Raw genomic sequence first — 57,671 nt, 5'->3', positions numbered from 1 at the left:
ATAATCATTAATTTCTCACGCTCGCTGGAGCGCCCTACGCTAAAGAGCATGACATCCGGCCCGTCAAGCAGTGCCTTATAGCCGCGTACCCAGGGTACGAGCTGAATCGGGTCTTTGTTTTCCATTCTGCTTTGTAATGCTTGTACGATTTCAACACCCATTCCCGTTAATTTATTGTCTGCCATATAACTAATGGGGGGCCAGCTCTCGGTATATATCGTGAGCGCATGGCTTGGGGTGCTTACAAAGCAAAAAGCAAGCAGGGTAATGGCTTGCCTGAGCATGTAAGCTAACAGAGAAGGAGGGTGTGCTGGCCGCAACATGGATGAGTATCCGAAGTTGAAATCTTCAATTACGGTATAGCATGTTTTAGGCCGCAGTCGTTTGGGCTGAGTCTTCTTGATGTATTCATTTTTTGTTACTCCTGAAGGTTATAAGCGCTCTGAGCTGTGGAGAGCGCTGGCTTTAAGGAGAGGATGGCAGGCGATCCTGCTGAGGCCTTAATACATTGACTTCTGGTGGTGGCACTTCATTGGGGAGCCATTTCCGGTGTATTTTCTGAAAGTGGCCTTCTTTTTTAAGCCAGCTCAGCGCTTCTTCCCATTCTTTTATCGTGCGGGCGGGGGTTTGGGCAGAAAACGCTAAATAGAGCTCTAAGCTATCCAGCGTCATGACTTTTTCGATTTCATCGGCGGAGTGGCCAATTTCTTTCAAAATAGAAGGAACCGCTACGCTGCCATCAATCCAAAGATCAAAGCGTTTTCCTATCAGCTTGGCGGCTGTCATTTGCGGCGTAGCGGCCAGATCGATGCGGGTAAAGCCTTTTTTTGCAGCGGTATCTACAAAGATACTGCCCCGGTAGGTGCCAATGGCCTGGTTGTAGATGGAGTCGCCAAGGGCCAGCAGGCGTTCTGCATTGCCTTTCCGGGTGTACACACAGGTGCTGCTGATGGCTATGGGGCCAAGCATCACCATAAGCTGCTCACGCTCGCTGGAGCGGGCTAGGCTGAACAGCATCACATTGGGGCCTTCAAGTAGTGCTTTATAGCCCCGCACCCAGGGCACAAGCTGAATAGGGTCTTTATTTCCCAGCCTGTGTTGTAACGCCTGAACGATTTCAACCGCCATGCCTGCTACTTTATTGTCCGCCATATAATTAACGGGCGGCCAGTTCTCGGTGTAGATCGTGAGCGCATGGCTCAGCGTGCTGGCGCAGCAAAAAGCAAGCAGGGCAATGGCTGGTCTGAGCAGATTAATGGCAGTAGAGGGGTAAGGTGCTGGCCGTTTCATGGACTACCTGGCTCTGCCGATAGTTAAAATCATCCATTACGGTATAGCACGCTTTGGGCTGGCATTAGTTTGAGCGGGTGCAGTGGTATTGCACCCATCCTCTGCACTTAAGCCCATCCATTAATGGTGGCTGGTGAATTAAGTTCAGAGGATGTCTGCTGTATTCAGCCTGCAGTCAGCCCGGTTTTTGATAGTCTGAGCATGCGCCCGCATTTGGCAGCAAGCTCAGGATCATGCGTCACAATCACAAAGCCTGTGCCCGATTCCCTGGCTAATTCCAGCATTAATTCAAACACACCGCCTGCGGTTTCGCGATCCAGATTGCCGGTGGGCTCGTCGGCCAGTACACATGCAGGGCGGGTGACCAGCGCACGGGCAATGGCGGTACGCTGACGCTCGCCGCCTGATAATTCGCCAGGTTTGTGGTGGCTGCGATCTGCAAGGCCTACCCGTGCCAGGATGGCTTCGGCTTCTTTCAGGGCGGAAGTCTTATCCATGCGCCGGATAAGCAGCGGCATGGCGACGTTTTCTGCAGCGGTAAATTCGGGCAATAAATGATGAAACTGATAAACAAAGCCCAGATGCTGATTGCGCATCAGGCCACGTTCGGTTTCATTGAGTGCCAGCGGGTCTTTACCCATTAGCTGAATTTGCCCGCTGCTTGGTGCATCCAAAGCCCCAAGGCAGTGCAGCAGGGTGGATTTGCCAGAGCCTGATGCCCCCACAATGGCGACGGTTTCACCCTGATGCAGTTCAAAATCAATATGGGCCAGTACCTGGGTTTCCAGTTTGCCGGTTTTATAGCTTTTGCTTAAATTTTGTGCCGCCAGTACGGGCGTTTGACTGGTATTACTCATAACGTAAAGCCTCGGCAGGATTAACGCGGGATGCGCGCCAGCTTGGGTAGAGGGTTGCAACCAGCGCTAAGACCAGTGAAATACCTCCAATACTGCTGACATCGCCCCATAGCACGCGCGATGGCAGCTCGGAAATCAGATAAACATCCGGGGATAAAATCGTCGTGCCCAGCATACGTTCAATAAACGGCACAATCACATCCAGATTCTTGGAGATAAACACGCCCGCCAGTACGCCGGAGCCAGTGCCAATCAGGCCGGATAAAGCGCCCTGGATTACAAAGATTTTCATAATGGAGCCAGGAGATGCGCCTAGTGTGCGCAAAATGGCGATATCGGCTTGCTTGTCGGTCACCACCATCACCAAGGTAGAAACCAGATTAAACGCTGCAACGGCCACGATCAGCGTCAGGATGATAAACATCATGCGCTTTTCGATTTCAACCGCGCGGAAATAGGTGGGGTTTTCCTGAGTCCAGTCGGCCACAATTAAATTAGGCATTTCGTAATTGAGCTCCCGCGCAACGCGGCGGGCTAAATTAAGGTCGTCCAGTTTAAGTCTGACGCCCGAAACAGCGTCTGCGGTGCGAAATAGTTTTTGTGCGTCGCCAATATGAATCATGGCCACGCCCATATCGTAGGGGGCGTAATCGGCTTTAAATATGCCGGTCACGGTAAATTGCTTATATCTTGGCGTGAACCCTGCAATGGTCACCTGGCCTTGCGGGGTAATCAGGGTGACCCGGTCGCCCGTGCGAACGCCCAGCTCGCTGGCAAGAGAAATACCCAGGATGACGCCGAATTTATCCGCCTCCAAAGATTGGAATGTTCCGCTGACCAGCTTGCCAGAAACCTCATTCACGGCGCTTTCCAGCTTGGGATCAATGCCCCGGATGAGTACGCCTTTGACCTGGTCGCCGCCGTTAGTCAGCAAGCCCTGGCCTAAAACATAGGGGGCGGCGGCAAGTACATGAGGGTTCTTTTTTGCCGTGCTGGCTGCCGATTGCCAGTCATTCAGCTGATTGCCTACGCCGCTGATCTGCACATGCGCTGCCATGCCAAGAATACGGTTACGCACTTCTTCCTGAAAGCCATTCATCACGGACAGCACAATAATGAGCGCGGCCACGCCCAGTGCAATACCGATCACGGAAACCAGAGAAATAAACGAGATAAAACCATTACGACGGCTGGCACGCGTATAGCGCAGACCGATCAGAAGTTCATACATGGGAATCTAACAGGGCGGGAAAGGCGGCTAGTTTAGCATGCTTCGATCACTGAGCTTGCTTGCGGATGGAGTAAATAGGGTGGCCAGTGCGTGTTTTTTTGTAAAAATGGAGTGGACACAAAGCGTTGCCCACCTGGCATTCTGATTGGTTAACAGGTAAACAAACCCCGCTGGCGGAATTGATCACGAACCCGTTCGACCAATTCTGGGGTAGGGGTGGGGGTGTCGGTCAGCTCGTACTTCATGCCCAGCTCTGCCCATTTGCTTTCGCCCATTTTATGAAAAGGCAGTACTTCAACACGTTCTACGTTTTTCATAGGCTGCAGATAATCGGCCAGTTTTTCTACATCTGCAAAATCGTCGCTGATGCCGGGGATGAGCACGTAGCGAACCCAAACCGGTTTGCCCATTTTTTGTAAGCGTTCAGCAAAATCGAGTGTGGGCTGCAGTGGCTTGCCGGTCAGGGCTTCGTATTTAACCGGATCGCTTTGTTTGATATCCAGCAGCACTAAATCCACATTATCAAACCATGCATCATCAAGGTGGGCGGCTAAAAATCCCTGGGTGTCGAGTGCGGTGTGCAGTTTGAGATCATGTTTGGCGCGGCGGAAAATTTCACCTACAAAATGAGCCTGCATCAAAGGCTCGCCACCGGAAATCGTCAGGCCGCCAGCAATACGCAAAAAGCTGGCGTATTTTTTAAGCTCGGTCATGACGGCTTCGACGGTATAGCTTTTGCCGTTATGCAGCTTCCATGTGTCCGGGTTGTGGCAATACAGGCAGCGGAATTGGCAGCCACTGACAAAAAGGGCAAAGCGCATGCCGGGGCCGTCGACGGCCGCACCGGTTTCAATTGAGTGTACAAAACCCTGCTGGTGGTGCTCGGTATCAAAAGAGATAGGGATGATTTCCCCTAGTGGCTTGCTTGGTTTCATGTTTTTTCCAGTGGTGCTTATTTTATTGTTGTACGTTAAAACGGATCATTAAGCCTGCGCTTAATGATCCGTTTTGGGTAGAGCTACTTTGCTTTTGAGCTGCCAAGCAGTATCACTTACGTTTTTTCGTGGAATGTACGGCTGATGACGTCCATTTGCTGCTCACGGGTGAGCTTGACGAAATTAACTGCATAGCCGGAAACACGCACGGTGAGTTGTGGGTATTTATCCGGGTTTTCCATTGCATCAACCAGGGTATCCCTGTTTAACACATTCATATTGAGGTGAAATAGTTGTGCCATGGGCTGCTCCTTGGGTGAGTGTGCTCGTCAGTCTTTGGTTCGGATTAATCTGCCAGCCCCTCAGGGCTGACAGATTACAAAGCAATACTTCTTAACACTTGCCGTGGAATGTGCGGCTGATCACGTCCATTTGCTGCTCGCGAGTCAGTTTCACAAAGTTCACTGCATAACCAGAAACACGCACGGTCAGTTGTGGGTAGTTTTCCGGGTGCTCCATGGCATCCAGCAGGGTGTCACGATTCAATACATTCATGTTCAGATGGAAGAGCTGATCCATGGTTTGATCAACTGCATCTTTATCGAGGCATGCGGAGCATTCTTCACCGTGTGGCCCAAACAAACCGTCAATCGAAGCCGCTAATGTTTTAACGCGGTCTGCATCGTTATGGCCCAGGGCATCCGGGGTCATTGATGCTGTCCATGACACACCATCCAAGGCTGCTTCGTAAGGGATCTTCGATACTGAGAAGCCCGCAGCGATAAAGCCATTGGTGTCACGGCCATTCATTGGGTTTGCACCTGGTGAGAATGGTGTGCCTGCACGACGGCCGTCAGGTGTGTTACCTGTTTTCTTGCCATAAACCACATTAGAGGTAATGGTCAGAACCGATTGAGTAGGCATTGAATCACGATAGAACACAGGCTGAGCCTTGATCTTGTTCATGAATGTTTCTGTTAGCCACACTGCAATATCATCTACGCGATCATCGTTGTTACCGTAAGCGGGGTAATCGCCTTCGATTTTGTAATCAACGGCAATGCCTTTTTCATTACGTACAACGCTTACTTTTGCGTGTTTGATGGCAGAAAGTGAATCCGCAGCCACTGATAGACCGGCAATACCACAAGCCATGGTGCGCAGAATATCGCGATCGTGCAGTGCCATTTCGATGCGTTCGTACGAATATTTATCGTGCATGTAATGGATGGAGTTCAGCGCGGTTACGTATGTTTTTGCCAGCCAATCCAGCATCACATCATATTTAGCCATTACTTCATCGTAATCGAGTACATCACCATTCAGTGGTTCAAAACCATTGGCCACCACTTTACCGGTTTTTTCGTCCACACCACCGTTGATTGCATAGAGCATGGCTTTGGCAAGGTTGACCCGTGCGCCAAAGAACTGCATTTGCTTACCAACGGCCATGGCTGAAACACAACATGCGATGGCGTAATCGTCACCCCATTTAGGTTTCATCAGGTCATCGTTTTCGTACTGGATGGCTGAGGTATCAATCGACACTTTCGCGCAGAATTCTTTAAAGCCTTGCGGGAAAGAAGTCGACCACAATACAGTCAGATTAGGCTCTGGAGCCGGTCCGAGGTTGTACAGTGTATGTAGAACACGGAAGCTGGTTTTAGTAACCAGTGTCCGGCCATCAAGGCCTGTACCACCGATAGACTCAGTAACCCATGTTGGATCGCCAGAGAATAGATCATCGTATTCTGGTGTGCGCAGGAAGCGAATAATGCGCAATTTCATGACCATATGGTCAATCATTTCTTGGGCTTGTGATTCGGTAATACGGCCTTCCTGCAGATCGCGTTCGATATACACGTCAAGGAAGGTGGAAGTACGGCCAATCGACATCGCCGCGCCATTTTGCTCTTTAGTGGCAGCAAGATAGCCAAAGTACAGCCATTGAATGGCTTCCTGAGCGGTGGCAGCAGGCTTGGAGATATCAAAGCCGTAAGACTTCGCCATTTGCTTGAGTTCGCCCAGCGCTTTGATTTGCTCTGACAATTCTTCACGCAGACGAATCACGGATTCGGTAAACGGAACATCATTCAGTTCTGTTTTTTCACGTTTTTTATCGTTAATCAGGAAATCAACGCCGTATAAAGCGACGCGACGATAGTCACCAATAATACGGCCACGGCCGTATGAATCTGGCAGACCAGTAATCACGCCTGAGCTGCGGCAAGCCATGATTTCCGGGGTGTAAGCATCAAACACGCCCATATTGTGATCTTTACGGTATTTGGTAAAGATATCCACAATTTGTGGGTTCATTTCAAAGTGATAGGCTTCAAGGCCATTTTGAACCATGCGTAAACCGCCGTTCGGCATAATGGCGCGACGCAGTGGTTTGTCAGTTTGTACACCAACGATGGTTTCTAGATCTTTATTGATGTAACCAGGGCCGTGCGCAGTAATGGATGCACCAACGTGAGTTGATACTTCTAATACGCCACGTTTACGCTCTTCTTTTAACTGAACAGATAATTCTGTCCAGAGCTGAGTGGTGCGTTCGGTCGGGCCGGCAAGGAAGCTATCATCATCCAAGTAAGGCGTATAGTTAAGTTGGATAAAACCACGAGTGTCTACTTTATCTTGCCACTCGCCAGTTTTAAACCCGCGCCAAGCGTCAAGTTGCAGATGGTTTTCTGGTGCGTTCATAGCTGATGCTCCTGTAGGCCTCAAGACCCTGTTGCCATGCATGCCTTATCAGGACACGCTTTTAAGTTTGATCTGTCTGAAAAGCGATCAACCCGCGTTTCAATACGTTCATCCTAGTCCGATCTTTGACGCAAAAACTTAATATAAATCAACTTCCTGGTTTTGTAGCTTGTATAGAGTTGACTACTTTTGCTTTGGGAAAACAGAGCATAAAAACCAAAAAAAAACAGCGCCAAATTACGGCGCTGTTGAGTTAATTATTTACAAGGTAACGGCATGCTCACGGGTTGCATGAAACACAATTTTAGGCCACCGCTCCTGAGTGAGCTGTAAGTTCACCCGGCTGGTTGCGAGGTAAGCCAGGCTGTTGGCAGCATCGCGTCCTAGGTTATTGACCAGCTGTCCTTCAAAATCGTCGAGCATTTTGGCGTCTTCACAGCTTACCCAGCGTGCCGTGTAAATGGTGGTGGATTCAAATACAGCTTCTACACCATATTCATTGGCAAGGCGCGAAGCCACCACTTCAAATTGCAGCACACCCACCGCACCCAGAATCAGATCCGAGCCATTCAGCGGTTTAAATACCTGCACCGCACCTTCTTCACCCAGCTGTTGCAAGCCTTTTTGCAGCTGCTTAATCTTCAGCGGGTTTTTGATGCGCACAATGCGGAACATTTCCGGGGCGAAGTATGGAATACCGGTAAAGGCCAGTAATTCGCCCTCAGAGAACGAATCGCCAATCTGAATATTGCCGTGGTTAGGCAGGCCGATAATATCGCCCGCGTAGGCTTCTTCAACTTGTTCCCGGCCTTGCGCCATAAAGGTCACGACCGAGTTGGCTGCAATTTCACGGTTAAGCCGCAAATGCTTGAATTTCATGCCGCGGGTAAATTCGCCCGAGCACACGCGCAGGAAAGCAATCCGGTCGCGGTGTTTTGGATCCATATTGGCCTGAATCTTAAATACAAAGGCCGAAAACTTTTCTTCAGTCGGGCTGATGGTACGCACGGTGGCATTGGCATCGCCTGGCGAGGGAGCCCAGTCAACCAGCGCGTTTAAGATTTCACGAATCCCGAAGTTATTAATCGCCGAGCCAAAGAAAACCGGGGTTAAGTCACCCGATAAAAACTCTTCCAGCACAAAGGGATGCGAAGCGCCGCGTACGAGTTCCAGCTCCATACGGGTGTTTTCGATTTCCAGCGGAAAAAGTTCATCAAGGCGTGGGTTATTCAGGCCTTCAATGATTTCCACTTCATCCAGCGGGCCTTTGCCTGGGGTGAACAGCAGTACGGTATCGGTGAGGATGCTGTACACACCACGGAAAGTCTTACCCATGCCGATCGGCCAGGTAATCGGCGCGCAGCGGATTTCCAGTACGCTTTCAACTTCGTCTAAGAGCTCAAGCGAATCACGTACTTCGCGGTCGAGCTTATTCATCAGCGTAATAATTGGCGTATTGCGCAGGCGGCAGACATTCAGCAGTTTGATGGTTTGCGCTTCCACGCCCTTGGCCGCATCAATCACCATAAGCGCACTGTCTACGGCGGTGAGTACGCGGTAAGTGTCTTCAGAGAAATCCTGGTGGCCCGGGGTGTCGAGCAGATTGACCACATGATCGCGGTAATCAAACTGCATCACGCTGGAGGCCACCGAAATACCCCTTTGCTTTTCGATATCCATCCAGTCGGAAGTGGCGAACTTGCCGCCTTTTTTACCTTTAACCGTACCGGCGTTCTGAATCGCACCCGAGAAATAAAGCAGCTTTTCGGTGAGCGTCGTTTTACCCGCATCAGGGTGGGAGATAATGGCGAAGGTGCGGCGACGGCCTACTTCGCGTGCTAAATCAGTCATGTAAAGGGCTACAAAAAAGCAAAAGAGGGATTTTACGTTAATTACGGGGGATAAGCACGGATCACGGTGCAGAGCCCCGGCAGGCCGGAGGTTTTGCCCCGGCTTTATGCTTTATCAGGTGGTTCCAGTGGCAGCAAAATACTGATCACTGCGCCGCCGCCTTCGGCATTGCGGGCATTAATTTCTCCGCCATGATCGGTCATGATCTGGCGGCTGATGGCCAGCCCCAGACCCGTGCCGCTGGCGTGGCTGTTCAGGCGGCTGCTTTGAATAAATTTATCAAAAATTAAATCGAGCTCTGCTTCAGGAATGCCGGGGCCGTGATCTCTGACGCTTAAGCCGCTGGCCGCTCTGCCGTCGCTGAGGCGGGCTTCTTCAATAAAATGAATATCTATTTCAGTATGGTTGGGGCTGAATTTAATGGCATTTGAAAGTAAATTAATAATCACCTGAGTAATGCGTGCTTTATCAAAGAAAAGCATCAGCGGCGGGGCGCCTGCATCTAAATTAAGCTGAATATGCTTGCTGGCCAGTAAAGTAAGCAGCTCGGTTGAGGCGTATTTTGTAATTGTTTTTAGATCGAAATTCATTTTTGAATAGCGCATTTTATTGGCTTCAAGCCGCGACATATCTAAAAGATCATTCAGTAAAATAAGTAAGCGGTTGCCGCTGGAATGAATACGCTCAAAATAGCGGATTAAATTAGCGCTGTTGGCCGTCCCTACTTTAGACAGGCCAATTTCAGAAAAAGACAGAATGGCATGCATGGGCGTACGTAGCTCATGCGACATATTGGCCAGAAAAATAGATTTAGCCATATTGGCCGCTTCTGCCGCTTCTTTTGCTTCTAACAGATTACTTTCCACTTCTTTGAGCTTGGAAATATTGGTGAGAAAAGCAAAAGCATATTCTAAGTGCTGGTGCTCATCATAAATACAGGCTGAATTGACTAAAAACGGGCGCTGTTTGCCATCTGCGGCAGGAAGGCTGACTTCCTCTACATGATTGGATTGCATCTGCTGGCTGGATAAATGGGCCGGGAAGATCGAATTGGCGTGTTCCGGCCAAAGCTGATCGGGTTGTTTACCAATCAGCGTATTGCGATTGAGCCCCAGCTGCTGGCAAAAGGCCTGGTTGATATCAACAATGCGGCTTTTGCTGTCAATCAGAATAAAACCGTCGGCAGTGCCCTCGATGATTGTGCGTTTAAGCCGCTCTGATTGTCTGAGCGCCTGCGCTGCAATTCGGGACGCGCTGACGTCCTCAATCACGCAAATCAGGCCCTTGCTGATATCACCAGCGACCATTTCTTTGGCGTAGACCATGGCCCAGAAGCTGGAGGTATCTCTGCGGTAGAGCTCCATCTCGCCCCGGAATGTGCCTTTACTCTTAATGGCTTCACGGATGGGTTTGTTATAGGCCGTAAAGTGCTGGGCAGAGGCATGCAGCATATCTGTTGGCATGTCGGTGATTTCTGCCGTGCTGTAGCCAAACAGCGCCTCAAACGCAGGGTTGACCAAGCGTATCGTGCCTTTTACTGAGAGCATAATGGCCAGCGGGCTGGCATCCAGCACGGAGCGGATTTCTGCTGTGCGCTCCCAGACTAAATCTTGCAGGTGGTCGCGGTGCCGACGCAGTTCGCGTTCGCTGTTTTGCTGTTCGGAAATATCACGCACCGTGGCGCAAAGATAGGCGACTTCAGCAAAAGTGATTTGGCTGAAGGTGATTTCAACCGGCAGCTGAGTATGTTGCAAATTGATCTGGTGCGTGGTGTAAAGCAAACGCTTTTCAACCGCAAGGGTGTTCCAGAATTCTTGCCACTGGGCTTGATTGATTTGCGGGAAAATATCAAAGAAACGTAATTTGAGCAGCTCGTCCGCGCTGTAGCCGGTGCTGGCTGAAGTAGCCCGGTTGGCATAGCAAATCTGGCCGGAATAATCGGCCCAGAGAATAATATCCGGGGCTTCATCCACGGTAAATTGGGTGAGATGCAATCTTTCTTCGATGCTTTCCACTCGCCTGATTTGTTTTAATAGCAAATAGAGCAGGCAGGAAATAATCAGCACAAAGCTTAAACCCGCCAAGGCACGGGTAATAAGATCGCTCATAAAGCGATTGAGCAGGGTGTTGCGGTCGGTGGAAATCAGAATAATCAGCGGCAGAATACTCTGGCTGGTGTGAAACGCAGTCAGCAGCTGGGTGTTGTTATAGGTGCTTGGGTAAACGCTGGAGCCTTGCAGGCGGCGCTGCTCGAAGAGCAGCGGGTCGATATCCCTTAAATTGCGGCCAATCTGGGCTTCATCAAATGGGTAGCTCAGTAAAATCACGCCATCGCTACGCAGTAAATGAACATGGCTGCCCGGCGCTAATTTGAGCGATTGATAAAACTGAATAAAATACTGGGGCTCTACGCCCGCTAAAATCACGCCACCAAACTCGTTATTGTTTTTTTTGATGCGCTGTGTCACGGGGATCAGCCATTTTCCATCTGTGCGGCTCAGGATTGGGTTGCCAATGAGCGGACGGCTGTCCTGAAACTGGCGGTGATAGAGAAAATAACTCCGGTCCGCCAGACTAACACGCCGGGTAGGGTATTCCAGCCCGTGGCTCTGGATCAGCCCCTTGCTGTCGATGGTGATGATGGCCCGCACCTGCGGGGTAAGCTTTACTTTATCTTGTAATACCTTATGGGTTTGCAGCTCATTGGCTTCGTCCACTCCGCCATACTGATTGAGGTTTTCCACGATATTTTGCATGGATTGCTCAACTGAAACAAAAGAGCGTGTGGCGTGCTCATCCAGTGAGCGGGCTAGGGACAGGCTGCTGCGTTCTGCTTCTTTGATGGTGGCTTGGTAGTCATGCAAAGATACGATGACCAGCGCAACGGTGGTGACAATGGCTAAAATGGCGTACAGCAGGATCAGGCCACCACGCAGTAGCTTGAGGGATGTAGCCGAGCCCGTGGGGCGCAGTGATCGTGCGAAAAACCGGTTCATAGTTTAGTGGTTTGGGATGGATGCATTGAAATTGGGCCTGGCAAAGAAAAGGCGCGGATTGCCGGGCAAAGGATAAGCCGGCTGTTGCTGAGCCGGCTTATCCTTTTTGATCACTTAATCAGACATACTATAGTGTATTGCATCAGCCATTTTGCGCTGCAGCAATACGCTATTTATAAAAGACAACTTAAGCTTTTGCTTCCAGTTCTTCCCATTTAGTCATCTTTTCGAGAATCAGCCCATCCAGCTCTTCGATGCGTAATTGCATTTCGCGGGCAAGCTTTGGCCCGTTGCGATAGATGCTGGCGTCGAGTAATTGCTGCTGGATATCCACTTTCTCGGCTTCAAGTGCATTAATTTGCAGCGGCAGCTGCTCTAAAAGGCGGGCGTCATTAAATGAAAGCTTTTTCTTCGCTTTGGCGGGCTCAGCCGTCTTGGTTTGTGGTGCTGAGCTGGCTTTGGGCGGGGCCGCCACAACAGGCGCATTGCTGGCCATCCGTGCTTTGGCTTCCATCCAGTCTGCGTATCCGCCGGCGTTTTCAATCAGTACGCCATTGCCTTCAAAGGCAATCACCTGAGTGACCACATTATCCAGGAAGGCCCGGTCGTGGCTGACCAGGAATACCGTGCCGGAATAATTAGACAGCAGCTCTTCCAACAGCTCTAAGGTGTCGATATCCAAATCGTTGGTGGGCTCGTCCAACACCAGAACATTGGCCGGGCGGGTAAACAAACGGGCCAGCAGCAGGCGGTTACGCTCACCACCGGATAAAGAGCTGACCGGGCTGCGCGCGCGTGCTGGCGCAAACAAAAACTCTTCCAGATAGCTGATAACGTGTTTACGCTGATTGCCAATTTCGATGTAATCATTACCCTGGCTGATGGTATCGATCACGGTGGCGTTTTCATCCAGCTGTTCGCGGAACTGATCAAAGTAGGCCACTTGTAAGTTGGTGCCCAGTTTAACTTCGCCGCTGTCAGGCTGTAATTCACCCAGAATCATTTTAAGCAGAGTGGTTTTACCCGCGCCATTTGGCCCGACCAAACCGATGCGATCGCCACGAATCAGGCGGGTGCTGTAGTTGCCTACGAGCGTTCTGCCGTTATAACCCTTGGTGACGTTTTCTAGCTCGGCGACCAGCTTGCCTGATTTATCGCCCGAATCCACATTAAAGCTGACATTGCCCACGCGTTCGCGGCGCTGGCTGCGCTCGATACGTAAGGCTTCCAGGCGGCGTACGCGGCCTTCATTACGGGTACGGCGCGCTTTAATCCCCTGGCGGATCCATACTTCTTCCTGGGCGAGCACTTTATCGAATTTCTTATTGGTAAATTCTTCCTGCTCGATCAGTTCTTGTTTTTTAGCTTCATAAGTTTTGAAATTGCCCGGAAAGCTGGTCAGATTACCGCGATCAAGTTCGATAATACGGGTGGCAATATTGTCGAGGAAGCGGCGATCGTGGGTAATAAACAACACGCTGCCCGCAAAATTTTTGAGCAGTTCTTCCAGCCATTCAATCGCGCTAACATCCAGGTGATTGGTTGGCTCGTCCAGTAATAAGAGCTGTGGTTCAGACACCAAAGCACGGGCCAGCGCCACTCGCTTTTTCCAGCCGCCTGATAAAGCGCCAATTTTTGTTTCTGCAGGCAGATCAAGGTGCGACATAATCGATGCAATCAGCGAATCGAGCCGCCAACCATCCTGCGCTTCTAAATCGTGCTGTAAATCCATCAGATGGGTTAAGCTTTCTTCGCTGTCATCTAATGTTTGCAGCGCTGCGTGATAGTCAATCAGCGTCTGGCGCACCGCACCCAGGCCTTCGGCCACGGCTTCATAAACGGTGTGTTCCATATCAAATACAGGCTCTTGCGAAACAAAAGCCATCTTCGCACCCGTTTCGAGGCGGATAACGCCGTCGTCCAGCTTATTGACGCCTGCGACGGTTTTAAGAAGGGATGATTTACCTGCACCATTGCGGCCGATCAGACCAACGCGTTCACCAGCATCAAGAATAAAGCTGGCTCCGTCTAAAAGCGGAACGTGGCCATAGGCGAGGTGAGCGTTTTCTACAATTAAAATGGGCATTTGGTACCTTGAAGCAGGGGTTTTGCTTATTTGAATGTTTGAATATAGAGGGCAGATTGTGCGCCTTTGCCTTTAGCCAGAACGCGCTGAGGCAGAGTGTGCATTGATTTGCCAACAAAAAATCTTAGTGGCGATTATACGGCCAGATGGACTTAGCCGATACCTGCAGTGTTGGAACTATTGATTTCCACCATTAGAATGGGGTGGGCTAGGTGGCTTATTTACCCTGCCTGCAGCGTGATCACTCAGGTTCAGCGCCGTAAATGACGGGATGCTGCCATCCTGTTTCAGCCGCAATAAGCGTCATAAAGCAAACTCGGAAACCGCGAATGATACGATTCTTGATGCTCTGTTTGTGTTTGACTGGCCCTGTTTGGGCCAAGCCCGTAGCGAGTGTAAAAAGCACGCACCCAGCATTAAGTAAACCCTCCCAGCTCGCTGCAACCGGCGCTGATTTCGACCCGGAGCATCCGCCAGAAAGGCTGAGAGTTCTGGTGGCACTGGGGCCTTCTACCTTTTTTATTAAAAATGGCCGTCAGTATGGTGTGGAATACAGCATGCTGAACGAGTTTGAAAAATTTCTGAATCAGGGGCGCAGCAAGGGGCAGCCGCCGCTGCGCTTGCAGTTTATTCCTGTTGATGCAGGTGAGCTGATCCCCGCGCTCAGGGCCGGGCGTGGGGATATCGCTGCGGGGCTGATGCCGGTAACGGAAGGGGCAAAGCAGTTAGTTGCGTTTTCTGTTCCGTATTTGCAAGATCGCTGGTGTACGGTGTCGGCCGCAGAAGAGGGCCACAGCCTTACGATTCCATCCAGCAGCTATGCCCAGCGGCTTTTAGGTGATTTTAATGAGGCAAAACGCAAGGCCGGAAGCGCAGAGTTTGAGGTAGAAAACGCAGCGCCCGGTGTAAACACTGAAATGCTGCTCGCCGAAATCAATAGAAATGCAGATAAAACCACCATGGCCAGCAGCTTTGTTCTGGGTTTATGGAGTAAAACGCTGAGCAAACTAAAAAGCCATAGCTGTACAGAAGAAAAAGTCCCTGTGGCGTGGGCCGTGCGTAAAGACGACAGCGCTTTGCTGGCCACCTTAAATCGCTTTGCAGAGAAATCAGGCATTGCCGAGCGGGCGGTGACGGCTACGCGGCGTTATCTGGAAACCAGTGGCAAGGTGCAAAGCGCCAGTCAGCTGGGTTCACTGGATAAGCTGGCTTTTTTTGCGCCTGTCTTTCAGATTGTGGCCGCGGCTAATAATTTAGACTGGCTGCTGCTTGCTGCAATCGGGCAGAAAGAAACGGGTCTGAATTCGGTCATACGCAAAAAAGGCCCTACCGGCATTATGCAAATTAACCCCAGCACCGCCCGTAATATGGGGGTGACTAATCCTCATGATGCGGAAGGCAATGTCACGGCGGCCGCGCGTTATCTGGGGCATTTGCGTGATTTCTTTAATAACCCCGGCATTAATGACGAGGATCAGCTGTATTTTATGATTGCCGCATACAACGCAGGCGAGGGGCGTGTGCAGCAATTGCGTAATCAGGCGGCGGCTCAGGGCCTGGATCGCAACCGCTGGCTGGGGAATGTAGAAAAAGTAGCTTTAAAGTCGGTCAGTAAAGGCATGGTGGATTATGTGTCTGCAGTGAGCCGTTATTATATTGCCTACCAGGCGGCGGAAAAAACACGCAAACGGCACGATGGCGCGTCAGCGGCGGCCGAGCTTAAATAAAGGTGTGTTGCCGCAGTATCCAGGCATTGAATCACGCCGCTCTGAAGATCACAGGGCAAAATAAGACCTTATCCGCTTAGGTCCGTGCGCGTTTAGCGCAAAAAACCCGCATTTATATTGGCGCGCTTACCCTGGTAGAGCAGGGTAGAGGTGCTGTGCGGTACAGGGTTTAAAGCGGCTTAAGGCGCGCAAATAGACTTGCCAATCTGTTAATCTTTGGGTTGCTTTGCATCCTGGTCTTGTTTTTTTGCATTCTGATCCTCGCTTTTGACACTTGATCGCAGCGCTGTTTCGCCTTGGAATGGCTTTGTTTAAAGTGACATTACTCCAACTTTGCAAGAGAATGTCATGAAAGCCTTAATGTTAATCGCCACAGCATTGATGATTTCTACTCCTGTTTTTGCTGCGCCTGTTTCAAAAGATGCAGTGATTATTAAATTGCCCAGAATAGAGGTTGTTGGAAAGCGTCATGATGCAATTCATCAAACACCAGCAAATTTGGCCGCGCTTGATGCGCCAATTGCAAATGATGCAGCAATAATTAAACTGCCAAGAATAGAGGTTATTGGAAAGCGCCGCGATGCAATGCATAAAACATCAGTAAAACTGGCTGCAAAAGATGCGAAATTGGCTAAAGAAACCGTGATTATTAAATTGCCACGAATTGAAGTGCTTGCTAAGCGAGAAAGCGCTGCGGCATTGCCATCTATGATTGTGGCTGCAGAGCAGGGCGATGGGGTTTTTTTCAATACTGCAATGCCGTCTATGGCAATAGTAAAAAAGATTAATCTCTTCATGCCTTATGGCGTTTAATACATCGTGCCCTGCTCTGCCGGCAAAAATAATGACTGTGTTCTCTGGTTGGTGCCATCGTTTTGAAAGATCAGTATTCATTTAACGCCGCTTTAATTGATAAACTGATTGATACGCCATGATGTATTTTTAGAATGATTTCCTGTGCTGAATCCTTGCTGATGATTTATTGATGTGTGTAAAGTAAATAAAGATCATTGTGTTTTAAATGTTAATATAATAAAATATTTATTTAAACGAAGGATCGCATGTTTATGAAAATAATATTTTCTATTGCACTGGCCGCTGTGTTGTCAATGAATGTGGCTCATGCTGAAAACAAACCCGCCATTCAAATGGATACTTTGCTTAAAAGCAGCCAGTCATGGGATGGAAAAAAATATGAAACTTATCCTTCCGGCCCGCCTGAGCTGACTGTTTTGAAAATAACGATCCCTGCCAATACCACGATGGCATGGCACAAACATTCCATGCCCAATGTCGCCTATGTTGTTTCTGGCACATTAACGGTTGAAAAAAAGGTGGGCGGTGAAAAGAAGATGATTACAGCCGGGCAGGTGTTGTCGGAAATGGTGGGCGAATATCATCGCGGGATTACGGGTAAAGACCCTGTTGAGCTGATTGTTTCCTATTCGGGCTCAGCGGGCATGCCTTTGTCTGAGCCTGAGAGTAATGAGAATAAAGAGCTCCATTAGTCTTTGCCATTTAACTGGAGCACTGTGCAATATCGTGAATTGATTGCTCTGGCTGGTTCAGCTTTTTTTTCATTATGGCCTGCTGATTTTTATCCATTCAGAGTAATCTGCTATTGGTCTTGCGGGCATAATGGCAGCAATTGCTGCAATAGGACGGTGATTTTGTCTAGTCACATTTCTTTGTGGAAAAAATTCTGCATGGTATTTTGAGTGCCTGTTGTTTAAGCAGGGAAATCGCCGTGCTAAGCCGAAGGTGGCGCTGTGTTAAATGCGCCAGCCCGCTTAAATTACTGCGTGATTTTTAATTGAAAATCTCTGTGTAAAATAAGAAAAGAGGCAGGCAGGTAATGAATATAGAACTTATAACGATGTGAAATTTTGCTGGAATTATGTATTGGGTATGACTGGATTATATAAATGCAAAGGCCGCATATGAATGAAGAAAAAATTAAAATAATCAAGGCGTACTTTTATGAGGTGCTTGATTTTTTAAAAAAAGTATTTGATCGGCTCGCTGTATGGGTGATTCAGCTGAGCTGGGGGAAGTTTATCTTTCTAATGATTTTATCCTTGATTATGGGCGGCGCGATTGAAGATGGGATTAATAGCTTAAGAAGAGCAGAATATGCAGCTACTTTGCCGCCCCCTCCCGCTCCACCTGCCGTGATTCATCCGCCGGGCAAGGAAAAAATACCTTCTGAGCCATTGGATCCGTCGTCTGATTTGCCGGAAGCATCCACCAATAAAAATGCGGACCAGCAGCAGGCAGAGCAAGAAAAAGCCGATGCAGAAAAAGAGCTGGTAGACGCAAAAAAAGCAGGTCACGATAAAGAGAAAATAAAGAAAAAGTTGCACGATAAAATTGCCGGCTTGAGTGTGATTCAGGATAGTGACTTATCTTCAGAGGATAAGAATGAATTGATTAATGCAGTGAGCGAGTATTTGCTGACCCTTGAAAAAAATAAACCGCCCTCCGCCAGGATATCGACTAATATTTCTTTGAATAATTGGGTGTTTCTTTTTATCATGATGCTGCTGGGCATTAAGGTATTAATGGGCGGTAAAAAACGTGCCGAAGCACTGGCAAGAGAAGCACAAAAAGAATCAGAAAGAGAGGCATTATTAAGGCAGGTGGCCGAGGCCAAAATACAAATGATGCAGGCGCAAATTGAGCCGCACTTTTTATTTAATACCCTGGCTTCTGTTGAATATTTAATTGAAACGGATCCGCCGCGTGCTTCTGCCATGCAGCGCAGCCTGATTCAATATTTACGCCAGGTATTACCGCAAATCAGGGACCATGCCTCTGGTAATCATTTGGGCCGTGAGGCCGATATGGTGGCTGCGTATTTAGAGCTGTTAAAAATGCGTATGGAAGAGCGCCTTGAATTTAATATTCATATTCCCGAAGGCTTACGCTCAGCGGCTTTTCCGCCGATGATTTTGCAAACACTGGTTGAAAATGCAATTAAGCATGGATTAGAGCCAAAAACAGAAGGCGGCAGCCTGAGTGTTTATGCAGAAGTTGCTCATCAGAAATTAAGAATCAGCGTGATTGATAATGGCCTTGGTTTCGGCATGGCAAAAAGCAGTGGCACAGGTTTGGGTTTGCAGAATATTCGTGAGCGCCTGGCTTTGCTATATAAAGGAAACAGCTTGTTTTCAATTACAGAAAATAAACCAAGCGGTGTGTGTATTACGATTGAAGTACCTTATACTCTGGCAATATAAATGTGCTCATTTTTTAAAGGATTGCCATGCCCACAGCACTGATTGCTGATGACGAGCGTTTAATGCGTGATCAGTTAAAATTACGTCTTTCTCAGGTCTGGCCGGAATTAGAAATTATTGCCGAAGCTAAAAATGGCGAAGAAGCGATTAGCCAGACATTAGCGTACCGGCCGGATTTTGCTTTTTTAGATATCCGCATGCCTGGCCTTACAGGTTTAGAAGCGGCGCAGGCGATTTCTCAATCTACCCATATCGTATTTGTAACCGCTTATGATCAATATGCAGTAGAAGCATTTGAGCATGGTGCGATTGATTATGTTTTAAAGCCAGCGGATCCGGAGCGTTTGGCTTTAACTGTAGAGCGCCTAAAAAAACGCCTCGCCAGCCCGCCCAATGATATGCAGGCCTTAATTGCTCAGATTGCTAAGCAAGTTACCCAAAAGCCCGCGTATTTGCAATGGATACAGGCATCAATGGGGCAGGAATTGCGTTTGATTCCGGTTGAAGAAGTTTTGTTTTTTCAATCCGATGAAAAATACACGCGGGTGCAAACAAAAAATTATGAGGCTTTAATCAGAAAGCCCGTGCGTGATTTATTAGAAGAACTCAACCCCGATCTCTTTTGGCAAATTCACCGCGCAACACTGGTGAACAGCAAGGCGATTGAAGGCGTGGTTAAAGATATTCGCGGGCGCTTACTAGTGAAAGTGAGCGGCCTGAGCGAAAAGCTGGAAGTCAGCCGCAGCTTTACGCATTTATTTAAGCAAATGTAAATCTACCACTGGCAGCCGCTGTCGCTTACTGCATCGGCCACTAAGGGCACGATTGCGAGTAGGCCCAATCCTGAGTACGCTTTTTTACAATCAGGCCGGTTGGCTTTATCCAGTGATTTGGCCAGCTCGCTGCGGGGTGTTTCGGTCTGTGGTTTTAGCCCGGGGATAATGGATTGCGCTTTAGCGGCAGAGCTGCTTTCTTTGGGAATGGATAAATCGAGTCTGGCAGCGGGGGTGATCACTTGGTGAATGGCTTTGCCACTCTCAGTAATGGAAGGAATCTCCAAAATATCGGGTTTTGTTTCATGTGTTGAAACTGGCCCCGTTTTGGGCCTTGTTTTTTGCTTGGATGTTTGTTGTTGATGCTCAGCCGCGGGTGGCGGGGGCGGGCTTACCTGCTGTGTCCGGGGCGTTTCAAGCGCGGATAAAAAAATTTGTAAGCCCGGGCGGATTGTCTGACTGGCCGGTTTTTTAGCCTGATAAAAAAGATAAACACCAAGATGCATCAGTAGTGCCAAAGCAAGGCCGCTGGGCAGGGTGTGGTTTTTCATGAGATGCAGATAAAAACGGGGGGCATTTTATGATGTCCTGTCGTCACATGATAGGGCGCTGCTGGGGCGCTTAGTCTAAATGGAATACGTTTCGTTTTTCCATGGGCTTATTTACTTGTTTTTGAATCACCTGGCCTTGTTAAGTGTACAGACGCATACGCTATCCGTTTTCGGTTGGGTATCAGCGCTCTGGTTGTTTGTATTCAAAAAAGGTCAGCGCTCGCAAGGAGTGCAGGCCTTGCCTTCTTTCGGAAAATAATTAATTACTTTCTAAGTAATAGTTAAATTGCACACTATTCTTATGTTAGATGTAATGCCACTTGGTGTTACTTATCGGGCATGGGAGTGAGTATGTGTAAGTATTTGCTTAAGGCCCTGTGTGGGCTGCTTATGCTTATCGATTGCAGCTTTGCTGCGGGCAGATATACTTTTTCTGTGGTCCCTCAGTTTGGCCCTGATCGTTTACATCAGGAATGGCAGCCTGTCTTGCAGCGCATTTCGCACGATACAGGCATAGTGCTTGAGCTGAAGCTTGCCGCTGGCTATACGCAGTTTGATGTGGCTTTAAAAAATGGCAGCGCTGACTTTGCCTATGTTAATCCCTATCAGGCGCTGCGGTCGTTTTCCCGGCAGGGCTATATCCCCCTGTTAAAAGACAGCAAGCCTTTAGTCGGAATACTACTTGTACGTAAAGACAGCGGGTTTAAGTCGGCCAAAGATTTAAACCGGCAGACCATTGCTTTTCCGGCACCTAATGCCTTTGGCGCTTCTATTTTGCTTCGCGCTCACTTAAGCGGGCGTATGGGTTTGCAATTTACTCCGCGATATCTGGGCACTCATTCCAATGTGTTTTTGCACCTAGCGCGAAACGAGGTGGCGGCTGGCGGAAGTGTGCTTGCCGCTTTTGATGATGAGCAGCCTGAAGTGCGCGGTCAGCTACATATTATTTATCAGACGCCGGAAGTCGCTTCGCATCCTATTGTGGCACACCCCCGTGTGCCGTTAAAAGATCGCAATGCCATTGCACAGGCCTTTATGGCTTTGGCTCAGGATGAGGCAGGGCGGGTTTTGCTGAAGGAAATTCGTTTTTCTAACCCTGTGCCCGCTCTTTATGAAAAAGACTATCTGCCTTTAGACGTTTTAAAGCTTCAGAAATATGATGCAGAAGAGAAAAACTAGATGGATGCCCCCCTGATTCCTTCTTCGTCGCCCGCATGGTGGCAAGCCATCAGGGCTTTGCCGCGCAGCCTTTCTCGGCAGATTATGTTGCTTACCTCAGTTTGCCTTGTGCTATCGCTGCTGAGTTACGGGGCTTATACGGCAAGCAGGCAAACCCATTTGCTGCGCACCACCGTAATGAACAATATGGCTGCTTTGGCTCAGAATCTTGCCACCGTGGATGCGCAGTTTTTGCTGGTAGAAGACTGGGTGAGCATTGAAGCGATCTCGATGCAAACCGCCACAACCCCCGGTGTTTTTTTGGTGCAGGTGAGTAATACGGATGGAAAACTGCTGAGCGAAGTGGTGTTTGAACATGGGCGCAGCGTGCCTCATTTTGGCCATGAGCGCTTGCAAGTTCCCCGGCAGGTGCGGCCCTTTACTCAGTCTGAAGAGGTGAATACAGAGCTCAGTCTTCATCATTTGGCCGGCAAGCAAACCAGGTCGGCTTGGCACCCGGTTATGGCGGGCAGTCATGTGGGTTGGGTCAGGGTGAGCTATCGCACCGATGGTTTAAACCAGGAGGTGATCGCCATATGGGCTCAGGCGTTGCTGATTATTGCACTGGCCATCACCGGTACGCTGGTTTTACTTAAATGCCTGCTGGGGCCGCCCATCCGGGCCTTGCAACAGGCCACCCGGTTTGCCACCGGTCTGGATCACGCTCTTGGGGCAAAGCTTCAGGTATCAGGCGAGTCTTCAGAAATCCAGGCTTTAGGTGAGGCGCTTAATCATGTTTCAGCGCGCTTATTAACGCAAAACAGCGAATTAAATCACCAAAAGTTTGCACTTGATCAGCATGCTATTGTCAGCATTACTGATTTAAATGGCGTGATTGTGTATGCCAACGATTTGTTTTGTAATATTTCTGCTTATTCCAGGGATGAATTGCTGGGGCAGAATCATCGTATTCTTAATTCAGAATTCCACCCGGCTGCTTTTTTTGCTGCGCTTTGGTCTGCTATTAGCCGCGGGCAGGTCTGGCATGGTGAAATTAAAAATAAAAACAAACTCGGGCAGTTTTATTGGGTGAATGCCACCATTGTGCCCCTGATGGGAATTAATGCAGTAGCTGAGCAATATATTTCTATATGTACTGATATCACTGAAATTAAAAATTATGAATTATCTTTGCAGGCTGCAAAAGCCAGGGCCGAGGCGGCAACGGTGGCAAAAAGCCAGTTTTTAGCCAATATGAGCCATGAAATTCGCACACCAATGAATGCGATTCTGGGCATGCTTAAATTATTGCAAAATACCGAATTAAGCGACAGGCAGCTCGATTACACCACTAAAACAGAAGGTGCGGCGCAGTCTTTATTAGGGCTGCTGAATGATATTCTGGATTTTTCTAAAATGGAAGCCGGCAAAATGGAGCTGGATCCGCAGCCGTTTCGATTAGACAGGCTGATGCGGGATTTATCCGTTATTCTATCGGCCAATATTGGCGCCAAACCCATCGAGGTATTATTCGATATTGATCAATCCATGCCTAAGGCTCTGATTGGTGATGTATTGCGGCTGCGGCAAGTTCTGATTAATCTGGCGGGCAATGCCATTAAATTTACTGAAACAGGCGAAGTCATTATTCAAATAAAACTGCTTGGCCAGATTGAAGATCAAATCTCATTACGTATTTCAGTGAAAGATAGCGGTATTGGCATTACAGCCGGAAATCAGAGGCATATTTTTGAAGGGTTTACTCAGGCCGAATCATCCACTACGCGGCGCTTTGGCGGGACGGGGCTGGGTTTATCTATTTCTAGGCGATTGGTTGAAATGATGGGTGGCAGCCTGATGCTGGAAAGCGAGGCAGGGAAGGGCAGCACCTTTTACTTTGAAATCATACTGCCTGCCGTGGATGCTTTAGCAGAAGAGGCAGACCGCTCAAGCTTTGTGGGGGGGCTAAATCATTTGCATGTATTGGTGGTGGATGATAATGAAATCGCCCGCGGGCTGATGGTGGATATGGCCCGTTCCTGGGGCTGGCAGGTGGATGTGGCCCGGAGCGGGCAAGAGGCGATTGCTAAAGTGGAGGCGTGCCCGGCTTTGGCGCAGGGGGGCTATCAGGCTATTTTTGTGGATTGGCATATGCCGGATATGGACGGCTGGGAAACTATTCTACGGATCAGGAAAATCCTGCTGGCCACGGATACCCCTGTAATTGTGATGGTGACAACGCATGGCCGGGAGTTGCTGGCTCAGCGCAGCAGCGAAGAGCAGGCCGCCCTGAATAGTTTTCTGGTGAAACCAGTTACGGCCTCGATGCTGTTTGATGCGGTGGCTGATGCGCGGGCTGGCCTGGGTAATTTACGCAGCAGGCCGCGTCAGCCAGGATTGAAGCCTTGCCGACTGATTGGGCTGCGCCTCTTGGTGGTTGAAGACAATTTAATGAATCAGCAGGTGGCACAAGAGCTGCTCAGCGCAGAAGGCGCACAGGTAGAGCTGGCTGCAAACGGGAAGGCTGGGATTGATGCCATTGTTAATGCATCCCGCCCTTTTGATGCAGTGCTGATGGATGTGCAAATGCCCGTGATGGATGGTTATACGGCAACGCATATCATCCGGCATGGACTGGGTATGGCCACTTTGCCTGTGATCGCCATGACGGCCAATGCCATGGATTCAGACCGCGAGGCCTGTCTTGCTGCAGGGATGAATGATCATATTGGTAAGCCATTTGATTTGATGCATCTTATTCAGATTGTGCAAAGCCAGGTCAGGCAAAACCGGCATCAATTGGCTTTGAACAGCGAAATCACCAGCGTGCCGGACGAAGCGCAATGTACGATTAAAGATGAAAATGATTTTGCCGGTGCTTTAGAGCGTCTGGGAAATAACACCGGTTTATATGGCCGTGTTTTGCAATCTTTTTTGTCGGAAATCAGCGGTATGCCGGCCCAGCTGGATGCTTTTTTACGGGCAGGAAAAAGAGAAGAAGCCCGCCGTTTAATGCATACCTTAAAAGGGCTTGCCGCTACAGTCGGGGCCAGCTATTTAGCGGCGGTTGCTCAACAAACAGAGGATGAGCTTAAAACAGCGGCCACGGAGCACGATGCACTTTGCGAGGCACTGAGGGATGCCGTGCTTGCCAGCAGCCAACTGATCGAGCCGCTCGCTTTGAGCTATAGCCAGGCCGCGCCAGCAGAGGCGGTGCCGGATACCTCGCAATTTCTGGCAGATATTAAAGAATTACATAGTCTGTTAAAAGGCTCGGATTTATTAGCCTTTGATGTGCATGCCCGGCTGCAAAAAAAATACGCCCGTACGGCCGCTCCCGAGCTTAAAGCCTTGTACGAGGCAATGGGCGCATTTGATTTTATGCGGGGGCAAAAACAGTGTGAAACGCTATTAGAAAAATACGGCGAATTTCAATAAACTGATTTAAATAAAGCCCCATCCGCCGCTATAAAAATGCAGGCTGACTGAATTGTTTTGCTGACGGTGGAATCCGGGCTCAGCACAAAATTCCCCGCTTAATCATCGTCATTACACTGTGGCGTAATCCCTTGTCAGGCCATTTGAGGGTGTAAACGGGGGGATGCACTAATGCGCATGAATCGCCTGCAACAGCTCCGCCTCTAAAGCGCGCGAGGCGTGTTGATCTTTGAGTAATTCCCCGCTAATTAAGAAATTATCTTCAGCCCGCTCGCCCAGCGTCATAATTTTTGCCGATTGAATCTCAATTCTATTCTTCGCCAATACTCTGGCAATGGTCGAAAGCAAGCCGGTTCTATCTCCTGCTGCGATTGATAAAACATGGTATTTGCCACGCTCATCCGCACGTATCATCACATGCGGCTGAATGGGGAAATGTTTAAGTTGGCGGGATATGCGTGTTTTATGCACCGAGGCGAGCGGCAGCCCTTTTTCTAATTGCTGGCTGAGTTCAAACTCGATATAGCCAATTAAATCACGGTAATTGTCTACCCGATTATCGGGGATATAAATATAGAAACTATCTAAGGCATAGCCATTTTGCGTGGTATGAATATGCGCGTCAAAAATGGTATAGCCAGCGCGCTCAAAAAAGCTGCAAATTTGTGCGAATAAATCATTTTTATCTTGGCTGTATACCATCACTTGCAAGCCTTCGCCTGATTCTGAAAGCCGTGCTCGCACCACCGGTTTAAGCGTGTTTACACGGGGAAAAAGCATGCGGGTGTGCCAAGCAATTTCTTTGGCGTCGTGGCGTAAGAAATACACGGTATCGAGCACTTTCCAGAAATCTTCATGCGCTTCTTGGCGTAAGCCATGCAGGCGAATTAAGCGCAGCGCTTCGTCTTGACGCTCCGCTAGCCATGATCGATTACTACTGGTGTTGCTAAATAGGTGCTGAGTGGCTTTAAATAAATCTTCAAGCAGCTTGGCTTTCCACGCATTCCACACCTTGGGGCTGGTGCCGCGGATATCGGCCACAGTTAGCAGGTAAATAGCGGTGAGCTTGCGCTGATCCCCCACCCAAGTTGCAAAGGCCTGAATGGTTTCAGGATCATACACATCCTGTTTTTGCGCTACGGCCGACATGGTGAGGTGATGCTCTACCAGCCAGGTGATCAGCTGGGCATCCTCATCAGGCAGCGGCATGCTGGCGCACCATTTAGCCGCAATTTCTTTGCCTAAGAGGGAATGATCGCCGCCACGCCCCTTGCCAATATCGTGAAACAGCGCTGCCAGATATAAAACTTCGGGCCGATCGAATTCCGCCAATAGGCGTGAACACATTGGGTATTCATGGGTAAAGGCATTCACCGCAAAGCGCCGCACATTGCGTAATACCATTAAGGTGTGTTCATCCACGGTATAAACATGAAATAAATCATGCTGCATACGGCCAACAATTTGCCCGAATTCCGGAATAAAGCGGCCTAATACACCGTATTGATTCATGCGGCGCAATACACGCGTTAAGCCGCGCGGCTCGCGGAAAATATCAATAAAGCGCTGCTGATTAACAGGGTTACTGCGAAAATTATCATCAATACTGGATCTGGCATGCCAAAGCGCCCTGAGCGTGGCGGGGCTGATATCCCGGGCATCTCTTATGCGCTCTAATTGCCAGAATAATTCCAGTATGGTTGAAGGCTGGCGCTCAAACACATCGGGTGAGGTGATTTCAATGGACGAGCCACGTAATTGAAAGAATTCATTAATCGGGCGAATCTCAATGCCAACCTGCGAAAAAATACGCGCCTTCAGGGCTTCTAATAATAAAGGCGCAAGCTGGCTGATAATGCGGGCAGAGCGGTAATAGGTGGCCATCAGCGCTTCGCTGGCCCGCAGGCGAATTGAGCCTTTCTCGCTGTCTTCAAATTTAAAATCACTGGCCAGCGTGTGCTGGTAATCAAAAAGAATACGATCTTCACGGCGTTTAGCCCGCCAGTGCAATTGAATGCGATAGGCGCGTAATACCCGCTCGGCATTTTCTAATTTAATGATTTCTTCATCGGTCAGCATTTTAAGCTGCGCCAGCGCATGCCAATCGCGGCCCAAACCCTGGCTGGCGGCAATCCAGCCAATTAAATGCAAATCGCGTAATCCACCCGGTGCTTCTTTGATATTGGGCTCAAGATTATAAGTAGCGTTTTGAAAGCGGCCATAGCGTGCCTGCTGCTCTAATAATTTGGCCTCAAAGAATTCCTTGGTATCGATATAGCGATGCACCGTGTCATAAAATTCTTTAAAGCGCTCCGGGTCCCCCACCAAAAGCCGAGCTTCTAAAATAGCCGTTTGCACGGTGATATCTTTTTCCGCCTCGTGCATGCAGTCCGCCGTGGTGCGTACCGAATGGCCTACTTCCAAGCCAATATCCCATAGCTCACCCACAAAGACTTCCAGCTTTTCTAAGAGTGCAGGCGAGGGCAGATCGGGCAATAAAATCAGTAAATCCACATCTGAATAGGGGAACAATTCCCCTCGGCCATAGCCCCCAACGGCCACCAGCAGTACCTCATCAATAAACTGATGCCTGCCCCACAGCTCGCTTAAGGTGCGATCAGTCAGCTGCGTCAGTTCCGCAAGAATAGGCAAGGCTTCGCTTGGGATAGCAAAGCGTTGGTGTAAGGCGGCTTTATCAGCCGCATAAGAAGCCCGGATGGCACTGACAGGACGCATAACTCAGCCAAATATAAGGTGGTGCTGTAGTTTATAGGAGAAAGGGGCGGGGAGTGGCAGTGGATAGGGTTGCTGTGTGTAAGTAAGTTTTATGGTGTTACATCTTTTGGGTTCTTTGCGCCGTCAGTTTATTTAAACAGATCAGCATATTGCATCGAATCATTGTGAATTAAGGCGGTTTTCCGCCATTTAATATCGCCTGATTCTGTAGTTTCGCCATCATCGGTATCAGCGGAATAATCAGCATCGCGTCGTTTTTTCTTTGTAAGCAAGGGCTTGCAGTGTAGTTGGCCTGTGTCAGCATGCTGGCAAGCTAATTGCTAAATAGCTAAGGGAAGCCTGTCAGGCTGTCTGCCCTTACCTTTAGCTACGGAGTTGCAATGAAGAAACTTACTTTGATCGCATCGCTGGCCATGACTTCCTTTTCTGCTTATGCCGCAGAAGATGTGATTCGTCTGGGTAATCTTAAATTCGCCCACTACGGTGCGGTCTCGTATATCAAGGAAATCGCGCCTAAATGTGGGATTAAGGTAGAGGAGAGGATGTTTGCCAAGGGGCTGGATATTATGCCGGCCATTATTGCGGGCGAGATTGATGTGGCGGCCAGCGCGGCGGACGCGGCCATTGCCGGGCGGGCAGGCGGCGTGCCGGTGTATGCGGTGGCGGGCTTTGCCAAAGGCGGGATCAGGATTGTGGTGCAGCCGGGCTCTGCGATTAAAGCCGTGGCCGATTTTAAAGGTAAATCGGTAGGGGTGGCGCGTGGCGGCGCGCAGGAGCTGGCGCTGTTGGCGGAGCTGGCCAAGGCGAATCTGAGCTGGTCTGAAAAGCCGGGCAAGGATGTCAAAATTGTTTACCTGCCCTTTGCAGATTTGAACCAGGCGCTGATGCAAAAGCAGATTGATGCCATGTCGCAATCCGAGCCGCAGGCTTCGCAAGCGATTAACAAGGGCTTTGGCGTGGAATTACTAAAACCATATGAAACGCCGATGGGTGAGCCAATTCGCACACTGGTGATGAGCGAGAAGCTTTACAACAGTAATCGCCCGCTGGCAGAAAAATTTATGAAGTGCTTTGTGCAAGCCACCAAAGCCTTTATGGATGATCCTAAGCTCGCCGAAAACTATGTGCGCAGCAATATGTTTAAGGGTCAGATTACGGTGGATGACTATCAGGATGCCATTGCTAATTCGCCGTTTTATTACAACCTGAGCGTTGAGCATATGCAGATCACTACCGATTTTATGGCCAAATATGGCGTGGGCAAAATGGTGAAGCCGCCAGTGGCCAAAGAGTGGGTGAAGCTGGATCTGCTAGATCAGGCTAAGAAATCTTTAAACGTGAAATAAGGGCCATCCGATGAATAAAACATTATTCACCCGAGCCGTAACGGGACTTTGGCTGCCCGTGGTTTTGATTGCACTTTGGCAGGCAGCAGCAATGGCGGGCTGGTTAAATCCGCAGATTCTGCCGTCCCCATGGCAGGTGGTGGTGCGCTGGTATGCGTATTTATTGCCAATGGAGCCCTATGACGCCAGCCAGAGCAGCTATACCGCCTGGTTGTTTTCGGGCGAGATGATTCACGATGCCATCGGCACGCTGTATCGGGTAATTGTGGGCTTTGCGATTGGCGCAGCGCTGGCTTTGCCGCTGGGGCTGCTTATGGGGGCCAGCCCGCGGGTGTATAGCTGGTTTAATCCGATGATTCAGGTTTTGCGGCCGATTCCACCGATTGCTTATATCCCGCTCTCTATTTTGTGGTTTGGTTTGGGCAATGCACCGGCGATTTTCCTGATTGTGATTGGGGCGTTTTTTCCTGTATTGATGAATACTATTGCCGGGGTGCGTCAGGTGGATTCTATTTATCTGCGTGCGGCGCGTAATTTAGGCGCGAGCCAAAGCACCTTGTTCCTGAAAGTGATCTTACCAGCGGCCACGCCGTATATTCTGGCCGGTGCGCGTATCGGGGTGGGTACGGCGTTTATTGTGGTGATCGTTTCGGAAATGATTGCAGTGAATAACGGGCTGGGCTTCAGAATTCTGGAAGCGCGTGAGTATTTTTGGTCAGACAAAATCATTGCGGGTATGTTGACCATTGGCTTACTGGGCCTAGCAATCGATATGGCAATGAATAAACTCAATAACCACTTGTTGCGCTGGCACCGCGGCCTGGAGCACTAATCATGACGGCACAAATCAAAATAGCGCAGGTGAATAAAGTTTTTAAAACACCTGGGGATGATGTGGTGGCCTTGCGGGATATCAGTCTGGAGATCCCTAACGGGCAGTTTGTTTGCCTGCTTGGGCCTTCGGGCTGTGGCAAATCAACTTTGCTGAACGCGGTTGCCGGGTTTTCTCATCCAACCAGCGGCAGCATCACCGTGGATGGCGCGCAGATTAAAGACACCGGGCCAGATCGCGGCATGGTGTTTCAGGAATACGCGCTGTTCCCCTGGATGACGGTTGAGCAAAACATTGCCTTTGGCCTGACCATCCAAAAAATGCCGCAGGAACAGATCGATAGCAAAGTGGCCGAGCTGCTAGAAACGCTAAAACTGGTGGAATTTCGCAAGCGTTTTCCTAAGGATTTGTCTGGCGGCATGCGCCAGCGTGTGGCCATTGCGCGTATTTTGGCGCTTAATTCGCCGATTATGCTGATGGACGAGCCCTTTGGCGCGCTGGATGCGCTTACCCGCAGCAGCTTGCAAGATGAGCTGCTTAAAATCTGGCAGGAGCATAAAAAAACCATACTGTTTGTCACCCACAGCATCGAGGAATCAATCTATCTGGCAGATCGTATCATTGTGCTCACTTACCGCCCGGGCACGGTGAAGCGTGATGTGCTGGTGGATATTCCAAGGCCGCGAGACCCCAGCTCGGCCGAATTCAATGCGCTTAAACGTGAGCTTGGTGCGCTGGTGATGGAAGAGCAGCAGCGCCATCAGCAGGCGGAGCTATGCGGCTTGAGCTCTGATTAAAGATGCTTAAACCAGCGCGATATTTATGGATATTAGCGACACTTTGCTTGGCGGGCTGCCTGTTATGGCTGGCCGCCCAGTGGAGTGAGCGCAGCGCGCTGGCGCAATTGCGCACTGCCGGTCAGCATCGCCTCGATGTTTACACCGGCAGCTTGCGTAATGCGGTAGAGCGCTACACATGGCTGCCCTTTGTTTTATCCAGCCAGCGTGATTTGGCTGATTTGCTGCGCGCGCCGCAGGATGCGGTGCAATTAGAGCGGGTGAATCGCTACTTAAAAGCGGTGAACGATGCGGCTCAGGCATCGGCGATTTATGTTTTAAATGCTGAAGGCCTGGCGCTGGCATCCAGTAACTGGGATACGCCACAGAGCTATATCGGCAACAACTATGCGTTTCGGCCCTATTATCAGCAAGCCCGATTAGGCTACGCAGGGCGCTTTTATGGCGTGGGCTTTACCACGCAGCAACCCGGTTATTTTTTATCTTATCCAATCAGAGATGGTGAGCGGGTGCTGGGTGTGGTGGTAGCCAAAGTTAGCCTCGATGCGCTGGAAAGTAATTGGCGGGTAACGGGCGAGCGCATGCTGGTGAGCGATAAAGACGGCATTGCTTTTTTAGCCACCGATCCGGCTTGGAAGTGGCACACGCTGGCCCCATTGCCTGGCTATACGCTGCGATACATTAAAGAGAGTCGCCAATATGGCCGCAATGTTTTTCCCGAGCTGGGTTTGCTAAAACAGCAGCGCTTGGATAGCAACACTCAATTGGCGCGCTTTAAAACAGGCAGCGATCAGGCCGATGTGCTGGTACAAACCGCCAAAGTGCCTGATCTGGGTTGGCAAATGGTGCTGTTTACGGATCTCACCCCCATCCGGCAGGGCGTGAGCCGTGTGCTGCTTGGTACCAGCCTGGGTCTGTTGGCTTTGCTGGCTTGGTTTTTATTCTGGCGGCAAAGGCGGCGGCGCATCCGCGATAATCTGCGCGCCAGCCAGGCACTTAAGCAGGCCCATGATCAGCTGGAGCAAAAAGTAGCGGCGCGTACCGATGATTTATTAGGGGCCAATACCCAGCTGCAACGCGAAATTGCCGAGCGTATCCGTACCGAGCTTGATCTGCGTGCGGCGCAAAATGAACTGGTGCAAGCAGGTAAAATGGCCGTACTGGGCCAGATGGCCGCCGGTGTGACGCATGAACTCAACCAGCCACTGACGGCCATGCGCGCCTTGGCCGATAATGCCAAATTGCTACTGGAGCGCGGCAATGCTGAGGCAGTTGCGGGCAATCTGGTGCATATCAGCCAACTCACCGAGCGCATGGGCAAAATCACCGGCCAGCTGCGCTCTTTTGCCCGAAAAAGCGATAATAGCGCCGAGCCGGTACTGCTGAAGCAATCCATTGCCAATGCCCTGCTTTTACTGGAGCAACGCTTGCGCCAGCAAAGGGTGGCGTTAAATATCGAGCAGCCCGATCAGCTTTGGGTGCTGTGCAATGCAGTGCGGCTGGAGCAGGTGCTGATTAATTTGCTTAGAAACGCTTTGGATGCGGTAAAAAACCAGCCCGATGCCAGCATCTCGCTGGCGGTGCAGCAGCTGCAAGGCAAAGTAAAAATAAGCGTACTTGATAATGGCCCCGGCATTGCCGCAGAGCAGTTATCTAATGTGTTTGATCCCTTTTTTACCACCAAGGGCGACGCCGAAGGCTTGGGCTTGGGGTTGGCGATTTCGCTATCGATTGTGCGTGATTTTGGTGGCAATTTGCAGGCCAGCAATCGCCTGGAAGGCGGGGCTTGTTTTGAGCTGGAGTTACTAGCAGCACAGGAGCAGCAATGAAGGTCTTATTGATCGACGATGAAGCAATGATCCGCCACGCAGGCAGCCAAACGCTGGAGCTGGCAGGCTTTGCGGTGGAGACCTTTGCCGACGCCGAATCGGCCCTGCCGCTCTTGCAAACTGATTTTGCTGGCGTGGTGGTGTGCGATGTGTGCTTGCCGGGCTTGGATGGTTTGCAGCTCTTGGCTAAAAGCGTGCAGCGGGACGCCGAGCTGCCTGTGGTGCTGATTACCGGCCACGGCGATGTGGCGATGGCGGTGCAGGCGATGCGGGATGGCGCTTATGATTTTATCGAAAAGCCTTTTTCATCCGAGCAGCTGATCGAAGTGGTGCGGCGCGCAGAGGAAAAACGCAAACTGGTGCTGGAAAACCGCCAATTGCGCCGTGAATTAGAGCGCAGATCCGGCATAGAAGGGCGCTTGCTGGGGCGTGGTGCAGGCATAGAGCAATTGCGCCGCCGCATTATGAATATCGCCGATACCGACGCCGATGTGCTGATCATGGGCGAAACCGGCACGGGTAAAGAGCTGGTGGCGCGTTGCCTGCACGAGCACAGCCATCGCGCAGCGCATCCCTTTGTGGCGCTCAACTGCGGCGCACTGCCCGAGCAATTGTTTGAAAGCGAAATCTTCGGCCATGAAGCAGGCGCATTCACCGGCGCAAGCAAGCTGCGAATCGGCAAAATTGAATACGCCAATGGCGGCACGTTGTTTCTGGACGAGCTGGAAAGTATGCCGCTGACGCTGCAGGTGAAATTGCTGCGGGTCTTGCAAGAGCGGCAACTGGAGCGTCTTGGTGGCAATGTCAGCATCCCTGTGAATTGCCGGGTGATTGCCGCCAGTAAAAGTGATTTAAAGCTGTTGAGCGATCAGCAGCAGTTTCGGCTGGATCTTTACTACCGCTTGAATGTAGCGACACTGAATCTGCAGCCCCTGCGGGAGCGGCGCGAAGATATTCCGCTATTGTTCGAGCATTTTGTACTGCAAGCCGCGCTGCGCTACCACCGCCCCGCACCGATCGTAGACCCTGCCCGGATGCGGGAACTGATGCTGCAAAGCTGGCCCGGCAATGTGCGCGAGCTGCGCAATGTGGCCGATCGCTTTGTGCTTGCGCTGCTGGACGATCTGCCCGCCAGCGAAGCCGCGCTTGATTTACCCTCGCTGGTGGAGCGCTTTGAAAAAAACCTGATCGAAGATGCTTTGCTAAGGGCCGGAGGCCAAATCACCGCCGCCAGCCTATCCCTCGGCCTACCGCGAAAAACCTTGTATGACAAAGTGAAGAAATATCAATTGGGGGCGGGTGAGGGGTAGTTTGCAAGGGGTGAGAATTGTTGAGTATGGGTATTTCTGGAGAGCTAGGCCTTTTTATTGGTGATGGCTTGCTGATGTATTACAATGAAAACATTGCAATACATGGAGCTTAATCATGAGCATGATGTCGATGCGTTTGCCGGATGAGTTAAGCCAGCAGCTGGAAGCGCTGGCGGTGTCGACCGGGCGTAGTAAATCTTATCTGGCTGGGCAAGCTATCCGAGCATTTGTCGAACAGGAAGCTTGGCAGATCAAGGAAATTAAAGCTGCGCTGCATGAGGCCGATGCGGGGGATTTTGCAAGTGATGATGAAGTGGCTGCATTGAGCGAAAAATGGCAACGCCATGCGGCTTAGGTGGCTGCGCAAGGCGATCGCTAATCTGGATGCCGAGGCAGAATATATCGCACAGGAAAACCCACGGGCCGCAGCCGAGATGTTTGCCTATGTGAAAGCCAAAGTTGAAGACTTAGCTCATTTTCCAGCGTCGGGTAGGCCGGGGCGCGTACCCAGTACCCGTGAGCTAATCATCGATCGATACCCCTTGCTGGTGCCCTATCGCGTAGTGGGTAATGAACTGCATGTACTCAGGGTATTTCACACTCGCCGCAAGCCGCCGCTTAGCTGGTAGGGTAGGTCAGCGATCCTGCCTCCATACTCGCGGTTCATTTTTTGTTTTTCTCCGTGAAATGCTGTGTCCTCCGTGCCCTCTGTGGTTCAAGATTTGGGTTGTGATGCGGAACAGAGCTATTTCACCGCATCCTTAGGCTTATCCAATAAGCGGATTTCTTCTTTCAGCCATTGCTCATCCTCAGAGCCAACTTCCAGCAAAATCAGTAGTTTATTCCACCACTCTTTGGCTGCGGCTTTGTCTCCACGTTCGACAGCGGCGCTGCCGGCCAGCATCAGGGCATCGGGCTCGCTGGCGTTGACGGATAGCGATTTGACGAGCAGCTCGGTTGGACGGCCTTTGAAGCTCTTTTGCTCGATGGCGAGTACGCCTGCAAAACGAGCGATTTCTCCTGCGTCTTTTTCAATGGCAGGCCATGCTTTTTCGTAAGCGCTGATCGCTTCCGCGTAGCGGGCTTGCGACCGGTAGCTGCGTGCCAGCATTAGCCAGCCTTTTTGATCGTTCGGTTCTAAAACCATCCGTGCTTCAAGCTTTTTGACCATGGCGGCGATTTCATTTGGGCCTATATTGGGGCGCTGGCGCGTGCTTGGGTCGAGCGCGGTGGGCGTGCCCAGCTTGAAATACAGGCCACCTGCGGCTAAAGGTAGTAGCAGCAATAGAGCAATAACTAAACCTCGCGCAGAGTGCTCGTTTAGCGTTGGGCTGGCGCTGCCCACTTCATTAATCAGGCGACTTTCGGCCTCGATGCGGGCGATGGCGTGGTCGCTCTGGCTTAAACGGCCATAGCGTAAGTCTTCATCCAGTTCAGCCAAAATGGTGTCGTGCAGGGCATAGCGTGCGCGGCGTATATCTCCCGCTTGCGAGCGGCCTTTGAGCAGCGGCCAGATCAGCGCGGCCAGCGTGATCACCACCATCAGTGCGCAGATCAGGGTAAATAAGCCAAAGTGCGATGCGTTCATTGCGTGTCCTTGCCATTGTTGGTGCCATCAAACTCTGCTCGCAAAGCTGCCAGCCGGGCTGGATTGACCTCGCCGGGGGCAGCCTTTCGGCGGCGGATTTGCAGCAGTAACAGAAACAAACCAATTAAGAGCAGTAGTGGTGGTAACAGCCATAAAAGCAGCGTTCTGGCCTTGAATGGCGGGCGGTAAGTGACAAAGTCACCGTAGCGATCGGTGAGGTGGCGGATGATTTGCGGGTTGCTGTCGCCAGCGGCAATGCGCTCTCGTACTTCGCGGCGCAGGTCTTCGGCCAGCGGCGCACGCGAGCTGGCTAGGCTTTCATTTTGGCAAACAAGGCAGCGCAGTTCTGTAGATAGCTCAAGCAAACGCGCATTCGCAGCCACATCGCTGGCAGCAGGCGCAGCTACCTTGGCCGCTGCGGGCTGTAGCATCAGTGCAAACCATAATCCACATATAGCCAGAGTGCTAAAACCCAAACCTTGCACCACGGAGGAAAAGAAGGGCACGGAGAGCCACGGAGAACGCCAAGGTTGTGTACCTCCGTGTTCTCTGAGGCCGAAGTGGTTCAGGACCTGGGTTTTAATATTTTGTGTTTTAAAATATGCCAATAAGCGGTGGTTATTCATGATCGTGCCTTTTGCAGCTCAGGCAGCAGGATGTTTTTAAAGATATCGGGGGTGACTGCGCCGATGTGTTTGTAAGCAATATTGCCGTTTTTATCGATCACAAAAGTCTCTGGCACGCCGTATACACCGTAATCAATGCCCACCCGGCCATCCCTGTCCGCCACCACGATGTTGTAAGGATTGCCACGGCTTTGCAGCCATTCTTTGGCGTCCTTATCCAAGTCTTTATAAGCCAGGCCAACGAGGGTGACTTTGTGCTCTGAGGCAATTTGGTTGAGCACCGGGTGCTCCTGTATGCAGGCGCTGCACCAAGAGGCCCACACATTGAGCAGCCATGCCTGGCCCCTGAGGCTGGCAGGCGAAAACTGCCCTGTGGCATCCAGGCGATCAAGCTTAAATTGCGGCGCAGGCTTGCCGATCAGCACGGAAGGAATTTCACGCGGATTAAGCGTCAAACCCGCCGCCAGTAGCAATGCCAGTGCAGCAAAAATAATTAAAGGAGCAAAGCGTTTCATTAAAACTTCCTAAGCTGCATAAAAGGTCTGCAGACACAGAGAACGGGGAGAACACAATGTTGAAAAACCCAAGTCTTGAACCACGGAGGGCGCAGAGAACACGGAGTTACACGGAGAAAACCAATGCCTTGAGCAACGTTGAGTTTGTGTGTATTTGAATCTTTTTCTCCGTGTTCTCCGAGTCCTCGTTTAGCTCAGTGTCTGCGGAATTTAGGGTTTATTCGTCTGTGTGCTTTTTAGCTAAACGCTTCTGGCGATAGCGGCGGTCGGACAAGGCGATGGCTCCGCCCAGGGCCATTAATATGCAGCCGTACCAGATCCAGCCAACCAGCGGTTTGTAATGCACGCGCACCAGCCAGTCGCCGGTAAATGGGTTGTCGCCCAGCGGCTCGCCGAGGGATACATAGATATCTTTGATCGCCGTATGGTGAATTGCCGCTTCGGTCATGGGCATTTGGCTGGAGAAATACTGGCGCTTTTCAGGCTGCATCACACTGATGGCCTTGCCGTTTTGGCTGAGTGTCAGTTGCCCTGTGAGCGCGGCGTAATTGCTGGCGCGGGTTGATTTCACAGCGTCAAAGCTGAGGGTGTAGCCCGCAATATTGTGCGTGTCGCCAAAGGCCATGCGTAAGTCATCTTCGTGCTCGTAGCTCGATACCACGGTGACGCCCGCTACAAATACTGCAATGCCAAAGTGGGCGATATGCATGCCAGAAAAAGCCGCAGGCACATTGCATAGCGCTTGCCACCATGTGTTGCCATTACGGCGGTTGCTGATTAAACGGCGACTCCAGTCACGCACTGAGGTGATTGCCACCCAAAGTGCGACGATTAAAGCGGCGGCCACGCCCCATTTCCATTGCCCCCAACAGAGTGGCAGCAAGATGCCACCCACAATCGCCATAATCATCGGGCCGTAATAAGCCAGCCACAGGCCGTGGCCATCCTGGTTTTTCCAGCGCACGCTGCCGCTTAAGCCCATCAGCAGCAGGGCGGGCATCATCAGTGGAATAAACACGCTGTTGAAATAAGGCGGGCCGACAGAGAGCTTGCCCTGGCCGAGTGCGTCAATCAGCAGCGGGTAAAGCGTGCCAAGGAAAACCGTGGCACAGGCGACCACTAAAATCACATTATTGGCAAGCAGCAGTGCTTCGCGAGAGCACCAGTTGAACGCGCCGCCGCCCTCCAGCAAGGGCGCGCGCCAGGCATACAGCGCCAGCGATGCGCCGATCACCACGCAGAGGAAAATCAAAATAAATAAGCCGCGCGCCGGATCGGTGGCAAAGGCGTGTACCGAAGTCAGTACGCCAGATCGCACTAAAAACGTGCCTAAAAGAGAGAGCGAGAAGGTGCCAATGGCCAGCAATACCGTCCAGTGTTTAAAAGCATTGCGTTTTTCGGCCACCGCCAGCGAGTGAATCAGCGCCGTTCCGGCCAGCCAGGGCATAAAGGAAGCGTTTTCAACCGGATCCCAAAACCACCAGCCGCCCCAGCCCAATTCGTAATAAGCCCAAGCGCTGCCCAGCATAATGCCCAGCGTGAGCGACACCCATGCGGCGGCAGTCCAGGGGCGGCTCCAGCGCGCCCAACTGGCATCCAGCCGGCCAGAAATCAGCGCGGCCACGGCAAAGGCGAAGGCCACAGAAAAGCCGACATAACCCATATAAAGAAGTGGTGGATGAAGGATGAGCCCCAAATCTTGCAATAGCGGGTTTAAATCTGCACCGTCGCTGGGCGCGGGAAGCTGGCGAATAAAGGGGCTGGAAGTCAGTAAAATAAACAGATACAGGCCACTGCCTACCCACGCCAATACGCCGCTCACCAAAGATTGCACCGAGAGTGGCAGGTTGCGTGCAAACACGGCCACCGCAGCGCCCCAGCCAGAGAGCATGAGCACCCACAGTAGCAGCGAGCCTTCGTGTCCGCCCCAAACAGCGGCAAATTTAAACCAGACCGGCAGCAAACTATTGGATTGCCGCGCTACATAGCGAATCGAAAAATCGTCTTGCAAAAAAGCCGTGGCCAGCAGCGCAAAGGCACTGGCGGTGAGCGCTAATTGCAATAGCGCCGCAGGTCTTGCGATGCGCATAGCGGGCAGCCACTGTCTAGCCCCGCCCCAAATCCCCAGCGTGCCCTGCACCAGCGCCACCAGTAGCGCCAGAATCAGCGTGAAAGTACCGAGTTCACCAATCATTGTTTTTCCTGAAATTAGATGGCTTTTAAAACCAAAACCTTGCATCACAGAGAGCACTACGTTTCACATAGAAAGCGAATACTGACTTGGTTTCTCCGTGAAACTCCGTGGTTCAAGGTTTGGGTTTGTTTGCTGCCGCTTTCTGATGCGCTTTGTTTACCGCATCTTGCGCTTCGGGGGGCATGTAGTTTTCGTCGTGTTTGGCGAGCACTTCGGTGGCGGTGAAGATGCCGTTTTCCCAGCTCCCTTCGGCCACTATGCCTTTGCCTTCTTTAAATAAATCCGGCAGCAATCCGCGAAATTGCACCGGGATATTTTTATCTGTGTCGGTTACAGTAAAGCGAATGCTGATGCCGTCGCTTGCGCGGATCAGACTTTTATCCACCACCATCCCGCCCAGCCTGAAAGCCCTGCCATGCGGCGCTTCACCATTGATAATTTGCGTAGGCGAGTAGAAAAACACCAGGTTTTGGCGAAAGGCATTCACTACAAAAAAAGTGACCAAAGCCAGCGTGATTAAAGCACCCACAATCCAAAAAATACGTTTACGTCTGGGGGACATGGGTTTCTCCTTGATGATTCTTAATGGGTTTTTGTAATACGGGTGAAACCCGCGTATTTTTCAGTATCGCTCGCGGGTTTTGCCCTGTAAGTGCTAACCAAAGTCAAAAAGACCTTTTTAGTGCCTTCGGCACAGTGTTTAGGTGCGGGAATCCCCCGCGTGGGCCTCACTTTCTTGCTTCGCCAAGAAAGTAAGCAAAGAAGGCGACCCCACGAAACACGAAAGCCCCTGCGCTGCGGACAATCGAGTCGGCGGCAGGCGGGATTGGCTCGTTCCTCGCTCCCTGGCCGAAACCCCGCCCCGCTTGTTCCTCGCTCCGGCGTGTTTCAAGGGGACTTTAAAAGCCCTGTGCAAAGAGCGTGGTTGTTATGCTTTTTCGCTGTTTGCTAATGAAAAAACAATTTGGTTAGCGCATATGGGGTTTTACCCGCCCTACAATAGTGATGAATGCTCATATTCCTCATCCTCCATCTCTTGTGCCAAAGCCATCCTTCTTAAATGCTGAATCACTTGCTTACGTTGTTGCCTGATCAATAGCCACTCCATACCTAGCCCCAAAACACAGGCAATGAAAGAGCCCCATACGTAAAGGCCATAGCCGCCCATATGAATAAAATCGCTGAAGCTGGCCCAGTAGATTGTTGAGAACATTATTTTTCTCCCTGTGCGATGCGCTCTTTTACCCAGCGGGTGCGGCTTTCGCGTTGCAAAATCAGCGTGCGAACGCGGGATAAGCAGGTGGCGATGCTGTACATCCATGCCGCCAGCGACATCACCAGCATGGCAATCAGCATGGTGCTGGCCATGCGGCTGCCGTTCTCCATCGAGATAGACGCGCCCTGGTGCAGGGTGTTCCACCATTTAACCGAGAAATAAATCACAGGCACATTGAATACGCCGACGATGGCTAATACCGAGCCGGCCTTGTCGGCGCGATCTGGCTCATCAATGCTGCGGGTAAGGGCGATGAAGCCCAGGTACAGAAAAAACAGCAGCAGCATCGAGGTGAGCCGGGCATCCCACACCCACCAGGTGCCCCACATCGGCTTGCCCCAGAGCGCGCCTGTGAAAAGCGATAAAAACGCCATCAGCGCACCAGTCGGGGCCAAGGCTTGCGCCATCATGGCTGATAAGCGGGTGCGCAGAACCAGATGCATTACCGACCAAAATGCCATCACGATGTAAATAAACATCGCCATCCAGCTGGTGGGCACATGCAAAAAAATAATCCGATAGCCTTCACCCTGCTGAGCATCACCAGGGGCAATAGCAAAGCCCAGCCACAGCCCCGCTGCGCAAAGCACGGCTGCTAAAGCCATAAATAGCGGGATCAGCCTTCCTGCCAGCGGGTAAAACTGCATGGGGGAGGCAAAAGAAAATAAATTCAGCCAGCGCGGGCCGTTATGGCTTGGTTTCATTGTTTCCCTGAATGTTTCTTGTGTGGGTTTCACCTGGCCTATAGCGCATCAGCTTTTAGTCCGTTTTTCATAGTATTAACTGATGTTATTCAGCGATCTTCTTTTTAGTGCTTTCGGCACGTTGTTTTTGGTGCGGGCGTCCCGCCGGACCCTTGCAAAATAGCTTCATTCAAACTTTGTTTTTCTCTGTGAAACTCTGTGTGTTTTGTGGTTCAAAATTTGGGTTTTCGTTGTGTAACATCAAGTATTAAGCCTGGCTATTCAACCGCCAATCTCACCGCCATCGCCGCCAGCCAGGGTGCAAAAAACAGCGTTCCGCAAAGAATGGCGGCGAGCAAGGATAACTCGGCCATGCCAGATAAGCCGCCAGCCACCGCAGCCACCGCACCGCTGCCAAAAATCAGCACCGGTGCATAAAGCGGCAAAACCAAGAGCGCCAATAACATTTCTCCCTGACGTACGCCCAAAGTCAGCGCTGCGCCTATGCTGCCTAATGCACTGAGTGTAGGCGTGCCGAGCAGTAAGCTTGCCATCAGCATCAGCAGGGTGTCGCTTTCCAGCCCGTATTGAATGCCTAAAAGCGGCGCGATTAAGGTGAGCGGGATGCCGGTAGTCAGCCAGTGAGCGGTCAGCTTGCCTGCCACCATCACGCTGGCGGGGGCAGGGGCGATTAATAGTTGCTCTAAGCTGCCATCTTGCCAGTCGTTATTAAAAAGCCGTGGCAGGGCCAGCAGATTGGCGAGGATCACCGCCACCCACAGCACGCCGGGGCCGATGCGGGCCAGCAGCTTAGGCTCGGGGCCGATGGCGAGTGGAAACAGGCAGGCGACCAAAACAAAAAACACCACGCCCACCAGCAAATCGCCGCGCTGCTGCCAGGCCAGTAATAAATCACGGCGAACAATTGCTAAAAAGAAGTGCGCGCTGCTCATGCTGCGCCACCCTGGCTTAAATTCAGTTCAATGATGTTTTGAATGGCATCAGGCAGGGCTTGGTGCGAGGTCAGAATAACCATGCCGCCGCTGCGGGTATGCTGGGCTATCCACTCACCCAACTGATTTTGTGCCGCCTGATCGAGCGCCACAAAAGGCTCGTCCAGCAGCCAGAGCGGGCGGCTGATCGCTAATAGCCTTGCCAGCGCAGCGCGTTTTTTTTGCCCTTGCGAAAGGGTGCGGACAGCCAGCTCGCTCTGGCGGGTCAGCCCGACTTGGGTCAGTGTTTTAAGTGCAGAGGCTTCGCTTAAGGCCTGCCCTGACAGCTCCGCCGTCAGGCGTAAATTAGCCAGCGGGCTGAGTAAATCTTTTAAGCCATCTTTGTGGCCCAGATAATGCAGTGCTTTGTAGTAATCATCGCCCCAAGCCGCCAATGCTTTGCCTTGCCAGGTGATTTCGCCATCCTGCGCCGTGCTCAGCCCCGCCAGCATTTTAAGCAAGCTCGTTTTACCCGCACCGTTCGCGCCGCGCAGGTGCAGGCATTGCCCCGCATTCAGGGCAAAAGACAGGTCGGTAAAAAGGGGGCGATCAGCGCGCGCTGCTGAAAGTCTGGATACAGAAAGCATGGGTCAGTAGTCAGTCAAGTTGGAAAAAGCAGCTTAGACATCGATGGTTTTTTTGCCTGGCAAGTTTTCCGGCTCAGCGCATTGGTAAATGAAACGCCAACAGACCCTAGTATAGGGATGTAGCGCTTTTTGCTGACAGGTATTTGGGCCTATCTCAGAAGAGGTAGTCCTAAATGCAACAGGCTAATTCACAGGCTTGGCGTTATAGTGGGAGGTGACGATTTGGGAATGCTTAAGGGTGGTATATATGGGCAGGGTGGGGGCACGTTTTTGTGCCTGCGTAGTCATCTGCAATAAATTCCCTGCTGCAGATTGTCAGAATATACGTTGTTGAGCTGTCATAAATCGCCATATAGTGCGACTAATGATGAGCTTCATTGAAAGCTGCTTTCTCCTCCGATTTAAGGAAGCCTGATGTTTGCCTCACCGATTGCTCCCTTACAAGATCGCTTTGGCCGCGCCATACGCTACCTGCGTTTATCGGTAACGGATCGCTGTGATTTGCGCTGTAATTACTGCCTGCCTAAAGGCTTTAATGGCTATGAAGAGCCTGCAAACTGGCTGAGCTTTGATGAAATGACTCGCTTGGTGGGCATCTTTGCCCAAGCAGGGGTTTCGCGCGTGCGCCTGACCGGGGGCGAGCCTTTGCTGCGGCATAACTTGCCTGAGCTGGCGGCCAGATTATCTGCGCTTCCGGGGGTAGAAGATTTATCGCTCTCTACTAATGCAACGCAACTGGTCAAACACGCCGTAGCGCTAAAAGCCGCAGGCGTGAAACGTATCAATGTCAGCCTTGATTCGCTGGATAAAGGCTGTATTAATACGATTACCGGCCGCGATAGTTTCGACGCCATTATGGCTGGGATTATGGCGGGCAAGGCCGCTGGCTTTGATCCGATTAAGCTGAATATGGTGGCGATGCGCGGTGTGAACGAGCATGAAATCAAGCGCATGGTGGCGTTTTGCCTTGAGAATGATTTTATTTTGCGCCTGATCGAAGCCATGCCCATGGGCAGCACTGGCCGCAATGCGCAGTATTTAGATTTAAACCCCGTGCGCGAGCAGCTGGTTGCAGAGTTTGGCCTGATTCCAGAAGTGGCCGAGCTGGGCGGCGGGCCTGCGCGTTACTGGCAAACTAGCGACGGCAGTGGGCGGGTTGGCTTTATTACGCCGATCTCGCAACACTTCTGTGCCACCTGTAATCGGGTCAGGCTGGCCGTGGATGGCACTTTATATATGTGCCTGGGGCAAGAAGAAAAATTTGAATTTGCACCGCTGCTGCGGGGCGGCGCAAGCGATGAAGAGCTCTTAGCCGCGCTCAAATCCGCCATCGAACTAAAACCAGAACGCCACGAGTTTAAAGAACAACCCGGCAAAATCATCCGCTTTATGTCACAAACGGGAGGTTGATGTTTCTTTAGTAATGGTTGAATTTTTTGCACACAATGTTAAATCTCGAACCACAGAGTAAAACGAGTACACAGAGCGCCGCAGGAAACGTATCGGCAGAATATTGGCGTGTAGTTTGCCAGTTTCTAAGGGACACCTATCCCTGTAGGGCTTATTGGGCGATAAAGCTTATATAAGCTGCTCGGATATTTTTATCGATTTCATTGTGAAGCCTATTGAGGAAATGCCCTTTAATAATATCTATGCTTCTCTGTAAATCAACCTCGTTTTTTGGGGATAAGCCTGTGCAATATAATTGCAACAGCAATATTGGATCTATGAAATATTTATCAATATTTTCTGGGATATCCGCTAGGGTTTTCTCGACTTTTGAACCAAAGCTAGAGTTTGCTGCACTTGAAGTAGGGAAAAGCATAACCCATGCATCGGGATGGTTTTTTTTGAGTCGAGCTTGGTTGATTACATGATCTGCATGAATAAAAGGCAGTGCAAATTTGAAGTTACTTATAAATTTGTGATATGACTCGTCTGGTGTGCTTGTTGGCTTTTCATAGATATTAGTGTCAACTACATACCGCTTAAAAAGAGCTCTGTATGATATAAAAGATGCTCTTACCCAGAGAAAGTCGATGCTTAAATATTCATTTTTCATTAATAAATAGTTCCGGCTGTTTTTCTTTCCTACTTTTTTGATTGAGAAATTATTCTTACTTGTCCATTCCTCAAGTTTTATACGTGAGGCAAACATTGCTGGAGGGAATTCGCCATCGTTTTCCTCTACATATATTGATAAATCCATCCTAAACTTTAGTACATATGTGCTTGCCCCTCCGGGGATTAGATCATGTTTCATTTTTAATCAAATCCTCATCTAGGTAGCTCGGTAGGTTGGGCTGATAAGTCACTAGCCCAACCTGCTGTTTATATTTTTTTAGAGGTTTGCGAGATGTCTGAAATACAGTCAATAAACCTTCATATGCTTAGTGAGGCTGCTTTGCGCCTTCGGGCAACGAATAGGTATCTTGAAGAATACGCAATCACTCAACAAATTGTAGATGCTGAATCTGCGATTCTTCAGTTGCGTAAAGCTTTGGAGTACATAGCATTTTCATCGATTGCACCAAACAAGAAAGAGTATGAGTTATTTCGCGCTTCAGCTGATATGCGGACGGACTATAAAAAGGATTATCACGCGGGGAAAATTCTTCAAGCTCTTGGAAAGATCAATGAAGATTTTTATCCATATCCTTTATTATCTGCGACCCATCAACAGAATGGAAGTTTCCATTTTGACCGTAAGACCACGGGTTATTTAACCAAGAAACGTTTTGCGTCAACGTATGACCGAATTGGTAAATACCTCCATGCAGATAATCCATGGAGTGTGGATAAAAACTTTCCTTCTTTTGTTACAGAAATCCCCAGTATCATTCACGATGTTTTTGGCCTTATTGAATGTCATGCCGTATTTATTAAAACACCTGAATTTAATGGGGTGTGGGTAGTTGAAGTTTTAAAAGATGGCTCGCCTCCAAGAATTATCACAGGAGTGGCTGATGGTGATTTTTTTATTGAAAAAATGTAGTCCCGTAGGGTGGGTTAGGTTTATCAACCCACGTTGAGCTTACCGTAGGTTGGGCTAAAGCTGTATCAGCCCAACATTTCAATATGCCTAAGAATGTTGGGCTGATAAGTCACTAGCCCAACCTACCGTGCTTTTATAGCTTTGCAAACTTAAACTTAATTTGTTCTTTGCCCAACCCACTGTATAAACAATTTTGCATTAGAAAAATAATGCACTCTGCGGCAATTGTTAATTGTGAGGCTTGATCCTTTGGTATTACAAGAGAAGATGTTGTATGCGCAATTCCCTTATTTGCCAGATGAATGAGAGTAACAAATGCGTCCTCATTAACGCCAGAAAACTTGGCGCTACATAATTCTAAAGCCGCTTCCGGCGTTACTTTCTGCAACCCAAAGCTCTCTATTCCAATGTCACTTGGCCGCCGTTTCTTGGAACATACAAGCCGCCCAGAATGCTCACCCAGGCCCAGAAATTCTAGTAGTGCACGACCATGAATAACGCCAGACTCAATAGATGGATTGGTATAATTATTGAGATTTCCTACGAGGATTGACATATTAGAAATGACAATATCCATTATTTCATCAGTATTATAACGACCAATGATTCTCAATGAAGCTGGCAATGAATGAACTGCATGCATTCGATATGGAATATCATATTCAAGAACTTGGTTTATTTTTTCCATGGCACCTAACAATATGTAGACACCCTAAAATGGCTGAAAAACCACCATATATGGCGTATAAAAACGCTTAGCCCCTTGAAGTGCCTTGCTGGGCGCAGCCTGAAGTATTTCTGCCAATAAGCCACTCCCGATTGAGCGGAGATTGTCACCATATCCGTGCTGCCTTTGCTCATTTGAGTCACTTTCAATATAAGCCGAATAAAAATGGCCAACTCGGTCCGGCAACGATCTAGACGCTTATATTTTATTAGCCTATTACACAGCCCTTTGCTCATCCCCCCCTAAGAAAGCCAGTTCGGTGGGCTTTTCTAAACCTCCTTAACTGACTCTCGCTCCCGCCTCCGGCAGAATCCTTTGTGTATGCCATTACTCCGGCTAATTCACTCACACAAAGGGTATTTTCCGTCAACGACATCCAATCGATGCGCGAGGTATTTAATGGGCTGCTTTTGCGGACAGCATGAAATGCTGCTGCAAATGATGAAAAATGCAGCCAATCCGTGTATCGCGCGGCGATTCATTTGACGTCATGTGATTCAATCGCTACCCCAGCTTTATCCCTTGCTCCACAGCCCAAATCGCCGCTTCCAGCCGCGAGCGGAAGTTTAGTTTTCTGAGCAGGCTTTTGACGTGTACTTTTACTGTGCCTTCCGCAATACCCAGCTCTCTGCCGACTAATTTATTCGACAGCCCATTGGCGAGGCAGCCCAGGATTTCCCGCTCCCGCTCGGTGAGAGATGCCATCATGGCATTGCGCTCGCTGCCGTCGTCTTCACGCATTGCTAAGGCAAGGACGCGGCCAAGGCGCTCCGGGATCGCCATCTGGCCATCCAGTGCCTCGGCAAGGCTGGCTATGATTTCCTCCGGCTCCATATCTTTGAGCAAATAGCCATCGGCACCTGCCCGCACGGCTGCAACCAGATCGGATGATTGATCAGATACGGTGAGCATCACCACCCGTGAATCCAGATCCAGCTCTTTAATGGCACGCAAGGTGGCAATGCCATCCATCTCTTTCATGTTTAAATCCAGAATGACCAGATCCGGATTATTGGCTTCCACCACAAGCAGTCCCTCCGCGCCGCTGGCGGCTTCGCCAACGATATTAAACCGGCTGTCTAAGGCTAAAAGCTGAATCACGCCTTTGCGAAACAGGGGGTGATCATCGATGACCACAACGGTATATCTGTCGCTCATATTGCACTTCCTTTTGCCGCTGCGGCATATCGGGGGATCATTGTGAGTTGCCTTTTGCCACAGGGGTATTCGGCGTGAATTGTAAGGAGACCAGGGTGCCACTGGGAAGCTGGCGGGCGATGCCCAGCTCTCCGTGCAGGCTATGGGCGCGGTCGCGCATAATGCCTAAGCCATAGTGCTGTTTTTTATCCGGGTGGTCTTTGATGCCCAGACCGTCGTCTCTGATGGTGACTAAAATGGTGTGGTTCAGCCAGGTCAGCGTCACCCATGCGTGCTGCGCATGGGCGTGGCGCTCAATATTGGCGAGCGCTTCACGCACTATTTGCAGGATGTGGATTTCTTCATGGGCGCTCAGCTCAACCCCCATCAGCTGATTGTCCAGTATCACCGGATGCGCTGCCCGCTCAGAGAATTCCTGCACGGTTTGCTCCAGCGCTTCGGCCAGCCCGCGCTCGTGCATTTGCAGGCGAAAAGTGTTGAGTAGCTCGCGCAGCTGGCGGTAAGCATCATTTAAGCCTTGGCGTAATTCTGTGAGCACGGCTTCTGCTGTGGCGCTGCGGGCCGCTTCGGGAAATTCGGTTTGCAGGCGCACCACCTGGATTTTTAAATAAGATAAAGATTGCGCTAAAGAATCATGCAGCTCGCGCGCAATTACCGATCGCTCTTCATGCAGCGCCAGGCGGTGCAGTGCCTGCGTGCGTTTGGCATTGGCCAGCGCCGTGCCAATTTGCCGCGCCACGGCTTCCAGTAATTGCTGCTGCCAGTCGGCCAGCTTTTGCATGGGTTTTAGCTGGATCGGCATAATGCCGTAGTTTTTTCGCCCGTCAGTCAGCTGAAAAACAGGGAAATCGCTGGATTGTGCGGGCGTGCCTGTGGCTTCGCTGCAGCTGGCACAGTCTTTTTGATCGCAATGCTCGCTGGGTTTGTTTGCGATCACGGCAAGGCGAAAAGCCAGCGGGGCTTGTTCGGTTTCGGTGATGCAGATGGCGGCGTGCTCCAACCCGATCACGCTGCCCAAATCGCTTAATACCTGATCAAAGGTGGTCTGATCAGGCTCCTGATCAGATAGGCGCTGTTTAATACGGTAGAGCAGCTCCAGGCTGCGCTGGTTTTGCGATAAGGCCTTGGTTTTTTCGCTGACCCGTGATTCCAGCTCGCCAATGCCGCGCGCCAGTTCGGCCACCATATGGTTAATGGCCTGGCCAAGCTGGGTGATTTCACCTGCGCCGTCTTCAGGCGCCCGCACACTTAAATCACCATCTTTTACTTTGCTGGCGGCATGGGCCATGGCGATCAGCGGCCGGGTAACGCGCTGTGAAAGCCAGCGCAAAGTGCCCATCAGCACAATCAGCATAATGCCCAGACTAATCCATTGGATGCGCCCCAGCCAGATCAGCCGCGCTTCGTGCCTGGCCTCAATCGCCTCTACATAGGCATCAATTAAAGAGACAAAGCGAATGGCTCTGGGCAGCAGGCTGCCATCGGGCTGGCTGTTGAGCTGGGATAAGTCTTTTTTGACTTCGGTACGCCAGGTCATTTCCATGCGGTTGTAGTGGGTGCGTACCGGATCATCCGCCTGATTGGGCAGGTTATTCAGCAGAATGGGGTGGTAAAGGCGCTGCTCAAACTCATCGACCACCTCTTGCAGCAGGGGGCGGCTGCCGGGTACCGGGGCGGGTGGTGATTGGTGGGTGGCCACAATTAAATACACCTGCTTACGTAAGGAGCCCGCCAGATTAATCGCCGCGCCTTCACCAGTAGAGCGCACGACGGTGCTCCAGCTCATAAAGAAAGCCAGAAACGCGGGCAAAACCATCAGTAATAAGGCTCGGGCAATAAACTGCAAAATCGACGCCTGGCGGAAAAAATCCCCAATACGCATACACACTACCTCCAAATTTCCATTTCTGCTGACCTGCGGCAGGCGCCTCATTTTAATGCTTGAAAGACATGCAGCTTGCCGGCCTTGTTTTTTTGGGGTTGCTGCCTGAAATGCCGCCAGGTAAGGGCTGGCACAAGGCAAGGTAGCAAAACATAGCCTAATTGCCTGCATTTCGCCATGCGCTTTCAATGCAGTTCAAGCCTTTGATTTTTTGAGATTACCCCTTAGGGGGTAGGTGGCGGGCGGGGTACTACGCCTTACACCTCTAAAGAGGCATTGTATGTATTTCAGCCGCAGCCTAGTCTTAAAAACTTACTGATCCGGATGAATTGCCGCAGTGGACCCTTCCCGCCGTAATTTACTTTTTGGCCGCCGCCCGCAAACGCCAACCGCGCCGCGCCCCCCCTGGGCAAGCGCGTTTTTTGCTGATCGCTGCACGCATTGTGGCGACTGCATACGGGCGTGCCCGCAGCAAATTATCAAAACAGGTGAGGGTGGTTTTCCTGTGGTGGATTTTGCTAAGGCCGAATGCACTTTTTGCGGCGATTGCGTACGCGCCTGTACACCTTTGGCGCTTGATCAAAGCATCAGCCCGCCCTGGAAAATTTACGCAGAAATCAATACCAGCTGCCTAGCCGATCGCGGTGTTGAATGCCGGATTTGCGGTGAAGTCTGCGATGAGCAGGCGATTCGTTTTCAGCTGGCCGTTGGTAAAGTGGCCCATCCCCTTGTTAATGCTGAGCAATGCACCGGTTGTGGTGCCTGTGTTTCATCCTGCCCAAGTAACAGCATTCGTTTGTTGGAGTTGATCGCATGAATATTTTCAGCATGGTGATCCGGGCCGTTCCCGATCATATGGAAGACGTTAAAGCTGCAGTCCTTGCCGTGCCAGGGGTGGAGTTACACCTTGAGCACGAAGGGCGGCTGATTATCACTATCGAGGATGTGCCCGGTGTCCGATCCTCTGATCTGCTCAAACAAATTCAGGATATTCCCCATATCGCATCGGCCACGCTGGCTTATGAATATTGCGACGAAGAAATGCCACCACCCCCATCTGTGAAATCAAAAAAATCTGAGGAGCGCTTATCATGAGCCTGGACCGCCGTGAGTTTATTAAAATTTCTGCCGTAGCTGCTGCGGTAGCCAGTGCGGGCATCCCGCTGGCTGGCGCTGCGCCTAAGCCTATGCCGGCCACGGCGGGCGATGGCAATAGCGCCATTCGCTGGGATAAAGCACCCTGTCGGTTCTGCGGTACGGGCTGTGCGGTACTCGTGGGCACCCAAAATGGCCGTGTAGTGGCCACACAAGGCGATCCTGATGCAGAAGTAAACCGGGGTTTAAATTGCGTGAAAGGGTATTTCCTTTCCAAAATTATGTATGGCGAAGACCGCTTAACCCAGCCCTTGCTGCGTAAGAAAAACGGCCAATATCACAAAGATGGTGAATTCACTCCCGTAAGCTGGGATGAAGCCTTTGCCATTATGGAGCTCAAATGGAAAGATGCGATTAAAACCAGCGGGCCAGAATCAGTAGCGATGTTTGGCTCTGGCCAGTGGACCATTTACGAGGGCTACGCCGCATCCAAGCTGATGAAGGCAGGTTTCAGATCAAATAATATCGACCCAAATGCACGCCACTGTATGGCCAGCGCGGTAACCGGCTTTATGCGTACCTTTGGTATGGATGAGCCTATGGGCTGTTACGACGATATTGAAGTGGCTGATGCCTTTGTGCTGTGGGGCTCGAATATGGCCGAAATGCACCCCATTTTATGGAGCCGGATTACCGACAGGCGTTTATCTAACCCCAAAGTAAAAGTCGCTGTGTTATCGACTTATGAGCACCGCTCTTTTGAGCTGGCCGATATTGGCTATGGCTTGGTGTTTACCCCGCAAACCGATCTGGCAATGATGAATTTTATTTGCCACCACATCATCAAAACCGGTCGCGTAAATCAAAAATTTGTAAAAGATCACTGTAATTTCAAAATTGGCGAAACCGATATTGGCTACGGATTACGGCCTAAGCACCCCTTGGAAGTCAATGCCAAAGCCAATGGCTACCCAGATGCCAACGGCAAGCCCAAAACCAATCCAAATGATATGAAAGACGGCTCGTTTGAGCAGTTTTCCAAATTCGTATCCGATTACACGGTGGATAAAGTCAGCAAGCTTTGCGGTATTCCCGAAGACCGCCTGATTGCGCTGGCTGAGCTTTATGCCGATCCAAAAATCAAAGTCACCTCGTTCTGGACCATGGGCTTTAATCAGCACACTCGTGGCACATGGGCGAACAATATGATTTACAACATCCATTTGCTGACCGGCAAAATCGCCGAGCCGGGCAATAGCCCCTTCTCTCTGACAGGCCAGCCTTCGGCCTGTGGTACGGCGCGTGAAGTGGGCACCTTTGCTCACCGCCTGCCTGCCGATATGGTGGTGACAAATCCTGAGCACCGCAAACACGCAGAAGAAATCTGGCGCATTCCTGATGGCACCATCCCTGCCAAAATCGGCTTACACGCAGTAGCGATGGCGCGTGCGATTAAAGACGGCAAGGTGAAAGCCTACTGGCAGATGTGTAATAACAATATGCAGGCCGGCCCAAATATTAATGAAGAGCTCTATCCTGGCTGGCGCAGGCCAGACACCTTTATTGTGGTTTCTGATCCTTATCCAACCGCATCCACACTGGCTGCCGATCTGGTCTTGCCAACGGCAATGTGGGTAGAAAAAGAAGGCGGCTTTGGTAATGCCGAGCGCCGCACCCAGCTTTGGCGTCAGCAGGTGGACGCACCGGGCGAGGCAAAATCAGATTTATGGCAGCTGATGCAGTTTGCCAAGCGCTTTAAGGTAGAAGACGTATGGCCTGCCGATTTAATCGCTAAACAGCCCGCAGTAAAAGGCAAAACCCTGTACGACGTGCTGTATGTAAACGGCAATGTGGATAAATTTAAAGCGGCCGATCAATACAAGGGCTTTGAAAACGTAGAAGCCAAGCTGGCCGGGTTTTATATCCAGAAAGGCTTGTTTGAAGAGTACGCCCAGTTTGGTCGCGGCCACGGCCACGATTTAGCGCCTTTTGATATGTATCACCAGGTGCGCGGCTTGCGCTGGCCGGTGGTGAATGGCAAAGAAACCAAATGGCGCTATCGCGAGGGCTACGACAGCTACGTGAAAAAAGGCGAGGGCGTGCGTTTCTACGGTAATAAAGATGGCCGCGCCAATATTATTGCCCTGCCTTACCAAGCCCCGCCAGAAATGCCGGATGCCAACTTTGATATGTGGCTTTGTACTGGCCGTGTGCTGGAGCACTGGCATACCGGCACCATGACGCGCCGCGTGCCGGAGCTGCATAAAGCCGTGCCAGAGGCGATGGTGTTTATGAACCCGAACGACGCCAAAAAACGTGGCTTACAGCGCGGCATGCTGGTGAAAGTTTCATCCCGCCGCGGGGATATCCAAGCCCGCTTAGAAACACGTGGCCGTAATAAACCACCGATGGGGCTGATTTTTATCCCTTTCTTTGACGAAGGCCGCCTGGTGAATAAGCTGACGCTGGATGCCACTTGCCCGATATCCAAGCAAACCGACTTTAAAAAATGCGCGGTGAAAGTGGTGAAGGCCTGATATTGAAGGGCGCACGCTAAGCCCGGCGAGCGGCAGTTTTGGCCGCCAGGCGGGCGCAGTGCGCCATGCAGATCTAAAGGAGAAAAAAATGAAAAAATTAATGACGATGCTGGCGCTATTAATGAGCTTCTGTATAGCCTGTGCCCCGCTGGCGCAGGCTGAAACCATGAAATCCTTGCGTGGCAGCGAGGCCGTTAAAGGCGACGCGCCATCTGAAAACTATCGCTGGGAAAAAGACCGCAAGCCTTTGCCAAGGCAGTTTGTGCAGCAGCCACCGCTGATCCCGCACACCACCAAGGGCTATCTGATCACCAAAGAGTTTAATAAGTGCCTGGATTGTCATAGCTGGGATCGCACTGCGGACACCGGCGCGACCAAGGTTTCCATTACCCACTTTAAAACCCGTGGCGGTACTGAGCTGACTAATATCTCACCGCGCCGTTATTTCTGCCAGCAGTGCCATGTGCCGCAAACGGATGCCAAACCTCTGGTTGGCAATACCTTTAAGCCTGCGACCGGCATGGTTAAGTAAAAGGATCAAATAATGAGCGATGAAAGCAAGCCCTCATTCAAAGCACGGCTTTGTGCACGTATGCAAAAGCTGCGCAGCATCCGCATCGGTTATATCGGCGTGATTGTGGCGTTTTTTGTGGGGATTATCTTTTGGGGCGGCTTTAACACCGCGCTGGAAATGACCAATACCGAAAAATTCTGTTTAAGCTGCCACGAAATGGCCAGCAATGTGTATCCGGAATACCAGGAAACCGTGCACTACACCAATCGCTCCGGCGTGCGTGCCACCTGCCCGGATTGCCATGTGCCGCATGAATGGGGTCCAAAGATGTGGCGTAAACTTGAGGCTTCCAAAGAAGTGTGGGGCAAGCTGACTGGCTATATTGATACGCGTGAGAAATTCTTAGATAAGCGTATCGAGCTGGCGCAGCACGAGTGGGACAGGATGAAAGCCAACGATTCCAAAGCCTGCCGCAACTGCCATAACTACGAATATTTTGACTATATGGAGCAAAACACCCGCTCGGCTAATGCCCACCAAAAAGGCTTATCCGAAGGCATGACTTGTATCGATTGCCATAAAGGCATCGCCCACCATCTGCCCGCCGTTAATCAAAACGTAGGGCCAGATGGCAAGGGCGTAAGCAAAGAAGTAATGCACCCCGCATCGCCTAAGCCCGCAGTGAAGGCAGAAAACGCCAGCGATGAAGAGATTGCAGGGACGCAGTAAGCGCAGCCCGCCGCACTCTTAATTAAAGGCATGAGTTCCGTCTGTAAAAACGGGCATCTTCTGGTGCCCGTTTTTTTGCGTAAGCGGAAGATTGAGTTGCAAAACCATGTGTTTTATTAAGATATGCCCGATATATGTTTACGGCATGCTTTCATTTTGATAAATTCACTGTTCATTCCATAAAAAGATATCCACGAATGTTCCGTGCGAGCCCTTACTCAGCAGCCTGCTCTGCTGATGTATCCATGATGACTCCCCACTAGCCTTTACCAGGCAGGGCCGTTTGCGGCCATCTGTTGCAATCCAAACCGCAGGATTTCTATTGCCATGACGCGTGTTGCGCGCAGCTAAGCCTGCCCGCCGCGTTGTGATCGCTCAGGCAATCGCATTGCTCAGGCACGGCGTGCGCCCGAGGCTTCCTGCTGTTTGGGTCTTATCCCTGCTCGTTTGCCATTGCCCACCGATGCGGCAATGCTGGCGGCTGCGTATTGGAATGATGATGATTAAATTATTAATGTCTTCCCGCTGGTATCTGTGGTTTACCTTTTCCATATTAATTACCAGTATTGGCTCCGGATTAACCGCCGTGGCGGTCTTTGGGGCTTTATCTAAAACGGCGGCAAATCCATCCGATTTTGCGCTTACTTTTTCAATGTCGGTTGTACCCACGCTATTCAGCTCTGAAATCGGCAAGTATCTGGGCAAATGGTACAGGCCCTTTTCTGTGCTGATTGCCGCAGAAATAGCCGGTGCATTGTCTTTATTGCTGCCTTTTTATGCGCTGGAAACAGCTAATGTGCAGATGCTCAGCATGGCATTAGCCCTGCCGGGGCTGTGTACCGGGCTGGCGGTATCTGCTTATCACCTCATTAATAAACGCGGCTTTGGCGAGGCAGACTATTTGCATCTGGCCAGAATTGAAACCATTACTTTTTCTGCAATTGCCATTGTGGGCACGGGTATCGGCGGGGTACTTTATCCTTTACTCAGCAGCCTGCTCTATTTTGCAATTGATGCGCTCTCTTATTTATTATCGCTTGCGTGCTTGCTCTATGCCCGCTCTTTAATTGTGGATGCAGCGCTTGATCGTATTGATCAGGAAACGGTTGTGAAACTGCGGTTTTTCTCTCTGAGGCCAGATAAAAAAGCCATTTTAATGATCATGCCCATGCTGACTTTGATTGCGGCACCAGCCATGGCCCTGCTGCCGGTAAAGGGTATGGAGTTTAATGATTTTAATGTGCTGGGGCTGATCATTAATCCCGTATTAATTCTGCTCTTTGCCCGCTGCCTTGGCCAGTTGATTGGCCCGCTGCTGACCAGCCAAAGTATGGTTGATCGCGTATTTCACTCTGCACCGGGCAAATCTTTACTGGGCCTGGGTTTTTTTCTGATGTATTTATTTGCGTTTTATACCCGCCATTTACCTTTGCTTATTCTGGCGGTGATTCTGGCCCATGTTTTTTCGAATATTTTATTCGCGGTGTCTTATTCCACCATGCTGACTTATTTTTCAGAAGATGAGATTGGCGCTGCATCGGTGTTTTCTTACCAAAGCACTACCCTGATTCTGGCTTTAATGTCTTTGCCGCCAGGTTTTTACGCCAATCAATATGGCCTGGTGTCTGCCATGCTGATTTTTTCTTTTCCGGCCGTCATATTGATGATGGCGGTGTTTGGCCGGCTTAAGCCGGGGCCGGAATTGAGTGTGATTTCATAAGCTGATTTATTTATTTTCTAAAGAGCAGGGGGCCGGTATGTTGCTGGCCTCTCTGTTGTTTATCCGGCGGCCCGGCATTTAAAAGCCAGTTTGCATATTCAGTACAATGGAATATTTTTCTTTTATTAAGGGAATATATTTTGATTTAAAATCAAAGGCTAAGTATTAATACTTACAATAAAAGTATGAAATATTGTTAATAATCACAAGCTTTTGTAATCATTGTGACGGGGCGCTAAATCATCGGGTAATCTGCGGCATTGATAAAATAGTGGAATTACCGTGGGCCCCGATCAGCTACTTGCTTCATTTGCCGCCGCTTTTTCTCAAAACCAGCGTTTAATCTCTTTGCAACTGGGCGATGGCGCAGCATGGGGCGAGCAGCTTTTACCTCAGCGCGTAACAGGCAGCGAGGGGATTAATCAGGCTTATCGTTATCAGATTGATTGCCTTTCATCCGATGCGGCCTTAGAGCTTAAATCGCTGCTTGGCCTGCCGGTTGTTCTGGCGGTGGCCAATGCCAATGGCGATGCAATCGAGCGCTGTGGCGTGATCTCGCAGGCGCAGCTTTTAGGCTCGGATGGCGGCTTCGCTAAATATTCCATTACTGCAGAGCCGCCATTCGCGCTGCTCAGATACCGCCGTACTTCCCGCGTATTCCAGGATTTATCTGTCCCCGATATAGTGAAACAAGTCTTGGCTGAGCATCAGGCCAAAAACCCTGTGTTTGCCTCGGTGCAAATGCTGGATTTCAAATTATCGGCTGAATACCCGCCGCGTTCTTACTGCCTGCAATACCGGGAAGATGACTACGCCTTTTTGTGCCGTTTAATGAAAGAAAGCGGCCTGGCATGGCGCTTTGAGCATTTGGCCGGAGACGCACCGCAGGTTCAGCTTATTGTCTTTGACGATGCCTTTGGCCTGCCCGAAGCAGCAGAACCGGTGGTGAGATTCCATCGTGCGGACGCCACAGAAGAAAGCGATTCACTCACCGGGTGGAATACCCAGCGGCAAATTGGCAGCAGCTCGGTGGCCCTTGCCAGCTTTGATTACAAAGCCGCCAATACCAGCCACAGCTTAAGCGACAGCGCCATTGATCAGGGCGATGGCGGGCAGCAAATACAATCCAGCCTCGAATATTACGACCCGCAAACGCATTATTACGCCAGTGATTCGGATCAGCTTAGCAACGATGCCAAACTGCGTCAGGATGCTTTGGACGGACAAAAGAAATCGTTTACCGGCTCTGGCACATTGCGCAGTCTGCAGGCAGGGCAGTGGTTTCGCCTGGAAGATCACCCCGCGCACGAATGGGATAGCGCAGAGCAGCGCGAATTTGCTATCACTGAGCTTAAATTCACCGCAAACAATAATTTACCAGCTGATTTAACCCGGCAACTTGGTATGGTCGCACCCGGCCTGCTTACCACTTCGGGCAAAGATAAGCCGCCTTACCAAGCCGATTTCACTGCCCAAAGACGTGGCCAGCCAGTGCTTAGCCATCTGGGCGAGCAAGAATTTACCAAGCCCACCAGCCCTGGCCTGCAAACTGCCACGGTAGTGGGGCCTGCCGGATCGGAGGTCCATACCGACGAGCTGGGGCGCATCAGAATTCAGCTCCACTGGCAGCGTGTTCAAGAGCACCCCGAGTTTGGTGCAAACCTCGATGACAAGTCCTCTTGCTGGATTCGTGTTGCCTATCCATCAGCAGGCGCGGGCTTTGGTCATCAGTTCATCCCTAGGGTGGGTCAGGAGGTGACTGTCAGCTTTTTAGAAGGTGACATCGACCGCCCCGTAGTCACTGGTGTGGTCTACAACGGCTCACATGCAACGCCTAGTTTTAGCGGCGCAGGCGCACTGCCCGCCAATAAAACGCTGTCTGGCATCAAAACCAAAGAACATGAAGGTGGCCAGTATGGCGAGCTGCTGTTTGACGATACAAAAGGTGAAGTCCGCACCAAGCTATCCAGCGAGCACGGCAAAACTCAGCTCAACCTTGGCTACTTAATCCACCCAAGAACAGACGGCAAGGGAGAGCCTCCGGTAATTGTCAAGATAGTTGAGATGTTTTTACGATTTAAGCGACCTGTAATTCCTCGCTTGTTTTAGGCTCAATAGCCCGGTCGGGGTTCAATTGCACTTCATCTTGCCAGCTCCAGTTCCGA

General features: G+C 50.6%; 47 protein-coding genes and 1 pseudogene (1 of these 48 running past the window's edge). 23 read left to right on the top strand and 25 right to left on the bottom strand.

The window, feature by feature from the left end:
- From CSQ88_RS07465 to CSQ88_RS07420, 10 genes and pseudogenes are all read right to left on the bottom strand, one after another.
- On the bottom strand, positions 1–323 hold the 5' portion of the coding sequence (locus CSQ88_RS07465; RefSeq protein ID WP_099397479.1) for an ABC transporter substrate-binding protein. Its footprint begins 475 nt before the window's first position; the window shows 323 of its 798 coding nt (coding positions 1–323); it begins with the start codon at positions 321–323; its stop codon lies off the left edge, out of view.
- Positions 324–465: 142 nt separating this feature from the next.
- Entirely contained in the window at positions 466–1,290 is an 825-nt protein-coding gene (locus tag CSQ88_RS07460) for an ABC transporter substrate-binding protein (protein WP_099397478.1), read from the bottom strand.
- A 164-nt stretch (positions 1,291–1,454) separates the two neighbouring features.
- Positions 1,455–2,147, bottom strand: coding sequence for a lipoprotein-releasing ABC transporter ATP-binding protein LolD (gene lolD, locus CSQ88_RS07455; protein ID WP_099397477.1), 693 nt, complete (start codon positions 2,145–2,147; stop codon positions 1,455–1,457).
- Positions 2,140–3,378 (bottom strand): lipoprotein-releasing ABC transporter permease subunit, encoded by a 1,239-nt coding sequence (locus tag CSQ88_RS07450; RefSeq protein ID WP_180273576.1) that lies wholly within the window; start codon positions 3,376–3,378, stop codon positions 2,140–2,142. The genes lolD and CSQ88_RS07450 overlap by 8 nt, the downstream gene beginning before the upstream one ends.
- A 149-nt stretch (positions 3,379–3,527) precedes the next feature.
- On the bottom strand, positions 3,528–4,313 hold the full coding sequence (gene pflA / locus CSQ88_RS07445) for a pyruvate formate-lyase-activating protein (protein WP_099397475.1): 786 nt from the start codon (positions 4,311–4,313) through the stop codon (positions 3,528–3,530).
- 116 nt (positions 4,314–4,429) lie between these two features.
- Positions 4,430–4,603: pseudogene (locus CSQ88_RS07440) on the bottom strand (glycine radical domain-containing protein); the annotation flags it as partial.
- Between the two features lie 103 nt (positions 4,604–4,706).
- Positions 4,707–7,019 carry a formate C-acetyltransferase gene (pflB, locus tag CSQ88_RS07435; RefSeq protein ID WP_099397473.1) on the bottom strand — a complete coding sequence of 771 codons (2,313 nt, stop codon included), beginning with the start codon at positions 7,017–7,019 and terminating at the stop codon, positions 4,707–4,709.
- A 261-nt stretch (positions 7,020–7,280) separates the two neighbouring features.
- Positions 7,281–8,870 (bottom strand): peptide chain release factor 3, encoded by a 1,590-nt coding sequence (locus tag CSQ88_RS07430; RefSeq protein WP_099397472.1) that lies wholly within the window; start codon positions 8,868–8,870, stop codon positions 7,281–7,283.
- A 104-nt stretch (positions 8,871–8,974) separates the two neighbouring features.
- Positions 8,975–11,866, bottom strand: a complete 2,892-nt coding sequence (locus CSQ88_RS07425; RefSeq protein WP_099397471.1) for a PAS domain S-box protein — start codon at positions 11,864–11,866, stop codon at positions 8,975–8,977.
- 187 nt (positions 11,867–12,053) lie between these two features.
- Positions 12,054–13,952, bottom strand: a complete 1,899-nt coding sequence (locus tag CSQ88_RS07420) for an ATP-binding cassette domain-containing protein (RefSeq protein ID WP_099397470.1) — start codon at positions 13,950–13,952, stop codon at positions 12,054–12,056.
- Positions 13,953–14,281: 329 nt separating this feature from the next.
- On the opposite strand from CSQ88_RS07420, the gene CSQ88_RS07415 reads away from it, so the two are divergent.
- From CSQ88_RS07415 to CSQ88_RS07395, 5 genes are all read left to right on the top strand, one after another.
- Entirely contained in the window at positions 14,282–15,679 is a 1,398-nt protein-coding gene (locus CSQ88_RS07415) for a transglycosylase SLT domain-containing protein (RefSeq protein WP_180273575.1), read from the top strand.
- 348 nt (positions 15,680–16,027) lie between these two features.
- Positions 16,028–16,492, top strand: coding sequence for a hypothetical protein (locus CSQ88_RS07410; RefSeq protein WP_099397468.1), 465 nt, complete (start codon positions 16,028–16,030; stop codon positions 16,490–16,492).
- Positions 16,493–16,746: 254 nt separating this feature from the next.
- Positions 16,747–17,187 (top strand): cupin domain-containing protein, encoded by a 441-nt coding sequence (locus CSQ88_RS07405; RefSeq protein ID WP_099397467.1) that lies wholly within the window; start codon positions 16,747–16,749, stop codon positions 17,185–17,187.
- A gap of 417 nt (positions 17,188–17,604) precedes the next feature.
- Positions 17,605–18,918 (top strand): sensor histidine kinase, encoded by a 1,314-nt coding sequence (locus CSQ88_RS07400; protein ID WP_099397466.1) that lies wholly within the window; start codon positions 17,605–17,607, stop codon positions 18,916–18,918.
- A 26-nt stretch (positions 18,919–18,944) separates the two neighbouring features.
- Positions 18,945–19,691, top strand: coding sequence for a LytTR family DNA-binding domain-containing protein (locus CSQ88_RS07395; RefSeq protein ID WP_099397465.1), 747 nt, complete (start codon positions 18,945–18,947; stop codon positions 19,689–19,691).
- A gap of 2 nt (positions 19,692–19,693) precedes the next feature.
- On the opposite strand, the gene CSQ88_RS07390 is transcribed toward CSQ88_RS07395, so the two are convergent.
- Positions 19,694–20,242 carry a hypothetical protein gene (locus CSQ88_RS07390; protein ID WP_099397464.1) on the bottom strand — a complete coding sequence of 183 codons (549 nt, stop codon included), beginning with the start codon at positions 20,240–20,242 and terminating at the stop codon, positions 19,694–19,696.
- Positions 20,243–20,632: 390 nt separating this feature from the next.
- On the opposite strand from CSQ88_RS07390, the gene CSQ88_RS07385 reads away from it, so the two are divergent.
- Together CSQ88_RS07385 and CSQ88_RS07380 are read left to right on the top strand one after the other, a co-directional pair.
- On the top strand, positions 20,633–21,421 hold the full coding sequence (locus tag CSQ88_RS07385) for a phosphate/phosphite/phosphonate ABC transporter substrate-binding protein (protein ID WP_180273574.1): 789 nt from the start codon (positions 20,633–20,635) through the stop codon (positions 21,419–21,421).
- Positions 21,422–24,838, top strand: a complete 3,417-nt coding sequence (locus CSQ88_RS07380; protein ID WP_099397462.1) for a response regulator — start codon at positions 21,422–21,424, stop codon at positions 24,836–24,838.
- A gap of 168 nt (positions 24,839–25,006) precedes the next feature.
- Here CSQ88_RS07380 and CSQ88_RS07375 read toward each other — a convergent pair whose 3' ends face one another.
- Entirely contained in the window at positions 25,007–27,574 is a 2,568-nt protein-coding gene (locus CSQ88_RS07375) for a [protein-PII] uridylyltransferase (RefSeq protein ID WP_099397461.1), read from the bottom strand.
- Positions 27,575–27,954: 380 nt separating this feature from the next.
- On the opposite strand from CSQ88_RS07375, the gene CSQ88_RS07370 reads away from it, so the two are divergent.
- From CSQ88_RS07370 to CSQ88_RS07340, 7 genes are all read left to right on the top strand, one after another.
- Positions 27,955–28,920, top strand: a complete 966-nt coding sequence (locus tag CSQ88_RS07370) for an ABC transporter substrate-binding protein (protein WP_099397460.1) — start codon at positions 27,955–27,957, stop codon at positions 28,918–28,920.
- 10 nt (positions 28,921–28,930) lie between these two features.
- Complete coding sequence (locus CSQ88_RS07365) at positions 28,931–29,752, top strand: ABC transporter permease (RefSeq protein WP_099397459.1); 822 nt, start codon at positions 28,931–28,933, stop codon at positions 29,750–29,752.
- 2 nt (positions 29,753–29,754) lie between these two features.
- Positions 29,755–30,549 (top strand): ABC transporter ATP-binding protein, encoded by a 795-nt coding sequence (locus CSQ88_RS07360; RefSeq protein ID WP_099397458.1) that lies wholly within the window; start codon positions 29,755–29,757, stop codon positions 30,547–30,549.
- Between the two features lie 2 nt (positions 30,550–30,551).
- Positions 30,552–32,378: an ATP-binding protein gene (locus CSQ88_RS07355; RefSeq protein WP_099397457.1), complete on the top strand. Its 1,827-nt coding sequence runs from the start codon at positions 30,552–30,554 to the stop codon at positions 32,376–32,378.
- Positions 32,375–33,688: a sigma-54 dependent transcriptional regulator gene (locus tag CSQ88_RS07350; protein WP_099397456.1), complete on the top strand. Its 1,314-nt coding sequence runs from the start codon at positions 32,375–32,377 to the stop codon at positions 33,686–33,688. Before CSQ88_RS07355 ends, CSQ88_RS07350 begins: the two co-directional genes overlap by 4 nt.
- A gap of 115 nt (positions 33,689–33,803) precedes the next feature.
- Complete coding sequence (locus tag CSQ88_RS07345) at positions 33,804–34,043, top strand: CopG family ribbon-helix-helix protein (RefSeq protein ID WP_099397455.1); 240 nt, start codon at positions 33,804–33,806, stop codon at positions 34,041–34,043.
- Positions 34,033–34,317 (top strand): type II toxin-antitoxin system RelE/ParE family toxin, encoded by a 285-nt coding sequence (locus CSQ88_RS07340; RefSeq protein ID WP_099397454.1) that lies wholly within the window; start codon positions 34,033–34,035, stop codon positions 34,315–34,317. Before CSQ88_RS07345 ends, CSQ88_RS07340 begins: the two co-directional genes overlap by 11 nt.
- A 116-nt stretch (positions 34,318–34,433) precedes the next feature.
- On the opposite strand, the gene ccmI is transcribed toward CSQ88_RS07340, so the two are convergent.
- The 9 genes from ccmI to ccmA form a co-directional block, all read right to left on the bottom strand.
- Positions 34,434–35,276 (bottom strand): c-type cytochrome biogenesis protein CcmI, encoded by an 843-nt coding sequence (gene ccmI, locus CSQ88_RS07335; RefSeq protein ID WP_099397453.1) that lies wholly within the window; start codon positions 35,274–35,276, stop codon positions 34,434–34,436.
- On the bottom strand, positions 35,273–35,707 hold the full coding sequence (locus tag CSQ88_RS07330; RefSeq protein WP_099397496.1) for a cytochrome c-type biogenesis protein: 435 nt from the start codon (positions 35,705–35,707) through the stop codon (positions 35,273–35,275). The genes ccmI and CSQ88_RS07330 overlap by 4 nt, the downstream gene beginning before the upstream one ends.
- A gap of 191 nt (positions 35,708–35,898) precedes the next feature.
- Positions 35,899–36,417 (bottom strand): DsbE family thiol:disulfide interchange protein, encoded by a 519-nt coding sequence (locus CSQ88_RS07325; protein ID WP_099397452.1) that lies wholly within the window; start codon positions 36,415–36,417, stop codon positions 35,899–35,901.
- Positions 36,418–36,634: 217 nt separating this feature from the next.
- The gene (locus CSQ88_RS07320) at positions 36,635–38,611 is read right to left on the bottom strand and encodes a heme lyase CcmF/NrfE family subunit (RefSeq protein ID WP_099397451.1); all 1,977 of its coding nucleotides are present in this window, start codon (positions 38,609–38,611) and stop codon (positions 36,635–36,637) included.
- A 112-nt stretch (positions 38,612–38,723) separates the two neighbouring features.
- Positions 38,724–39,173 (bottom strand): cytochrome c maturation protein CcmE, encoded by a 450-nt coding sequence (ccmE, locus tag CSQ88_RS07315; protein ID WP_099397450.1) that lies wholly within the window; start codon positions 39,171–39,173, stop codon positions 38,724–38,726.
- A 432-nt stretch (positions 39,174–39,605) separates the two neighbouring features.
- Positions 39,606–39,824 carry a heme exporter protein CcmD gene (gene ccmD / locus CSQ88_RS07310; protein ID WP_218963029.1) on the bottom strand — a complete coding sequence of 73 codons (219 nt, stop codon included), beginning with the start codon at positions 39,822–39,824 and terminating at the stop codon, positions 39,606–39,608.
- Positions 39,824–40,591 carry a heme ABC transporter permease CcmC gene (gene ccmC, locus CSQ88_RS07305; RefSeq protein ID WP_099397449.1) on the bottom strand — a complete coding sequence of 256 codons (768 nt, stop codon included), beginning with the start codon at positions 40,589–40,591 and terminating at the stop codon, positions 39,824–39,826. Before ccmC ends, ccmD begins: the two co-directional genes overlap by 1 nt.
- Before the next feature lie 257 nt (positions 40,592–40,848).
- Entirely contained in the window at positions 40,849–41,523 is a 675-nt protein-coding gene (ccmB, locus tag CSQ88_RS07300; protein ID WP_099397448.1) for a heme exporter protein CcmB, read from the bottom strand.
- The gene (gene ccmA, locus CSQ88_RS07295; protein ID WP_099397447.1) at positions 41,520–42,149 is read right to left on the bottom strand and encodes a cytochrome c biogenesis heme-transporting ATPase CcmA; all 630 of its coding nucleotides are present in this window, start codon (positions 42,147–42,149) and stop codon (positions 41,520–41,522) included. Before ccmA ends, ccmB begins: the two co-directional genes overlap by 4 nt.
- A 414-nt stretch (positions 42,150–42,563) precedes the next feature.
- Here ccmA and moaA point away from each other — a divergent pair, with 414 nt between their 5' ends.
- On the top strand, positions 42,564–43,559 hold the full coding sequence (gene moaA / locus CSQ88_RS07290; RefSeq protein ID WP_099397446.1) for a GTP 3',8-cyclase MoaA: 996 nt from the start codon (positions 42,564–42,566) through the stop codon (positions 43,557–43,559).
- 151 nt (positions 43,560–43,710) lie between these two features.
- Here the strand turns inward: moaA and CSQ88_RS07285 are convergent, their stop codons facing one another.
- Positions 43,711–44,412 carry a hypothetical protein gene (locus CSQ88_RS07285; protein ID WP_099397445.1) on the bottom strand — a complete coding sequence of 234 codons (702 nt, stop codon included), beginning with the start codon at positions 44,410–44,412 and terminating at the stop codon, positions 43,711–43,713.
- A gap of 93 nt (positions 44,413–44,505) precedes the next feature.
- On the opposite strand from CSQ88_RS07285, the gene CSQ88_RS07280 reads away from it, so the two are divergent.
- Positions 44,506–45,144, top strand: coding sequence for a hypothetical protein (locus CSQ88_RS07280; RefSeq protein ID WP_143449444.1), 639 nt, complete (start codon positions 44,506–44,508; stop codon positions 45,142–45,144).
- A gap of 133 nt (positions 45,145–45,277) precedes the next feature.
- Here the strand turns inward: CSQ88_RS07280 and CSQ88_RS07275 are convergent, their stop codons facing one another.
- From CSQ88_RS07275 to CSQ88_RS07265, 3 genes are all read right to left on the bottom strand, one after another.
- Positions 45,278–45,832, bottom strand: coding sequence for a hypothetical protein (locus CSQ88_RS07275; RefSeq protein WP_099397443.1), 555 nt, complete (start codon positions 45,830–45,832; stop codon positions 45,278–45,280).
- Between the two features lie 543 nt (positions 45,833–46,375).
- Complete coding sequence (gene narL / locus CSQ88_RS07270; RefSeq protein ID WP_099397442.1) at positions 46,376–47,029, bottom strand: two-component system response regulator NarL; 654 nt, start codon at positions 47,027–47,029, stop codon at positions 46,376–46,378.
- A gap of 37 nt (positions 47,030–47,066) precedes the next feature.
- Positions 47,067–48,911 carry a HAMP domain-containing protein gene (locus CSQ88_RS07265; protein WP_180273573.1) on the bottom strand — a complete coding sequence of 615 codons (1,845 nt, stop codon included), beginning with the start codon at positions 48,909–48,911 and terminating at the stop codon, positions 47,067–47,069.
- 337 nt (positions 48,912–49,248) lie between these two features.
- Here CSQ88_RS07265 and napF point away from each other — a divergent pair, with 337 nt between their 5' ends.
- The 7 genes from napF to CSQ88_RS07230 all read left to right on the top strand — a co-directional run bounded on the left by napF (position 49,249) and on the right by CSQ88_RS07230 (position 57,615).
- Positions 49,249–49,728, top strand: coding sequence for a ferredoxin-type protein NapF (gene napF, locus CSQ88_RS07260; RefSeq protein ID WP_099397440.1), 480 nt, complete (start codon positions 49,249–49,251; stop codon positions 49,726–49,728).
- Complete coding sequence (locus CSQ88_RS07255; RefSeq protein WP_099397439.1) at positions 49,725–50,006, top strand: chaperone NapD; 282 nt, start codon at positions 49,725–49,727, stop codon at positions 50,004–50,006. The genes napF and CSQ88_RS07255 overlap by 4 nt, the downstream gene beginning before the upstream one ends.
- Positions 50,003–52,543, top strand: a complete 2,541-nt coding sequence (gene napA, locus CSQ88_RS07250; protein WP_099397438.1) for a nitrate reductase catalytic subunit NapA — start codon at positions 50,003–50,005, stop codon at positions 52,541–52,543. Before CSQ88_RS07255 ends, napA begins: the two co-directional genes overlap by 4 nt.
- An 88-nt stretch (positions 52,544–52,631) precedes the next feature.
- Positions 52,632–53,075, top strand: coding sequence for a nitrate reductase cytochrome c-type subunit (locus tag CSQ88_RS07245; RefSeq protein ID WP_099397437.1), 444 nt, complete (start codon positions 52,632–52,634; stop codon positions 53,073–53,075).
- Between the two features lie 12 nt (positions 53,076–53,087).
- Positions 53,088–53,786 carry a NapC/NirT family cytochrome c gene (locus tag CSQ88_RS07240; RefSeq protein WP_099397436.1) on the top strand — a complete coding sequence of 233 codons (699 nt, stop codon included), beginning with the start codon at positions 53,088–53,090 and terminating at the stop codon, positions 53,784–53,786.
- 337 nt (positions 53,787–54,123) lie between these two features.
- The gene (locus CSQ88_RS07235) at positions 54,124–55,506 is read left to right on the top strand and encodes a hypothetical protein (RefSeq protein ID WP_180273572.1); all 1,383 of its coding nucleotides are present in this window, start codon (positions 54,124–54,126) and stop codon (positions 55,504–55,506) included.
- A 282-nt stretch (positions 55,507–55,788) separates the two neighbouring features.
- Entirely contained in the window at positions 55,789–57,615 is a 1,827-nt protein-coding gene (locus CSQ88_RS07230) for a type VI secretion system Vgr family protein (protein ID WP_099397434.1), read from the top strand.
- The last annotated feature ends 56 nt before the right edge of the window (positions 57,616–57,671 follow it).

This window comes from Iodobacter sp. BJB302 (genome assembly GCF_002735645.1).
Taxonomy (GTDB): domain Bacteria; phylum Pseudomonadota; class Gammaproteobacteria; order Burkholderiales; family Chitinibacteraceae; genus Iodobacter.
This window is presented reverse-complemented; position numbering and strand designations above follow the sequence as displayed.

Bases quoted from the DNA above. Each gene is read 5' to 3' on its own strand.
- CSQ88_RS07280 (WP_143449444.1), top strand. From the start codon at position 44,506: ATGTCTGAAATACAGTCAATAAACCTTCATATGCTTAGTGAGGCTGCT.
- ccmD (WP_218963029.1), bottom strand. From the start codon at position 39,824: ATGTTCTCAACAATCTACTGGGCCAGCTTCAGCGATTTTATTCATATG.
- ccmC (WP_099397449.1), bottom strand. From the start codon at position 40,591: ATGAAACCAAGCCATAACGGCCCGCGCTGGCTGAATTTATTTTCTTTT.
- CSQ88_RS07360 (WP_099397458.1), top strand. From the start codon at position 29,755: ATGACGGCACAAATCAAAATAGCGCAGGTGAATAAAGTTTTTAAAACA.
- CSQ88_RS07380 (WP_099397462.1), top strand. From the start codon at position 21,422: ATGGATGCCCCCCTGATTCCTTCTTCGTCGCCCGCATGGTGGCAAGCC.
- CSQ88_RS07240 (WP_099397436.1), top strand. From the start codon at position 53,088: ATGAGCGATGAAAGCAAGCCCTCATTCAAAGCACGGCTTTGTGCACGT.
- CSQ88_RS07390 (WP_099397464.1), bottom strand. From the start codon at position 20,242: ATGAAAAACCACACCCTGCCCAGCGGCCTTGCTTTGGCACTACTGATG.
- ccmA (WP_099397447.1), bottom strand. From the start codon at position 42,149: ATGCTTTCTGTATCCAGACTTTCAGCAGCGCGCGCTGATCGCCCCCTT.
- CSQ88_RS07425 (WP_099397471.1), bottom strand. From the start codon at position 11,866: ATGAACCGGTTTTTCGCACGATCACTGCGCCCCACGGGCTCGGCTACA.
- CSQ88_RS07400 (WP_099397466.1), top strand. From the start codon at position 17,605: ATGCAAAGGCCGCATATGAATGAAGAAAAAATTAAAATAATCAAGGCG.
- CSQ88_RS07420 (WP_099397470.1), bottom strand. From the start codon at position 13,952: ATGCCCATTTTAATTGTAGAAAACGCTCACCTCGCCTATGGCCACGTT.
- CSQ88_RS07405 (WP_099397467.1), top strand. From the start codon at position 16,747: ATGAAAATAATATTTTCTATTGCACTGGCCGCTGTGTTGTCAATGAAT.
- CSQ88_RS07285 (WP_099397445.1), bottom strand. From the start codon at position 44,412: ATGAAACATGATCTAATCCCCGGAGGGGCAAGCACATATGTACTAAAG.
- CSQ88_RS07245 (WP_099397437.1), top strand. From the start codon at position 52,632: ATGAAAAAATTAATGACGATGCTGGCGCTATTAATGAGCTTCTGTATA.
- moaA (WP_099397446.1), top strand. From the start codon at position 42,564: ATGTTTGCCTCACCGATTGCTCCCTTACAAGATCGCTTTGGCCGCGCC.
- CSQ88_RS07460 (WP_099397478.1), bottom strand. From the start codon at position 1,290: ATGAAACGGCCAGCACCTTACCCCTCTACTGCCATTAATCTGCTCAGA.
- pflB (WP_099397473.1), bottom strand. From the start codon at position 7,019: ATGAACGCACCAGAAAACCATCTGCAACTTGACGCTTGGCGCGGGTTT.
- CSQ88_RS07325 (WP_099397452.1), bottom strand. From the start codon at position 36,417: ATGAAACGCTTTGCTCCTTTAATTATTTTTGCTGCACTGGCATTGCTA.
- CSQ88_RS07345 (WP_099397455.1), top strand. From the start codon at position 33,804: ATGAGCATGATGTCGATGCGTTTGCCGGATGAGTTAAGCCAGCAGCTG.
- CSQ88_RS07430 (WP_099397472.1), bottom strand. From the start codon at position 8,870: ATGACTGATTTAGCACGCGAAGTAGGCCGTCGCCGCACCTTCGCCATT.
- lolD (WP_099397477.1), bottom strand. From the start codon at position 2,147: ATGAGTAATACCAGTCAAACGCCCGTACTGGCGGCACAAAATTTAAGC.
- CSQ88_RS07375 (WP_099397461.1), bottom strand. From the start codon at position 27,574: ATGCGTCCTGTCAGTGCCATCCGGGCTTCTTATGCGGCTGATAAAGCC.
- CSQ88_RS07265 (WP_180273573.1), bottom strand. From the start codon at position 48,911: ATGCGTATTGGGGATTTTTTCCGCCAGGCGTCGATTTTGCAGTTTATT.
- CSQ88_RS07365 (WP_099397459.1), top strand. From the start codon at position 28,931: ATGAATAAAACATTATTCACCCGAGCCGTAACGGGACTTTGGCTGCCC.
- CSQ88_RS07355 (WP_099397457.1), top strand. From the start codon at position 30,552: ATGCTTAAACCAGCGCGATATTTATGGATATTAGCGACACTTTGCTTG.
- narL (WP_099397442.1), bottom strand. From the start codon at position 47,029: ATGAGCGACAGATATACCGTTGTGGTCATCGATGATCACCCCCTGTTT.
- CSQ88_RS07275 (WP_099397443.1), bottom strand. From the start codon at position 45,832: ATGGAAAAAATAAACCAAGTTCTTGAATATGATATTCCATATCGAATG.
- ccmE (WP_099397450.1), bottom strand. From the start codon at position 39,173: ATGTCCCCCAGACGTAAACGTATTTTTTGGATTGTGGGTGCTTTAATC.
- CSQ88_RS07320 (WP_099397451.1), bottom strand. From the start codon at position 38,611: ATGATTGGTGAACTCGGTACTTTCACGCTGATTCTGGCGCTACTGGTG.
- CSQ88_RS07350 (WP_099397456.1), top strand. From the start codon at position 32,375: ATGAAGGTCTTATTGATCGACGATGAAGCAATGATCCGCCACGCAGGC.
- CSQ88_RS07415 (WP_180273575.1), top strand. From the start codon at position 14,282: ATGATACGATTCTTGATGCTCTGTTTGTGTTTGACTGGCCCTGTTTGG.
- CSQ88_RS07385 (WP_180273574.1), top strand. From the start codon at position 20,633: ATGCTTATCGATTGCAGCTTTGCTGCGGGCAGATATACTTTTTCTGTG.
- CSQ88_RS07450 (WP_180273576.1), bottom strand. From the start codon at position 3,378: ATGTATGAACTTCTGATCGGTCTGCGCTATACGCGTGCCAGCCGTCGT.
- CSQ88_RS07410 (WP_099397468.1), top strand. From the start codon at position 16,028: ATGAAAGCCTTAATGTTAATCGCCACAGCATTGATGATTTCTACTCCT.
- napA (WP_099397438.1), top strand. From the start codon at position 50,003: ATGAGCCTGGACCGCCGTGAGTTTATTAAAATTTCTGCCGTAGCTGCT.
- CSQ88_RS07340 (WP_099397454.1), top strand. From the start codon at position 34,033: ATGCGGCTTAGGTGGCTGCGCAAGGCGATCGCTAATCTGGATGCCGAG.
- pflA (WP_099397475.1), bottom strand. From the start codon at position 4,313: ATGAAACCAAGCAAGCCACTAGGGGAAATCATCCCTATCTCTTTTGAT.
- ccmB (WP_099397448.1), bottom strand. From the start codon at position 41,523: ATGAGCAGCGCGCACTTCTTTTTAGCAATTGTTCGCCGTGATTTATTA.
- CSQ88_RS07395 (WP_099397465.1), top strand. From the start codon at position 18,945: ATGCCCACAGCACTGATTGCTGATGACGAGCGTTTAATGCGTGATCAG.
- CSQ88_RS07255 (WP_099397439.1), top strand. From the start codon at position 49,725: ATGAATATTTTCAGCATGGTGATCCGGGCCGTTCCCGATCATATGGAA.
- ccmI (WP_099397453.1), bottom strand. From the start codon at position 35,276: ATGAACGCATCGCACTTTGGCTTATTTACCCTGATCTGCGCACTGATG.
- CSQ88_RS07330 (WP_099397496.1), bottom strand. From the start codon at position 35,707: ATGCTACAGCCCGCAGCGGCCAAGGTAGCTGCGCCTGCTGCCAGCGAT.
- CSQ88_RS07370 (WP_099397460.1), top strand. From the start codon at position 27,955: ATGAAGAAACTTACTTTGATCGCATCGCTGGCCATGACTTCCTTTTCT.